At 66.4% G+C, this 56,614-nt stretch carries 53 protein-coding genes and 3 pseudogenes (1 of these 56 cut by a window edge); 32 read left to right on the forward strand and 24 right to left on the reverse strand.

Going from position 1 to position 56,614, the window contains the following annotated elements; genetic code table 11:
• Positions 1 to 304 precede the first annotated feature (304 nt).
• Both KB874_RS07070 and KB874_RS07075 read right to left on the reverse strand, forming a co-directional pair.
• A complete protein-coding gene (locus tag KB874_RS07070; RefSeq protein ID WP_212535873.1) occupies positions 305 to 754 on the reverse strand; it encodes a phasin family protein in 450 nt (149 codons plus the stop codon).
• A gap of 122 nt (positions 755 to 876) precedes the next feature.
• Positions 877 to 2,679 carry a PHA/PHB synthase family protein gene (locus KB874_RS07075; protein WP_212535874.1) on the reverse strand — a complete coding sequence of 601 codons (1,803 nt, stop codon included), beginning with the start codon at positions 2,677 to 2,679 and terminating at the stop codon, positions 877 to 879.
• Between the two features lie 145 nt (positions 2,680 to 2,824).
• Between KB874_RS07075 and phaZ the strand changes: the two genes are divergently transcribed.
• Entirely contained in the window at positions 2,825 to 4,093 is a 1,269-nt protein-coding gene (phaZ, locus tag KB874_RS07080) for a polyhydroxyalkanoate depolymerase (RefSeq protein WP_212535875.1), read from the forward strand.
• 259 nt (positions 4,094 to 4,352) lie between these two features.
• Here the strand turns inward: phaZ and KB874_RS07085 are convergent, their stop codons facing one another.
• From KB874_RS07085 to KB874_RS07100, 4 genes are read right to left on the reverse strand one after another with little or no spacing between them, the layout of a single operon-like run.
• Positions 4,353 to 4,883, reverse strand: coding sequence for an adenine phosphoribosyltransferase (locus KB874_RS07085; RefSeq protein ID WP_212535876.1), 531 nt, complete (start codon positions 4,881 to 4,883; stop codon positions 4,353 to 4,355).
• Positions 4,880 to 5,503, reverse strand: a complete 624-nt coding sequence (locus KB874_RS07090) for a LysE family translocator (RefSeq protein WP_212535877.1) — start codon at positions 5,501 to 5,503, stop codon at positions 4,880 to 4,882. Before KB874_RS07090 ends, KB874_RS07085 begins: the two co-directional genes overlap by 4 nt.
• A 4-nt stretch (positions 5,504 to 5,507) precedes the next feature.
• Positions 5,508 to 6,179: a DUF2927 domain-containing protein gene (locus KB874_RS07095; RefSeq protein WP_212535878.1), complete on the reverse strand. Its 672-nt coding sequence runs from the start codon at positions 6,177 to 6,179 to the stop codon at positions 5,508 to 5,510.
• Positions 6,176 to 7,060 (reverse strand): S-methyl-5'-thioadenosine phosphorylase, encoded by an 885-nt coding sequence (locus KB874_RS07100; RefSeq protein ID WP_212535879.1) that lies wholly within the window; start codon positions 7,058 to 7,060, stop codon positions 6,176 to 6,178. Before KB874_RS07100 ends, KB874_RS07095 begins: the two co-directional genes overlap by 4 nt.
• Positions 7,061 to 7,267: 207 nt before the next feature.
• Between KB874_RS07100 and KB874_RS07105 the strand changes: the two genes are divergently transcribed.
• A complete protein-coding gene (locus KB874_RS07105) occupies positions 7,268 to 7,681 on the forward strand; it encodes a c-type cytochrome (protein ID WP_249200327.1) in 414 nt (137 codons plus the stop codon).
• A 139-nt stretch (positions 7,682 to 7,820) separates the two neighbouring features.
• On the opposite strand, the gene KB874_RS07110 is transcribed toward KB874_RS07105, so the two are convergent.
• The 4 genes from KB874_RS07110 to aroQ all read right to left on the reverse strand — a co-directional run bounded on the left by KB874_RS07110 (position 7,821) and on the right by aroQ (position 10,668).
• Entirely contained in the window at positions 7,821 to 8,504 is a 684-nt protein-coding gene (locus KB874_RS07110; protein ID WP_212535880.1) for a cupin domain-containing protein, read from the reverse strand.
• Between the two features lie 8 nt (positions 8,505 to 8,512).
• The gene (locus KB874_RS07115; RefSeq protein WP_212536396.1) at positions 8,513 to 9,094 is read right to left on the reverse strand and encodes a VOC family protein; all 582 of its coding nucleotides are present in this window, start codon (positions 9,092 to 9,094) and stop codon (positions 8,513 to 8,515) included.
• Positions 9,095 to 9,211: 117 nt separating this feature from the next.
• Entirely contained in the window at positions 9,212 to 10,240 is a 1,029-nt protein-coding gene (locus KB874_RS07120) for a Gfo/Idh/MocA family protein (RefSeq protein ID WP_212535881.1), read from the reverse strand.
• A complete protein-coding gene (aroQ, locus tag KB874_RS07125; RefSeq protein ID WP_212535882.1) occupies positions 10,237 to 10,668 on the reverse strand; it encodes a type II 3-dehydroquinate dehydratase in 432 nt (143 codons plus the stop codon). The genes KB874_RS07120 and aroQ overlap by 4 nt, the downstream gene beginning before the upstream one ends.
• A gap of 132 nt (positions 10,669 to 10,800) precedes the next feature.
• Here aroQ and ade point away from each other — a divergent pair, with 132 nt between their 5' ends.
• The 5 genes from ade (at position 10,801) to KB874_RS07150 (ending at position 14,887) form a co-directional block, all read left to right on the forward strand.
• Positions 10,801 to 12,495: an adenine deaminase gene (ade, locus tag KB874_RS07130; protein ID WP_212535883.1), complete on the forward strand. Its 1,695-nt coding sequence runs from the start codon at positions 10,801 to 10,803 to the stop codon at positions 12,493 to 12,495.
• A gap of 72 nt (positions 12,496 to 12,567) precedes the next feature.
• Entirely contained in the window at positions 12,568 to 13,296 is a 729-nt protein-coding gene (locus KB874_RS07135) for a heme ABC transporter permease (RefSeq protein WP_212535884.1), read from the forward strand.
• Positions 13,296 to 13,448, forward strand: a complete 153-nt coding sequence (ccmD, locus tag KB874_RS07140; RefSeq protein ID WP_428849232.1) for a heme exporter protein CcmD — start codon at positions 13,296 to 13,298, stop codon at positions 13,446 to 13,448. Before KB874_RS07135 ends, ccmD begins: the two co-directional genes overlap by 1 nt.
• On the forward strand, positions 13,441 to 13,980 hold the full coding sequence (locus KB874_RS07145) for a DsbE family thiol:disulfide interchange protein (RefSeq protein ID WP_212535886.1): 540 nt from the start codon (positions 13,441 to 13,443) through the stop codon (positions 13,978 to 13,980). The genes ccmD and KB874_RS07145 overlap by 8 nt, the downstream gene beginning before the upstream one ends.
• Positions 13,981 to 14,047: 67 nt before the next feature.
• A complete protein-coding gene (locus tag KB874_RS07150; RefSeq protein ID WP_212535887.1) occupies positions 14,048 to 14,887 on the forward strand; it encodes a cytochrome c family protein in 840 nt (279 codons plus the stop codon).
• 64 nt (positions 14,888 to 14,951) lie between these two features.
• On the opposite strand, the gene acnA is transcribed toward KB874_RS07150, so the two are convergent.
• A complete protein-coding gene (gene acnA, locus KB874_RS07155) occupies positions 14,952 to 17,726 on the reverse strand; it encodes an aconitate hydratase AcnA (protein WP_212535888.1) in 2,775 nt (924 codons plus the stop codon).
• A gap of 216 nt (positions 17,727 to 17,942) precedes the next feature.
• Here acnA and KB874_RS07160 point away from each other — a divergent pair, with 216 nt between their 5' ends.
• Positions 17,943 to 18,641, forward strand: coding sequence for a DUF1223 domain-containing protein (locus KB874_RS07160; protein WP_212535889.1), 699 nt, complete (start codon positions 17,943 to 17,945; stop codon positions 18,639 to 18,641).
• Here the strand turns inward: KB874_RS07160 and KB874_RS07165 are convergent.
• From KB874_RS07165 to purB, 5 genes are all read right to left on the reverse strand, one after another.
• Positions 18,605 to 19,537 (reverse strand): lysophospholipid acyltransferase family protein, encoded by a 933-nt coding sequence (locus KB874_RS07165; protein ID WP_212535890.1) that lies wholly within the window; start codon positions 19,535 to 19,537, stop codon positions 18,605 to 18,607. The two genes, KB874_RS07160 and KB874_RS07165, sit on opposite strands and share 37 nt — an antisense overlap.
• 79 nt (positions 19,538 to 19,616) lie before the next feature.
• Positions 19,617 to 20,678 (reverse strand): flagellar motor switch protein FliG, encoded by a 1,062-nt coding sequence (locus KB874_RS07170; RefSeq protein WP_212535891.1) that lies wholly within the window; start codon positions 20,676 to 20,678, stop codon positions 19,617 to 19,619.
• Between the two features lie 123 nt (positions 20,679 to 20,801).
• The gene (locus tag KB874_RS07175) at positions 20,802 to 21,326 is read right to left on the reverse strand and encodes a tetratricopeptide repeat protein (RefSeq protein WP_212535892.1); all 525 of its coding nucleotides are present in this window, start codon (positions 21,324 to 21,326) and stop codon (positions 20,802 to 20,804) included.
• 125 nt (positions 21,327 to 21,451) lie between these two features.
• Positions 21,452 to 21,604, reverse strand: a complete 153-nt coding sequence (locus KB874_RS07180) for an adenylosuccinate lyase (RefSeq protein WP_212535893.1) — start codon at positions 21,602 to 21,604, stop codon at positions 21,452 to 21,454.
• Between the two features lie 84 nt (positions 21,605 to 21,688).
• Entirely contained in the window at positions 21,689 to 22,996 is a 1,308-nt protein-coding gene (gene purB, locus KB874_RS07185) for an adenylosuccinate lyase (protein WP_212535894.1), read from the reverse strand.
• 75 nt (positions 22,997 to 23,071) lie between these two features.
• Here purB and KB874_RS07190 point away from each other — a divergent pair, with 75 nt between their 5' ends.
• Positions 23,072 to 23,587 (forward strand): DUF6314 family protein, encoded by a 516-nt coding sequence (locus KB874_RS07190; RefSeq protein WP_346346516.1) that lies wholly within the window; start codon positions 23,072 to 23,074, stop codon positions 23,585 to 23,587.
• Positions 23,588 to 23,729: 142 nt separating this feature from the next.
• Complete coding sequence (locus KB874_RS07195; protein WP_212535895.1) at positions 23,730 to 25,025, forward strand: DUF3422 family protein; 1,296 nt, start codon at positions 23,730 to 23,732, stop codon at positions 25,023 to 25,025.
• Positions 25,026 to 25,204: 179 nt separating this feature from the next.
• Here the strand turns inward: KB874_RS07195 and KB874_RS07200 are convergent, their stop codons facing one another.
• From KB874_RS07200 to KB874_RS07215, 4 genes are all read right to left on the reverse strand, one after another.
• Positions 25,205 to 26,257 (reverse strand): YeeE/YedE family protein, encoded by a 1,053-nt coding sequence (locus tag KB874_RS07200; protein ID WP_212535896.1) that lies wholly within the window; start codon positions 26,255 to 26,257, stop codon positions 25,205 to 25,207.
• A gap of 215 nt (positions 26,258 to 26,472) precedes the next feature.
• Positions 26,473 to 27,453 carry an ABC transporter permease gene (locus tag KB874_RS07205; protein WP_212535897.1) on the reverse strand — a complete coding sequence of 327 codons (981 nt, stop codon included), beginning with the start codon at positions 27,451 to 27,453 and terminating at the stop codon, positions 26,473 to 26,475.
• Positions 27,446 to 28,483 (reverse strand): ABC transporter permease, encoded by a 1,038-nt coding sequence (locus tag KB874_RS07210; protein WP_212535898.1) that lies wholly within the window; start codon positions 28,481 to 28,483, stop codon positions 27,446 to 27,448. Before KB874_RS07210 ends, KB874_RS07205 begins: the two co-directional genes overlap by 8 nt.
• A 113-nt stretch (positions 28,484 to 28,596) precedes the next feature.
• A complete protein-coding gene (locus tag KB874_RS07215; RefSeq protein WP_212535899.1) occupies positions 28,597 to 30,297 on the reverse strand; it encodes a peptide ABC transporter substrate-binding protein in 1,701 nt (566 codons plus the stop codon).
• Positions 30,298 to 30,545: 248 nt separating this feature from the next.
• On the opposite strand from KB874_RS07215, the gene KB874_RS07220 reads away from it, so the two are divergent.
• The 7 genes and pseudogenes from KB874_RS07220 (at position 30,546) to KB874_RS23115 (ending at position 38,706) form a co-directional block, all read left to right on the forward strand.
• Positions 30,546 to 32,387, forward strand: a complete 1,842-nt coding sequence (locus KB874_RS07220) for an ABC transporter ATP-binding protein (protein ID WP_212535900.1) — start codon at positions 30,546 to 30,548, stop codon at positions 32,385 to 32,387.
• A gap of 134 nt (positions 32,388 to 32,521) precedes the next feature.
• Positions 32,522 to 33,679, forward strand: a complete 1,158-nt coding sequence (gene argE / locus KB874_RS07225) for an acetylornithine deacetylase (RefSeq protein ID WP_212535901.1) — start codon at positions 32,522 to 32,524, stop codon at positions 33,677 to 33,679.
• 67 nt (positions 33,680 to 33,746) lie between these two features.
• On the forward strand, positions 33,747 to 35,090 hold the full coding sequence (locus KB874_RS07230; RefSeq protein ID WP_212535902.1) for an NAD(P)/FAD-dependent oxidoreductase: 1,344 nt from the start codon (positions 33,747 to 33,749) through the stop codon (positions 35,088 to 35,090).
• 126 nt (positions 35,091 to 35,216) lie between these two features.
• A complete protein-coding gene (locus tag KB874_RS07235) occupies positions 35,217 to 36,386 on the forward strand; it encodes a M20 aminoacylase family protein (RefSeq protein ID WP_212535903.1) in 1,170 nt (389 codons plus the stop codon).
• A gap of 103 nt (positions 36,387 to 36,489) precedes the next feature.
• Positions 36,490 to 37,656, forward strand: a complete 1,167-nt coding sequence (locus KB874_RS07240; protein ID WP_212535904.1) for a M20 aminoacylase family protein — start codon at positions 36,490 to 36,492, stop codon at positions 37,654 to 37,656.
• A gap of 329 nt (positions 37,657 to 37,985) precedes the next feature.
• A pseudogene (locus KB874_RS07245) lies at positions 37,986 to 38,504 on the forward strand (SDR family NAD(P)-dependent oxidoreductase); the annotation flags it as partial.
• Positions 38,505 to 38,562: 58 nt separating this feature from the next.
• On the forward strand, positions 38,563 to 38,706 hold the full coding sequence (locus KB874_RS23115; protein WP_283054086.1) for an SDR family oxidoreductase: 144 nt from the start codon (positions 38,563 to 38,565) through the stop codon (positions 38,704 to 38,706).
• Between the two features lie 66 nt (positions 38,707 to 38,772).
• Here the strand turns inward: KB874_RS23115 and KB874_RS07250 are convergent, their stop codons facing one another.
• Positions 38,773 to 38,997 (reverse strand): DUF2934 domain-containing protein, encoded by a 225-nt coding sequence (locus KB874_RS07250; protein WP_212535905.1) that lies wholly within the window; start codon positions 38,995 to 38,997, stop codon positions 38,773 to 38,775.
• Positions 38,998 to 39,156: 159 nt separating this feature from the next.
• Between KB874_RS07250 and KB874_RS07255 the strand changes: the two genes are divergently transcribed.
• The 7 genes from KB874_RS07255 to KB874_RS07285 all read left to right on the forward strand — a co-directional run bounded on the left by KB874_RS07255 (position 39,157) and on the right by KB874_RS07285 (position 47,369).
• Positions 39,157 to 39,789, forward strand: a complete 633-nt coding sequence (locus tag KB874_RS07255; protein WP_212535906.1) for a hypothetical protein — start codon at positions 39,157 to 39,159, stop codon at positions 39,787 to 39,789.
• A 50-nt stretch (positions 39,790 to 39,839) separates the two neighbouring features.
• A complete protein-coding gene (locus KB874_RS07260; RefSeq protein ID WP_212535907.1) occupies positions 39,840 to 40,640 on the forward strand; it encodes a glycosyl transferase in 801 nt (266 codons plus the stop codon).
• Between the two features lie 153 nt (positions 40,641 to 40,793).
• Positions 40,794 to 42,056 carry a beta-ketoacyl-ACP synthase II gene (gene fabF, locus KB874_RS07265; RefSeq protein WP_212535908.1) on the forward strand — a complete coding sequence of 421 codons (1,263 nt, stop codon included), beginning with the start codon at positions 40,794 to 40,796 and terminating at the stop codon, positions 42,054 to 42,056.
• Positions 42,057 to 42,059: 3 nt separating this feature from the next.
• On the forward strand, positions 42,060 to 43,214 hold the full coding sequence (gene mltG, locus KB874_RS07270; RefSeq protein WP_212535909.1) for an endolytic transglycosylase MltG: 1,155 nt from the start codon (positions 42,060 to 42,062) through the stop codon (positions 43,212 to 43,214).
• Positions 43,215 to 43,398: 184 nt separating this feature from the next.
• Complete coding sequence (gene cysS, locus KB874_RS07275) at positions 43,399 to 44,757, forward strand: cysteine--tRNA ligase (RefSeq protein ID WP_212535910.1); 1,359 nt, start codon at positions 43,399 to 43,401, stop codon at positions 44,755 to 44,757.
• A 196-nt stretch (positions 44,758 to 44,953) separates the two neighbouring features.
• The gene (gene cimA, locus KB874_RS07280; RefSeq protein ID WP_212535911.1) at positions 44,954 to 46,573 is read left to right on the forward strand and encodes a citramalate synthase; all 1,620 of its coding nucleotides are present in this window, start codon (positions 44,954 to 44,956) and stop codon (positions 46,571 to 46,573) included.
• 10 nt (positions 46,574 to 46,583) lie between these two features.
• On the forward strand, positions 46,584 to 47,369 hold the full coding sequence (locus KB874_RS07285; protein ID WP_212535912.1) for a squalene/phytoene synthase family protein: 786 nt from the start codon (positions 46,584 to 46,586) through the stop codon (positions 47,367 to 47,369).
• 23 nt (positions 47,370 to 47,392) lie between these two features.
• Here KB874_RS07285 and KB874_RS07290 read toward each other — a convergent pair whose 3' ends face one another.
• A complete protein-coding gene (locus KB874_RS07290; RefSeq protein ID WP_212535913.1) occupies positions 47,393 to 48,622 on the reverse strand; it encodes an MFS transporter in 1,230 nt (409 codons plus the stop codon).
• 106 nt (positions 48,623 to 48,728) lie between these two features.
• On the opposite strand from KB874_RS07290, the gene KB874_RS07295 reads away from it, so the two are divergent.
• The 8 genes and pseudogenes from KB874_RS07295 to KB874_RS07335 all read left to right on the forward strand — a co-directional run.
• Positions 48,729 to 49,433: a precorrin-6A/cobalt-precorrin-6A reductase gene (locus tag KB874_RS07295; RefSeq protein WP_212535914.1), complete on the forward strand. Its 705-nt coding sequence runs from the start codon at positions 48,729 to 48,731 to the stop codon at positions 49,431 to 49,433.
• Entirely contained in the window at positions 49,409 to 50,047 is a 639-nt protein-coding gene (locus tag KB874_RS07300; RefSeq protein WP_212535915.1) for a DNA-3-methyladenine glycosylase family protein, read from the forward strand. The genes KB874_RS07295 and KB874_RS07300 overlap by 25 nt, the downstream gene beginning before the upstream one ends.
• The gene (locus KB874_RS07305) at positions 50,044 to 50,709 is read left to right on the forward strand and encodes an alpha/beta hydrolase (protein ID WP_212535916.1); all 666 of its coding nucleotides are present in this window, start codon (positions 50,044 to 50,046) and stop codon (positions 50,707 to 50,709) included. The genes KB874_RS07300 and KB874_RS07305 overlap by 4 nt, the downstream gene beginning before the upstream one ends.
• Positions 50,710 to 50,906: 197 nt before the next feature.
• Complete coding sequence (locus tag KB874_RS07310) at positions 50,907 to 51,491, forward strand: HNH endonuclease (protein WP_212535917.1); 585 nt, start codon at positions 50,907 to 50,909, stop codon at positions 51,489 to 51,491.
• Between the two features lie 372 nt (positions 51,492 to 51,863).
• Positions 51,864 to 52,118 carry a hypothetical protein gene (locus KB874_RS07315; RefSeq protein ID WP_212535918.1) on the forward strand — a complete coding sequence of 85 codons (255 nt, stop codon included), beginning with the start codon at positions 51,864 to 51,866 and terminating at the stop codon, positions 52,116 to 52,118.
• Positions 52,119 to 52,834: 716 nt separating this feature from the next.
• Positions 52,835 to 53,841 (forward strand): annotated as a pseudogene (locus tag KB874_RS07320) (type I restriction-modification system subunit M).
• A 15-nt stretch (positions 53,842 to 53,856) separates the two neighbouring features.
• Positions 53,857 to 54,039 (forward strand): hypothetical protein, encoded by a 183-nt coding sequence (locus KB874_RS07330; protein WP_212535921.1) that lies wholly within the window; start codon positions 53,857 to 53,859, stop codon positions 54,037 to 54,039.
• Between the two features lie 4 nt (positions 54,040 to 54,043).
• Positions 54,044 to 54,543: pseudogene (locus KB874_RS07335) on the forward strand (transposase); the annotation flags it as partial.
• Positions 54,544 to 55,241: 698 nt separating this feature from the next.
• Here the strand turns inward: KB874_RS07335 and KB874_RS07340 are convergent.
• On the reverse strand, positions 55,242 to 55,769 hold the full coding sequence (locus KB874_RS07340) for a bactofilin family protein (protein ID WP_212535922.1): 528 nt from the start codon (positions 55,767 to 55,769) through the stop codon (positions 55,242 to 55,244).
• Positions 55,759 to 56,614, reverse strand: the 3' portion of a protein-coding gene (locus tag KB874_RS07345) for a DUF5930 domain-containing protein (protein ID WP_212535923.1). It continues 458 nt past the right edge of the window; the window shows 856 of its 1,314 coding nt (coding positions 459–1,314); the start codon falls outside the window, past its right edge; the stop codon is at positions 55,759 to 55,761. The genes KB874_RS07340 and KB874_RS07345 overlap by 11 nt, the downstream gene beginning before the upstream one ends.

Below are 56,614 nucleotides of genomic sequence, written 5' to 3' on the forward strand. Positions count from 1 at the left end.
TCTGACACCGGCGCCATTGCGCCGACCCGAAGGGCCGCCCGGGACATCCCGCGCGGCCCTTTCCCGTTTCCACGGCCCGCAAACATCCCGAAGGCCGCGCCGCAGACGCGGCGGGCACAGCCCCCATGATCCCGAAAGGACCACACGCGCGCCGGTCGGTCAGACCGTCACGCCGCCACGCGCGCGCCGGGTGCAACAGGGGGGCTATTCAAACAAAAAAATGGGCGGGATCCGATGGATCCCGCCCGCAGGTTTGCGCCTGATTGGGAGGAGAGGGCGCAAATCCTTCTGTCGGCGTCGCCGATTACTTGGCGGCCGCGGTGGCCTTCTTGGCGGTCGCGGTCATCTCGTCGGTGGCCTTCTTCACGGCTGCGGTCGCATCCTCGGAGAAGTCCTTGCCGGCAGCCATCAGCAGCTCGACGGTGTCCATCTGAACCTTCTTCGCGATCTCGGCGAAGGCGGCCATGTTCTCGGCAGCCACTTCGGCCTGGGCCGATGCGAAATCGGTGATTGCCTTGGCGTAGTCAGCCGGCTCCGACTTGGCCTTGGACATCTCGGCGATCTTGGACAGGGTGTCCTTGGTCCACTTGGCCGAAATCTCGGTCGACTTCTCGGCGGCTTCCAGGGCCACGGACGAGAGCTTCTCGTTCATCGTCGCCGTGGTCTTGAACGCATCTTCCATCGCCTTGGTGTCGACCGGGAATGCGCCCATCATGTCCTTCATCATCGCGGTGAAGTCTTGCGTCTTTGCCATTGTCTTGATCCTTTGCTTAGACTGCTGCGGGCCCACCCCGCTGTTCTGCAGTTGCAAACAATATGCATGCTGCGGTGCGGCATTTCAAGAGAAAATGCTGCACCGCAGCAAAATTTGCCAAGTCACTGATTTTGCTTGGCGGCCTTCAGCTTCACATAGGTGCCTGGGGCCGGGCAGATGGGCCGATGGGTCGAATCACCCGGTTCGCGGGCGGGAATCATCTTGCCCGAACGGCCTTTCAGCCAGGCTTCCCAGACCGGCCACCAGGACCCGTCGTGATGCTCGGCGCCCTCGACCCACTTGTCGAAATCGAGGCTCAGGTCAGTATTGGTGAAATGGCCATACTTGTTCTTGCTGGGCGGGTTCACGATACCCGCGATATGGCCGGACTGTCCCAAGATGAAGGTCTTGTCCTTCGAGCCCATCAACTGCACACCGCGATAGACGTCGCGCGCGGCGGCGATGTGATCGGTCTGGGTGGCGATCGACATCACCGGCACGTCCACGTCCGCGACCGAGAGAGTCTCGCCCAGCAGGTCGAACCCGCCTGCGGCGAATTCGTTGCGCTGGCACAACCCGCGCAGATACTGGCTGAACATCCGGCCCGGCAGGTTCGCCCCGTCGCCGTTCCAGTAGAGCAGGTCGAAGGCCGGCGGCGTCTCGCCCATCATGTAGTGACGGATCGCCGGCCCGTAGATCAGGTCGTTCGAGCGCAGGAAGGAAAAGGTCCGCGCCATGATGAACGAGGGCAGGATGCCTTCCTGCGCGATCTCCTGCTCGATCCCATCGGCGAAATCGTCCTGCAGGAAGGGCGTGAACTCTCCCTGGTCGCTGAAATCGGTCAGCGCGGTGAAGAAGGTGGCGGATTTCACCGACTTGTCCTTGCGCTTCTTCATCAACGACAGGGTCAGCGACAGGGTGGTGCCGGCGATGCAATAGCCCACCGCGTTCACCTGCTTGACCTTGCAGACATCCTTGGCGATCTCGATCGCCTTGAGGAACCCCTCGTCGACGTAGTGTTCCAGCCCGATATCGGCATAGGACTTGTCGGGGTTGATCCAGCTGACAACGAACAGGGTATAGCCTTGGTCGACAACCCAGCGGATCAGGCTGTTCGAGGGTTTCAGGTCGAGAATGTAGAACTTGTTGATCCAGGGCGGGAACAGCACGACGGGCGTCTCGTGGACCTGCTCGGTCGTGGGACTGTACTGGATCAGCTCCATCATCCGGTTGCGATAAATCACCTCGCCCTCGGCGGTGGCGATGTTCGAGCCGATCTCGAACGCCTCTTCATCCGCCAGCCGCACCACCAGCTCGCCGTTGTTGGCCTCGAGATCGGCAACCAGGTTCTCAAGACCCTTGACCAGGCTTTCACCCTCGGTCTCGACCGCCTTCATCAGGGCGTCGGGATTGGTTGCCAGAAAGTTCGTCGGGGCGAACATGTCGGTGATCTGCTGAGCGAAGTAGCGCAGGCGGCGCTTCTCCTTGGGGTCAAGCTCGTCGATCGCGTCGATCGCGCTGGAGATGGCGTCGGCATTGATCAGATATTGCTGCTTGACGAAGTTGAAATAGGGATGCGTGTCCCAAAGCGGATTGGCAAACCGGCGGTCCTTCGGCCCCGGGTCTTCCGGCGCCTGAAGCTTGCCCTTCGCCAGCGCCTGCTGGGCCTCGACGAAATGCGTCATCGTCTTGCCCCAGTATTGCACCTGGTGCTCCAGCAGCTTGGCCGGATTGTTGATCCACTCCTGCCACCAGGCCTGACCGGCCTTCGCGTAAAGCGATGCATCCGGTCCGTTCAGCGCCTGCGGCGTGGATTTGCGCCGGGTCAGGGCGTTGATCAGCCGCTGCGACAGTTCCTCCACCCGTGCCATGTTGGCCTCAAGGCGCGTGTTGTTTGCACCTGCGGCATCGACGTTCGTTGCCATTGTAACGGTTTCCCCCTATCGTCGCTGCTATGCAGAATATCGTCGCCGAGTCTGAGGGGCAAAGCGACGAATTGGCTCGGGCAGGGGCCCGGTTTCGTGCGGCCCTTCGCGTCACTGTGCCCCTCTGGAATTCAAGGAGCGATCCATGCGCTACATGGCGACCTACGACCTGATGGAAACCATCCGCAACACGAACCAGTGGCTGGGCTCGACGGCGCGGACCATGGCTTCCTACCCGGCCTGGGCGATGTTGCCCAACCCGGCGATCCAGTGGATGGCGGCCTGGGGCGAGGTGACCGAGCGGACCTTCAAGCGCATGGTGGTCAAGCCCGACTGGGGCATCCGCACCTTTACCTGCGAGGATGGCAAGGACCACCTTGTGAACATCGAGACGGTGGTGGAAAAGCCCTTCGGCAACCTGATCCATTTCGACGTCGCTGGTCGCGCGACCCAGCCGCGCACGATCCTCCTGGTGGCGCCGATGTCCGGCCATTACGCGACCCTCCTCCGGTCGACGGTGAAATCCCTGCTCGTCAATTGTGAAGTCTACGTGACCGACTGGCACAATGCACGGGATATTCCGGTCAGCTGCGGCAAGTTCGACATCGAGGACTACACGCTCTACCTGATGGACTTCATGCGCTTCCTCGGGCCGGACACGAATGTCGTGGCCGTCTGCCAGCCGGCACCGCTGACCCTGGCCGCCACCGCCTACCTGGCCGAGCTGGACCCCGACGCGCAACCCCGCACGCTGACGCTGATCGGCGGTCCGATCGATCCCGACGCGACGCCGACCGACGTCACCGACTTCGGCCGCCGCGTGACGATGGGCCAGCTCGAAGAGACGATGATCCAGCGCGTCGGCTTCAAGTACAAGGGCGTGGGCCGGATGGTCTACCCGGGCCTGCTGCAACTCGCCAGCTTCGTGTCGATGAACGGAGACCGCCATTCGAAGGCCTTCAACGACCAGATCATGCGGGTCAGCCGCGGCGAGGCCAGCGATCACGATGCGCACAACCGGTTCTACGACGAATACCTTGCCGTGATGGACATGCCGGCGGAATTCTACCTGTCGACGGTCGAGCGGGTGTTCAAGAACCGCGAGATCGCGCGGAACGAATTCGTCGTGGCCGGCCACAAGGTCGACATGGGAAAGATCACCCGCGTGGCGGTCAAGACCGTCGAGGGCGACAAGGACGACATCTCGGCCCCCGGCCAGTGTATCGCTGCACTCGACCTCTGCACCGGCCTGCCCGACTCGAAAAAGGCAAGCCACGTGGAGCCCGGTGCTGGCCATTACGGGATCTTCGCCGGCAAGAGCTGGCGCAATAACATCCGCCCGCTGGTGCTGGAGTTCATCGACCAGAACGCCGCCCCGCCGAAGCCTGAAAAGGCCGCCATCGGCATCGCCTGATCCAGCGGTGCGCGGCGCGATGCGCCGCGCCCGTGATGTGCCGCCTGCGTCCCACTGGTCCTTGGCGGCATGCCCGTGTTGACGTTGCGCCCCTTCGCATGGACCGTGTGTGTCGCTGCTGCGCGGTGAGGGGCCGGCCCCTCACACTCCCCGGAGTTTAACCGGCAAGATGAAGGGACACCGATTGTCCTTCATCTTGCCGGTTAAACTCCGGGGGAGGCCCGCAGGGACGGGGGCAGAGCCCCCTCGACACCCGGTTTCAGAGCCCCTCGAAGGCGCAGAGTGCGTGCACGTCCATTCCCAGGGCCTCGAGCCGCTTGCGGCCTCCCAGTTCGGGCAGGTCGACAATGAAGGCGCAACCGATGATCTCGCCGCCCAGCCGTTCGACCAGCCGGATGCCCGCCTCGGCGGTGCCGCCGGTGGCAAGCAGGTCGTCGACCAGAAGGATCTTCTGGCCCGGTTCGATCGCGTCGTCATGGATCTCGACCACCGCCTCGCCGTATTCCAGCTGGTATTCCTCGGCGATCACCGCGCCGGGCAGCTTGCCCTTCTTGCGGATCGGCACGAAACCCGCCGAGAGCTGGTGCGCCACCGCGCCGCCCAAGATGAAGCCGCGCGCCTCGAGCCCCACGACCTTGTCGAAGCGCACGCCCGCGTAGGGGTGCAGCAGTTGGTCGATCGCCATGCGGAAGCCGCGCGGATCGGCGAAAAGCGTGGTGACGTCCCGGAAAAGGATGCCCTCATGCGGGAAGTCGACAATTGTGCGGATGTAGTCCCTTACGTCTTTCATGTGCTCCTCCGGAGGGTGGCGGTCAGCAGGCCCATGCCGATCAGCGCGGTGCCACCCGCGCGGGTCAGCCAGCGGATCGCGCGGGGATGCTCGAGGCGCCGGCGCAGCCGGTCGGCGGCCAGCGCATAGGCCAGCGCGTTCAGCGTGGCCAGCGTGACGAAGGTGGCGATCAGGATCGCGAATTGCGTCGGTATGGGCCGGGTCGTGTCTAGGAACTGCGGCACGAAGGCGATGAAGAAGGCGATGCTTTTCGGGTTGAGCGCGGTCACGGTGGCGTTGTGCCAGTAGACGCCGCGCGTCGTGACCTCGGCGCGGGGCAGGGCCACGCCGTTGCCCGGCGCGCTGCGGATCAGGCCGACGCCCAGCCAGACCAGGTAGGCCGCGCCGGCCCATTTCAGCACCGTGAACAGCGTGGCCGAGGCCGCGACCAGCGCGCCCAGGCCGGCCAGGGACAGGCTCATCGCCACGAAGTCGCCAGTCGCCACGCCTGCGGCCGAGGCGATGGCGACACTGCGGCCCTTCGATAGCGCATAGGACAGCACCAGCAGCACCGTGGGCCCCGGGATCAGCAGCAGCGCGGTCGAGGCGACGACGAAGGTCAGCCAGAGATCGAGCGGCACGGGTCTATCCCTCCGGCGGATAATGCCGGCGCAGGGCGATGACGTCCTGCGGACCGGGTTTCTTGGCGGCGTTGCTGTCTTCCGAGAAGATCGACACGCCTTCGTAATCCGGGTTTCGGATGTCGGTCAACAGGCCCAGCGCTTGGGCCAGTTCCTCGACTAGGGCGGATTCGTAGTGGCTTATGTGCAGCCGCGTGCCGATGGCGATGTCGGCGCTGCGGATCACGCCGCTCCGGGCCTGCACCACCACCCGCGCGCCGCGCAGCGTGGTGCCGTCCAGCGCGGGGCTCCCCGTTTCCGCCAGCAGTTCGGTCCCGTGGGAATCGATCAGGTGCAGGCGGATCATCGTCTCGCCCTCTGCCTCGGCCAGGCGCAGGCCCATGCCGCAGTCGTTGAGGTATTGCACCGCGCGGGTCAGCGCGGCGCGGGCGCGCGCCTGCTTGCCGCCAAGAAAGGCGGGGTCGATCCGGGCGATCCCGACTGTTACTGGCGCATCCGTCGGCCAGCGCAGCATCGGCTTGGCGCAATCCCCGCCCGGCGGGGCCGCGCAGGCGACGAGGCGGTAGAAATCCGCGTCCGACAGCGGGCCTGCGGTTGTCACGAAATCCTGCGCCAGCGCCGGACCGCAGGCCAGCGTCAGCGCCAGCACGAGACGCCCGGCGGGGCGCGGTGTCACCCCGCGGCCCCCAGGACCCGGCCCGCCACGGCATCCAGCCGGGCGACCAGCGCGGGGTCGCGTTTCTCGGGCGCGGTGAGGATCGCATAATCCAGCGCGCGGTCGCAGCCATGCGGGCAGGATGCGCGAACCGCGCCCAAGAGGGCGGGAAGGCCGCGCACCATCGCGCGGCCCTTGTCGGCGTTGCCCATCAGGGTCGCGATGATGTCGTTGATGTCGACCTCGCCATGGTCAGGGTGCCAGCTGTCGTAATCCGTGACCATCGCGATCGAGGCATAGCACAACTCCGCCTCGCGGGCGAGCTTGGCCTCGGGCATGTTGGTCATGCCGATCACGTCGCAGCCCCAGACCTCGCGATACAGCTTCGATTCGGCGAGGGTCGAGAATTGCGGCCCCTCCATCGCGAGGTAGGTGCCCCCCTTGTGGATCGTGACGCCCGCGTCCTTGGCGGCTGTGTAACAGGCCTCGGACAGGCGCGGGCAGGTGGGGTGGGCGACGCTGACATGCGCGACGCAACCGGTGCCGAAGAACGATTTCTCGCGCGCGAAGGTGCGGTCGATGAACTGATCGACCACCACGAAATGGCCCGGCGCGTATTCCTCGCGGAACGAGCCGCAGGCCGAGACAGAGATCACGTCGGTCACGCCGATCCGTTTCAGGGCGTCGATATTGGCGCGGTAGGGAACGGTGGTGGGGCTGTGCACGTGGCCGCGGCCATGGCGCGGCAGAAAGGCCATCTTCACGCCGCCCAGCGTGCCGGTCAGGACCTGGTCGCTGGGTGTACCCCAGGGGCTGGACACCTCGCGCCATTCGGCGCCTTCCAGCCCGTCGATGTCATAGATGCCCGATCCGCCGATCACGCCGATCATGGTTTCCGTCATGGGGTCGCCTCCGCAGCTTTTCGCGCAGAGTGCCTTGGCCCGCAGCCAATGAAAAGCCCTTGGCAGAATGCGTATCCGCGCATTGCATGAAGCTGCCACGCGGGTTCGCACTGCTTGGCTTGCGCTACATCAATGATGTCTTCCGACGATCGCGCTTATTGTTACTCAGTAGTGCTTGAGATCAACCGACCAGGGAGGACTGTTATTATGTTGCGTGCCAGACATTTTGCAGCGGCAACCATTGCGGGCATCGGCCTTGCGATGACTGCCACCGTCAGCCCGGGACTTGCCGAAGTCGTGGGCGAACAAGAGTATATGGCGGCCTGCGCAGGGTGCCACGGGGAGAGCGCGAAGGGGGATGGGCCGCTGGCCGGCCTTCTCAACATCTCGACCCCGGACCTGTCGACCCTGTCACAGGCGAACGACGGCAGTTTTCCGTTCGAAGCCGTCCTGAAAGTGATCGACGGCCGCAGTGACATCCGGGCGCACGGGAGTTCCATGCCGGTCTGGGGAGAGTTCTTTCAGCCTTCGGCGTCCAGCCAACGTGGCGAGACGCCCGACATGGTTGTGCGCGGGCGGATCCTGTCACTGGTCAATTACCTGGAATCCATCCAGGAATAGTACCCGAGAGACGCTCTGAGGTGCGTTGGACAACGCCGGGCCTCTCGAGGCGGCATGCCGCATATGCCGGGTCAAGCCGTCGGCCAGACTGGCATGATCCGCTTGCAACATGTCCCGCCTTGGCACGCCGTGTCCCGTCCTACGCCGTGACGGCGGGGGCGCGGACGTGGCGAAGATGCCCGGTCTTGATCCAGAGCTGCGCGCCTGCGTCGCCCGCGACCAGCGTCACATCCTGTCCGTCGGCGCGGCGGATCCATGTCCATGCGGGGCAGGGGGCGCTGTCGAGCGTCACTTTGCCCGCGACCACCAACACCTCGGCGCCGCCATCGGCGATCACCTTGGCCTCGGTTCCTGGCGCCCAGTGTTCCATCCGCACATCCTCGAACCCGTCGCGGTAGAGCGGCGAGACCTGCACGCCCGGCCGCGCCGCGTCATGCACTGCGCCCAGGCGCTGGGTTGCGGTGCGGACATGGGTGCGGTCTTCGGGCTGCATCTGCCAGAGCTTGACGAAGATCGTGCAGCCCGGCGCACTGCCCGGCGTGTGCGACGAGGTCGGCGGGTTGCGGATGTAGCTGCCGGCCGGGAAATCGCCATGTTCGTCGGAAAACACGCCGTCCAGCACGATGAACTCCTCGCCGCCGCCATGGGTATGCGGCGAAAACCGGCTGTCGGGCGCGAAACGCACGATCGAGGTCGCGCGTGCCACTTCGTCGCCGATCCGGTCCAGCATCATGCGCTCGACCCCGCCCACAGGCGAGGACACCCAGTCATTGTCCTGCGGGCGGATCACGACGTTCTTCGAGAAATCGGCGTTCAGTTCCATGACGGACCTCAATACGGGTTCTTGGCCGAGCGGTCGGCGGACAGGGATTGCTGGCCGCGCTCGACCAGCAGTTCGATCGCGTCGGCCAGATGCTCGCGGTCGATATGATGGTCGCCGCGCGCCACGCGGATGCGGTGTGCCTCGATCATCACGTCGGCATGGCGGCAACCTTCGGGCGGCTCGAACCGGTAGGACGCCAGTTCCAGGCGCAGGCCCAGCGGGTCGCGGAAATAGATCGAATCCATGAAGCCGCGGTCGACCGGGCCCGAATGCGGCACGCCGCGCGCATCCAGCCGTTTAGCCACCTGCCAGAAGGTCGCCTGGCTGACATTCAGCGCCAGGTGGTGCAATGAGCCGATGGCCTCGGGTACCGGGTTGCTGTCTGGCTTGCGCGCCTCGTTGGTGAAGATCGTGATCAGCCGGCCGTCGCCGGGATCGAAATACAGATGCCCCTGGGTTGGGTCGTCGAGATTCGGTTGGTCGAACACGAAGGGCATCCCCAGAACGCCCTCCCAGAAGTCGATGCTGGTCTGGCGGTCGGCGCCGTTGAGGGTGATGTGATGCACGCCCTGTGTCTGGATCTTGCGGATGAGGTCTGTGGTCATGGCGCGGGTCTCCTTCTGTCGGATGGCAGGATAGCGCATTCCGGCGCCGGGTCTGCCCGCAACAGGGCACAGGCATCGTGCCTGCGCGCGCGAAAGCGGGGCTCAGGCCGTGACCGTCTCTGTCCGGCCGCTTTCCGCGGCCCGCATCACCGCGTCGATGACCGCCATCGCCGCCAGCCCGTCGCGGCCGGTGACAAGCGGGACCTCTGCCCCGGTGATGACGCGCCCGAATTGGTCCGCCTGCCGCACCAGCGGGTCGCCATGCTCGACCGGGAAACGCGTGGCCGACAGCGGGTTCCACCAGCCGGGCACGCCCTCGTGCCGCCACAGCGTGAGATCGGGCAGCGACAGCGCCGCCTCGGTCCCCGCGATGCGGTAGCAGGAGCCGGGGCTGGCGGGATAGGCGGGGTTCTCGCGCGCGGTCAGTTCCCAGCTCCAGGGGCCGACCGCCGTGTCGGACAGGCTGACCGTGCCCAGCGCGCCCGAGGCGAAGCGCAGGGAGATGGCCGCTGTGTCCTCGTTGGCGAAACCGCGAATGGCGTCGGAGGCCAGGCATTGCACCGCCTCGATCGGGCCACACAGATGCGCCAGCAGATCGACGTCGTGGATCAGGTTGACAAGGATCGGCCCGGCGCCCTTTTCCCGCCGCCACTGAAGGTCGAAGTAATCCTCCGGCTTGCGCAGGATGGCCGCGCCCTGCACGGCCGCGATGCGTCCAAGCGCGCCCTCGTCGATCAGCGCCTTGGCCTTGGCGATGAGCGGGTTGTGGCGGCGATGATGGCCGACGGCCAGCGCGACGCTCGCCGCCTCGGACGCCTCGACCAATGCCCGCGCGTCGGCCAGGGTGTCGGCCAGCGGCTTTTCCACCAGCACCGGCAGGCCCGCCGCGATGCAAGCCAGCCCGCCGCCCTTGTGCAGCCGGTTTGGCGTGGCGAGGATCACGCCATCCGCCACACCTGCCGCAAGCATCGCGTCCAGCGTCTGGAAATGCGGCACATCAGGCGCGGTGTCCTGCGCCGCCGGGTCTGGATCGACCACCGCCGCCAGCGTCACGCCCTCGGCCAGGCGCAGCGCCGAGATGTGGCGCCGCCCGATCAGGCCAGCGCCGACGACGGCGATCCGCGCACTCATGCGGTCAGCTGCACCACGCGCCGCACGCCGGCCACATAGCCCTCGATCCCCAGCCCCGCGATCACGCCATCGGCGCGTTTTGAGACGTAGGAATGGTGGCGGAACGCCTCGCGCTTGTGGACCTGGCTGATATGCACCTCGATCACCGGCCCCTCGAACGTATTGAGCGCATCGAGGATCGCGACCGAGGTATGCGTGTAGGCTGCGGGGTTAATGACGATGCCGCAGGCTGCCTCGCGCGCCTCGTGGATCCAGTCGATGATCTGGCCCTCGTGGTTCGATTGCAACAGGCGGATCGTGTGGCTGTCGGGGCAGGCTGCGGCGCAGAGGCGTTCCACATCCTCCAGCGTCTCGTGCCCGTAGATCTCGGGCTGGCGCTTGCCCAGCAGGTTCAGGTTGGGGCCGTTCAGCACATAGATCGTCTTCATGGTTGGGCCTCGCGTCGGAATTTGCGACACCATACGGCGGTGCCGCGCGAAGGGAAGGGAAAAGGCGCGGGCGGTCTTTCCCCTGTCACGCTGGTGCGCCATGCTGGGGAAAGGCGTTTGGCGGAGGGTGTCATGGCGGATTTGGAACAGCGCATCGCGCAAGGGCGCGGGGACGAGCCGGCGGATATCGTGCTGCGCGGCGGCCGCATCTTCGACCTGATAACCGGCGAGATGCTGGAGGGCGACGTGGCGATCTGCGGCGACATGATCGTGGGGATCATGGACGCCTACGAGGGGCGGCGGGTGATCGACGTCTCGGGGCTGATCCTGCTGCCGGGCTTTATCGACACGCATCTGCACATCGAATCCTCCTGCATCACGCCGTTTGAGTTCGACCGCTGCGTCGCGCCGCGCGGCATCACGACCGCCATCTGTGACCCGCACGAGATCGCCAACGTGGTGGGGGTCGAGGGCATCCGTTATTTCCAGAAGGCCAGCGAACACACGCTGATGGATATCCGCGTGCAGCTGTCCTCCTGTGTGCCGTCCACGCATATGGAGACGGCGGGGGCCGAGTTGCTGGCCGAGGACCTGGCGAAGTTGCGCGACCATCCCTCGGGCATCGGCATGGCGGAATTCATGAATTATCCCGGTGTGATACATCGCGATCCTCAGGCGATGGACAAGCTGCGCCTGTTCGAGGGCGGGCATGTGGACGGGCATTGCCCGCTGCTGTCGGGCAAGGATCTGAACGCTTACGTCGCCGCCGGCATCCGGACCGAACACGAGGCGACCTCTGCTGCCGAGGCGCTGGAGAAGCTGCGCAAGGGGATGCGCGTGCTGATCCGCGAGGGGTCCGTCTCGAAGGACATGCACGCGCTGCAACCTTTGCTGACCGAGCGCACGGCGCCCTACATGTGCCTGTGCACCGACGACCGGAACCCGCTGGACATCGCGGAACACGGGCATCTTGACTACATGATCCGCACGCTGATCGCGTTGGGCACGCCGCCGCTGGCCGCCTATCGCGCGGCGACGCTATCGGCGGCGGAGGCGTTCGGGTTGAAGGACCGGGGCATGATCGCGCCGGGCAAGCGGGCGGATATCGTGGCGCTCGACAGCCTCGAGGGTTGCCACGCGCGGCTGGTGATCGCGGGGGGCGTCGTGGTCGACGACGCGGCCTTTGTTGCGCGTGGGTGGGTGGAGCCGGTGGGGCGCCATTCCGTCAAGGCGCCCAAGGTCACGGCGCAGGATTTCCGCACGACCGGCAACAAGACCGAGACCGACGTGATCGGCATCCGGCAGGGGCAGATCCTGACCGACCACCTGCACGAGGACATCCCGATCGAGGATGGCGACAAGCGGCCCGACCCGGCCCGCGACCTGTCGCGCATTGCGGTTGTGGAGCGGCACGGCAAGAACGGCAACATCGCCTGCGGGTTCGTGCGGGGGTTCGGGTTGCAGGCCGGGGCCATCGCCTCGACCGTCTGCCATGACCATCACAACATCGCCTGCGTCGGCGTCGACTATGCCGACATGGCGCTGGCGGCGAACCGGCTGGGCGAGATCGAGGGCGGGTTCGTCGTCACCCGTGACGGGCAGGTTTTGGCGGAACTGGCGCTGCCGGTTGCCGGATTGATGAGCCTCGGAACCTTCGAGGAGGTGCGCGACCGGCTGGTCGACCTGCGCAAGGCGGCGCAGTCGCTGGGCGTCACGCTGGAAGAGCCGTTCCTGCAACTGGCCTTCCTTGCCCTGCCGGTGATCCCCGCGCTCAAGATCACCGACCGGGGCATGGTGGACGTGACCCGCTTCGAATTGATCGCCTGAGAGCCCGCGTCATATTGCACCCGGTGGATATTTGAGGTGTAACCATGCGCGGGTTTGGGTAAGGGGAGGCCCATGTCGATCTGGGAATATGCCAATCCGGTCAAGTTCATCCGGACCACGGACAAGCTCTTGCCGTGGCTGAGCGTCGCCGCCGTGGTCAGCCTCGTCGGCGGGCTGGTCTGGGGCTTCTTCTTTACCCCCGAGGATTTCCGCCAGGGCTCGACCGTCAAGATCATCTACCTGCACGTGCCGTCCGCTCTGATGGCGATCAACGCCTGGCTGATGATGCTGGTCGCCTCGCTGATCTGGATCGTGCGCCGCCACCATGTCAGCGCGCTGGCCGCCCGCGCCGCCGCCCCGGTGGGCGCGGTGATGACGGTGATCGCGCTGGCCACCGGGGCGATCTGGGGTCAGCCGATGTGGGGCACCTGGTGGGCCTGGGATCCGCGTCTGACCTCGTTCCTGATCCTGTTCCTGTTCTATCTCGGCTACATGGCGCTCTGGTCCGCCATCGAGAATGACGACACGGCGGCAGACCTGACCTCGATCCTCTGCCTGGTCGGATCGGTCTTTGCGGTGCTGTCGCGCTATGCCGTGAACTTCTGGAACCAGGGGCTGCACCAGGGCGCGTCGCTGTCGATGGACAAGGAAGAGAACGTGGCCGACATCTTCTGGTATCCGCTGCTGGTCTGCATCGCGGGCTTTGTGTTGCTGTTCATCGCGCTGGTCTTCCTGCGGACGCAGACGGAAATCCGGGCGCGCCGGGCGCGGGCGCTGATCGCGCGGGAGCGGATGGCATGATGCCCGACCTTGGAAAATACGCGGTCTACGTGCTGTCGTCCTATGCCGTCTCCATCGCGCTGATCGTGGCGCTGGTGGCCCTCAGCGTGGCGCGCGCGCGCAAGGTCAAGCGCGACCTGGACCGGATCGAGGAGCGCGTGAAGAATGGCTAAGATCTCGCCGCTGATGGTCCTGCCGCCACTGATGTTCGCGGCCTTCGCGGCACTGGCCTTTTTCGGGATGCATCGCGAGGGCGCCGACCGGCTGGAATCGAAATTCGAGGGCAAGCCAGCACCGGCCATGACCGACGTGGCGCTGCCCGGATACGATCCGATCACGCGCGAGATGCTGACCTCGGGCGAGGTGACGCTGGTCAATTTCTGGGCCAGCTGGTGCCCGCCCTGCCGCGCCGAACATCCGAAGCTGCTGGAGATGGCAGACCAGGGCATCCGCATCGTCGGCGTGAACTTCAAGGACCAGGAAGGCAACGCCCGCAGCTACCTGGCCGATGACGGCAACCCGTTCCTGGCCGTGGCCTTCGACCCCGCCGGTCGCACGGCCATCGACTGGGGCGTGACCGGCCCGCCCGAGACCTTCATCGTCGGCGGCGACGGAACCGTCCTGTTCAAGTTCGTCGGGCCTCTGGTGGGGTCAGACTATGAACAACGCTTCGTTCCGGCGCTGGAACAGGCGCTGGCCGACTGAACGATCAAAATTTACGCGACTCGGGAAATGAGGCGTAGGATGTCCGTGTTTGTGCGCGGAGGACATCATGCGACACCTGACCATTTCCATTGTTCTTTCAACCCTGTGTGCCGGCTCGCTGGCGGCGGACCCGTCCGTGGAGCGGGGCAGATACCTTGTCGAGGGACCTGCGGGTTGCGGCAATTGCCACTCGCCCTTCGGGCCCGAGGGGTTCGACATGACCCGCAACCTGGCGGGGCGCCTGGTCGAGGAAAACCCGGCCTTCAAGGCCATCGCACCGAATATCACCTCGGGCGGTCGGGTTGCAGGGTGGAGCGACGCGGACCTGATCCGTGCGATCCGCGAGGGCATCCGCCCGGATGGCAGCGTGATCGGCCCGCCCATGCCTTTCCTCATGTATCGCGGCCTGTCGGATGACGACGTCGGAAGCATCGCGCTGTATTTGCGCACCATCCCTGCGGTCGAAAACGATCCCGGCACCAGCGTCTACAACATCCCGTTGCCGCCCGCCTGGGGCCCGCCGGTCGAACGCGTCGCCCACCCGGTCGAGGGGGTCACGGTGGAATACGGCGCCTACCTTGCCGGGCCGGTGGCGCATTGCATGGAATGCCACACCCCGATGAACGAGGCCGGGCCGATGTTCGAGACGCATCTGGGCGCCGGCGGGTTCGAGTTCCACGGGCCGTGGGGCACCTCGGTCGCGGCCAACCTGACGCCGCACGAGGACGGGATCGCGGGATATAGCGACGACCAGCTGCGGGCCATGATCACCGAGGGCAGACATGCCGATGGCAGCCCGATGCTGCCGCCAATGCCCTTCGGCTATTTCGCGCAGATGAAGCCTGACGACGTCAGCGCCATCATCCTCTACCTGCGCAGCCTCGCCCCGCTGCCCGACGCGGACTGAGGCCGGTCGGAAACGAAAAAGGCGGGCCGATTGGCCCGCCTTTCGCGTGTCATGGGATGGCGGGTCAGGCCGCCTTGGCGAGGTTGCGCAGCACATAGTGCAGCACGCCGCCATGCTCGACATATTCGCGCTCGATCGCCGTATCGATCCGGCACTTGAGCGTGATTTCCTTGGTCGAGCCGTCCGCGTAGGTGATCGTGCAGGGCGTGTCCTGCAGCGGCTTGACGTCGTCGAGCCCGTGGATCGAGATCGTCTCGTCCCCCTTCAGGCCCAGCGACTTGCGCGTGTCGCCGCCGGTGAACTCGAACGGGATGACGCCCATGCCCACCAGGTTCGAACGGTGGATGCGCTCGAAGCTCTCGGCGACAACGGCCTTGACGCCCAGCAGCGCCGTGCCCTTGGCAGCCCAGTCGCGCGAGGAGCCCGCGCCATACTGCTCTCCGCCGAAGATCACCAGCGGGATGCCGGCCGCCTGGTAAGCCATTGCGGCCTCGAAGATCGAGGTCTGCTTTCCATCCGGACCCTTGGTATAGCCGCCTTCGACGCCGTCCAGCATCTCGTTCTTGATGCGGATGTTGGCGAAGGTGCCGCGCATCATGATCTCGTGGTTGCCGCGGCGCGATCCGTAGGAGTTGAACTCGCGCTGGGGCACCTGGCGTTCGATCAGGTACTGGCCGGCGGGCGTCGTATCCTTGAAGGAACCGGCCGGGCTGATGTGGTCGGTGGTGATCATGTCGCCCAGCAGTGCCAGCACTCGCGCGCCCTCGATGTTCGAGATCGTGCCTGGCTCTGGCGACATGCCCTGGAAATAGGGCGGGTTCTGGACATAGGTCGAGGTCGACGGCCAGTCATAGGTTTCCTGCTGCGGAACCGAGACTCCCTGCCACTTTTCATCGCCCTTGAACACGTCGGCGTATTTCGACTGGAACGCCTGGCGTGTCACGGTCTGCTCGACGAGGTCGGCGACTTCCTTGGCGGTCGGCCAGATGTCCTTGAGGTAGACGTCGTTGCCGTCCTTGTCCTTGCCCAGCGACGCCGTGGTGATGTCGACATTCATGTCGCCCACCAGCGCATAGGCCACGACCAGCGGCGGCGAGGCCAGGTAGTTGGCGCGCACGTCGGGGGAAATCCGGCCCTCGAAGTTGCGGTTGCCGGACAGGACCGCGGTGGCGATCAGGTCGTTCTCATTGATGCACTTGCTGATCTCGGGCGCCAGCGGGCCCGAGTTGCCGATGCAGGTGGTGCAGCCATAGCCCACCAGGTTGAAACCCACCGCATCGAGATCCTTCTGCAGGTCGGCGGCCTCGAGATAGGCCGACACCACCTGGCTTCCCGGCGCCAGCGAGGTCTTGACCCAGGGCTTGCGCGTCAGGCCGCGTTCCGCCGCCTTGCGCGCCACCAGGCCCGCGCCGATCATCACGTAGGGGTTCGACGTGTTGGTGCAGGAGGTGATCGAGGCGATCACGATCGAGCCGTCATGCAGCTGGTAACCATGCTCGTCGGTCTTGACGTAACCGCGCTTGTGGTGGCCCTCGTCGCCCGGAATGTCGACCGGCGCAGTGTGGCCGCCTTCACCCTCCCAGCGGGCGGCTTCCTTGGCGGCGGGTGCCTTGCCCTCGCGCTGGCCGCGGATATAGGCGCCGAAGGCCGAAGAGGCCTTGTCGAGCGCGATGTAATCCTGCGGACGCTTCGGCCCCGAGATGGCGGGCACGATGGTGCCCATGTCGAGTTCCAGCGTGTCGGTATAGACCGGCGCGTAGTCCGCGCCGCGCCAGAAGCCGTTCTCCTTGGCATAGGCCTCGACCAGAGAGATCCGGTCCTCGTCGCGGCCGGTGTTGCGCAGGTAGCGCAGCGTCTCGTCGTCAATCGGGAAGAAGCCGCAGGTCGCGCCGTATTCCGGCGCCATGTTGGCGATGGTCGCACGGTCTGCCAGCGGCAGGTGATCCAGACCTTCGCCGTAGAACTCGACGAACTTGCTGACCACGCCCTTCTTGCGCAGCATCTCGACGACCTTCAGCACCAGGTCGGTGCCGGTGGTGCCCTCGATCATCCGGCCGGTCAGCTTGAAGCCGACGACCTCGGGGATCAGCATCGAGATCGGCTGGCCCAGCATCGCGGCCTCGGCCTCGATCCCGCCGACGCCCCAGCCCAGGACGGCCATGCCGTTGACCATCGTCGTGTGGCTGTCGGTGCCCACCAGCGTGTCGGGGTAGGCCACCGTCTCGCCGTTCTGATCCGTGTCGGTCCAGACGGTCTGCGCCAGGTATTCCAGGTTCACCTGGTGGCAGATGCCGGTGCCCGGGGGCACCACGCGGAAGTTGTCGAACGCGTTCTGGCCCCACTTGAGGAAGGTATACCGCTCCATGTTCCGCTCATACTCGCGGTCCACGTTCATCTGGAAGGCGCGCGGGTTGCCGAACTCGTCGATCATCACCGAGTGGTCGATGACCAGGTCGACCGGGTTCAGCGGGTTGATCTTTTGCGGGTCGCCGCCCAGCGCCTTGATGCCGTCGCGCATCGCGGCCAGGTCGACCACCGCCGGAACGCCGGTGAAGTCCTGCATCAGCACGCGCGCGGGGCGATAGGCCAGTTCCCGGTCGCCCTTGCCACCGTTCTTCGCCCAGTCCGAGAAGGCGCGGATATCATCGAGGTTGACGGTCTTGCCGTCCTCGAAGCGCAGCATGTTCTCGAGCACCACCTTCAGCGCGGCGGGCAGTTTCGAGAAATCGCCGAGCCCGGCCGCCTCGGCCGCGGGGATCGAGTAATAGGCGACGGTCTTGCCGCCAGCGGAGAGGGTCTTGCGCGTCTTGGCGCTGTCCTGACCGACGGTAATGGGCATGCTTGCCTCCCTGAGTTCGGATTGCGGGATGTCTTGCGCGCTATCTGCCCCAAGGTCCGCCACCGATCAAGGGGGGTGCGACGATTTTTGTATACCATTGCACACTAAGTCGGCAGGATTGTCGCGCGTCACGACCTCTCGCAAAACATTGATTGTTCATTTCAACGTGCCAAGCATAGGAAAAAGACCTGCACGAAACGGGGAATCGAGCACGACATGCACAGGGCGATCATCTTTGCGGCCGCGATCTGGACGGCCATGTCGGGCGCATTGGCCGCAGACGACCGCCCCGTGGTGGTCGAGCTTTTCACCTCGCAGGGCTGTTCCTCCTGCCCGCCGGCCGATGCGCTGCTGGCCGAACTGGCCGGGGTCGAGGACGTGATTCCGCTGGCCTACCACGTCGACTATTGGGACTATATCGGCTGGAAGGATGTGTTCGCCCGGCCCGAGAACACCCATCGGCAAAAGGCCTATGCCCGCGCCGGCAACTGGCGCATCTACACGCCGCAGATGGTGATCGGCGGCAGGGATGACGTGGTGGGCTCGCGCTCGATGAAGGTGGCGGACCTGATCCGCCGCCATGCCGACCTGCCGGCGGTCGTTGACCTGGACATCTCGCGCAGCGGCGACAGGCTGACGATCCGTGCGCGTCCCATCGATCCCGCCGGGGTCGCGCCGTCGGACGTGATGCTGGTGCGCTATGCCGAGGGCAAGACCGTGCCGATCGCCACCGGCGAGAATGCCGGGCGGAACCTGTCCTACACGCATATCGTGACGGAGTGGAGCAACGCGGGCACCTGGGACGGACGCACCCCGTTCGAGGCGGTGCTGCCGCTGACGGGCGGGGACGCGGTTGTCGTCTTGCTCCAGGAACGCCGTTACGGCCCCATCCTTGCGGCGGCGCGCTTGCGCTGACGGGCGGGCTTCCAGCGGCGGTGGGTCCACATCCACTGGCCGGGATCGGCCTTTATCCGCGCCTCCAGCCTTTGCGTGACCTCGCGCATCATGTCGATCGGCTCGCCATGCGGGACCGGTTCCTCGATCACGGTGTCAAAGCCAAAGCGGTCGGCGCGGCGGATGCCGAAATAGGGGATCAGTAGCGCGCCGGTCTTGATCGCGATTTCCGCCGGTGACAGGGCTGTGGGCGCGGGCTTGCCGAGAAAGTCGATGGCGGGCCCCGAGCTTTCGAACACGTCGAAGGCCATGGCGGCGATGCCGCCGTCGCGGATGTGGCGCAGCAGGTCCATCGTGCCGCGCCGTCCCTGGACGAAGACGGGGTCGCCCACGTCGCGGTAGTTCTGGATGTAGCGCGCATTGGAATAGGGGTTGGACAGCGGCCGCAGCAGGCCCGCCACCTGGAACCCTCGGGCGATCAGGGCGCTGCGGGCGCAGACCGGGCTGCCGTAATGGCCGGAGATCAGCAGCACGGGGCGGGCTTCGGCGGCGGCGGATTCGAGCGCGGGCAGGCCGGGGCCCGTGACCGGATAGGCCGCGCCGCGGCGCTTCATTTCCTGCGGGTCGTAATTCTCGATTATCGCGCGGCCAAGGTTGTCGATCGCGGCAGTGGCGATGCGGCGCTTTTCCGCGGGCGGGGTGCCGGGCCAGACATGATCGAGATTCGCCTCGACCCGGTCGTACCAGCCCAGCGGCGGCGCGATGACCCGGCGCACGATCCAGCCGACCAGGTCCATGCGCGGCCGGACAGGCAATAGCTGCACCGCGCCGATGAGGCCGCGCAGCGCAAGGTCGCTCAGCCAGTCGCCCCAGCCGCCGCGGTCGTCTTCCTTGGATTGCGCGTTCTTCTTGCTCAAGGCCGGGCCTCGCCGTTCCGTCGGGCCGTTCTAGGCGAGGTGCCTTTGGCGGGCAAGTCCCGCAGGGTCCGGCGCGGGGTCAGTCCTGCTCGTCCTCCTCTTCCTTGCGGAACTCGATCTCGCCGCCGTTGACCAGTTCGCGGATCGTGTTGACGATCTGCGTCATGGCCTTTTCGGCGAGCTTCTGCTTGACCGCGCCCTTGGCGTCGGCCTCTTCCCGCAGGTTGTCTGCCATGCGGCGCGACATGTTCCCGAGGATGAAGTCCACCGCCTTGCGGTCCTCGTCGCTGGTGGCGCCGGCGATGGCTGTGGCCAGCACGTCCGGCGGCACGTCGCGGGTGATCTTGGGCACGTCCGTGGCCTTCAGACGCTGCGGGATGTTGGCGAAGGTGAAGATCGACTTGCGCACCGCCTCGGCAAAGGCCGCGTCCTCCTGTTCCAGCGAGGCGAGCAGTTCGTCGCGCGTCGTTGATGTGCTATAGTTGAGGATCGCGCCCAGACGTTCGGGGGGCTGCGCCTTGAAGGCCTGCGGCGGCACGGCATCCAACTGCGCGGCCAGCGACAGGCCGATGCGGTCGACCGCGTCGGGGGTCACGCCTGCAGTCATCGATACTGCATAGGAAATGCGCCGCGCCCGGTCGCCGGGCAGTTTCGCCAGCACCTCGGCCGCCTTGGCCACGTCGATCTTGGACATCATCACCGCCGCGATCTGGACGGATTCGCTTTCGACCATCTCGACCAGCCGTCCCACCGTCAGCGCGTTGATCCGGCTCCAGGGGTCGCCGGTCTGGCGCACGCCGGCCTCTTTGCGCAGGCGCATCGCGGTGCGGGCGCTGATCTTGCCGTCAAGCGCGTCCAGCGCGCCTGCCATGTCGCCGGGAAAGGACAGGCCGACGCGTTCAAGCTCGTCGGTGAATTCCTGCAGGACGGTGTTCAGCGTCTCGCGGTCGATGTAGCGCATGTTGCCCAGCAGCAGGGTCAGTTCCGCCTGCTGTTCCTCGGGCAGCGAGGACAGCGGCACATCCGCCCCCTCGTTCAGCAGGAACTGCACGATGATCGCGGCCTTCGCCTTGCGCGACAGGCCGCCGGGGCCGCGCCCCGGCACGGGCAGGGCAGGGGCAAAGGCGGTGAGGTTGGTCATGGCGCGGGCTCCGTCAGGCGCGGCGGACTCTGCCGCCTTGGTAAACGGATAGCGCCGGGCTGGTTTCGGTTCGGTTAAGCCCGTGGCGGTCGGGCGGCGGAATTCGCGCCGCCCGACCGGTCGTCAGTAGGAATAGCCGCGCCCGCGGTCCAGCGTCAGCCGCAGCGAGACCTCGGCCCAGGTGCCGCGCCCGCCGCGCACGCGGATCTGCGTCAGCTCGGCGCGCGCCTCGTCCACGCGGCCGGTCTCGACCCAGCCCTGTGCGCGATAGCTGCGCGCCAGGTGGTTGTCGGGGTTCTGCACCAGCGCGGCGTCATACCAGCGCGCCGCGTCGTCCATCCGGCCCGCCTTGCGGGCGACAAAGCCGCGATAGGTCAGCACCATGTCGGCCTGCGGATCGGCCATCGCGTCGAGAATCGCCGAGGCGACATCCAGCTGGCCGTCATAGGCATAGGCGCGGATCGCACGCATCCGCTCGTCATCGTCCAGCCGCGCATCCTTGGGAGTGACGCAGCTTTGGCTCTGGGTGTCCCAGACCTTGCCATCGGTGCATTGCGGCGGCTGCGGGGCCGAGGTGCTGTCCGATCCGGCGGCAAGCGCCATCACGGGCAGAAATGCGGCGACAAGCGCCGTCTTGAAAAGGGTCATGGGCCATCTCCTGTTCAGCGATGCGCGACCAGATAGCGCCGCGCGCCGGGCCGGAAAGCGGCCCCGGAAAAAGAACAAGGCGGCCCGAAGGCCGCCTGTCGGACAACACCCGAATGGCGGGCGTGTCAGCCTGTGACCACCTTGCAGCTGCCGGTGGCGGCGTCATAGACCGTGCCATCGGCACAAGACATGGCCTGCTGCTCATGGCCGCAGGCGGCGAAAGCCAGTGCCGGCGTCAATGCCAGCAGGGCGGTCGTCACGAGAACCTTCATTTTCATCAGCATCTCCCTGATTGGATACCGGCAAGGTAGCACGGGTTTCCCTTGCGTCAAAAAGGATTCCCGCCGGTCCTCACGACCCCGTCAACTGGTGCCGAAAACCCGGGCAAAGATCGTGTCGACATGCTTGGTGTGATAGCCGAGGTCGAACTTCTCCTCGATCTCTTCCGCCGACAGCGCCTTGCGCACGTCCTCGTCGGCCAGCAGCTCGGTCTTGAAGTCCTTGCCCTGTTCCCAGACCTTCATCGCGTTGCGCTGGACGAGGGAATAGGCGTCCTCGCGGCTGACGCCCGCCTGCGTCAGCGCCAGCAGCACCCGCTGCGACATCACCAGCCCGCGGAACTTGTTCATGTTCTTGATCATGGTCTCGGGATAGACCACCAGCTTGTCGATCACGCCGGCCAGACGGTTCAGCGCGAAATCCAGCGTGACGGTGGCGTCGGGGCCGATGGCGCGCTCGACCGAGCTGTGCGAGATGTCGCGTTCGTGCCAGAGCGCCACGTTCTCCATCGCCGGGATCACCGCCATGCGCACCAGCCGGGCGAGGCCGGTCAGGTTCTCGGTCAGCACCGGGTTGCGCTTGTGCGGCATGGCGCTGGAGCCCTTCTGACCCTTCGAGAAGAATTCCTCGGCTTCCAGAACCTCGGTGCGCTGCATGTGGCGAATCTCGATGGCGATGTTCTCGATGCTCGAGGCGATGACGCCCAGCGTGGCAAAGAACATGGCGTGCCGGTCGCGCGGGATGACCTGCGTGCTGATCGGCTCGGGCGTCAGGCCCATCATCTTGCAGACATGGTCCTCGACCGCCGGGTCGATATTGGCGAAGGTGCCGACCGCGCCGGAAATCGCACCGGTCGCCACCTCTTCGCGGGCGCGCAGCAGACGCTGACGGCCGCGGTCCATCTCGGCATAGAAGCGGGCGAAGGTCAGGCCCATCGTTGTCGGTTCCGCGTGGATGCCGTGGCTGCGGCCGATGCGGACGGTGTCCTTGTGCTCGTAGGCGCGGCGCTTGAGCGCGTCGAGGACCTTGTCCATGTCGGCCAGTAGGATGTCGGCGGCGCGGACCAGCTGCACGTTCAGCGTGGTGTCCAGCACGTCCGACGAGGTCATGCCCTGGTGGACGAACCGCGCCTCGTCATTGCCGATGATCTCGGCGAGGTGGGTCAGGAAGGCGATGACGTCGTGCTTGGTCACGGCCTCGATCTCGTCGATGCGGGCGACGTCGAACTCCACGTCCTTCGCCTTCCAGACGGCCTCGGCATTGGCCTTGGGGATCACGCCCAGCGCGGCCTGTGCGTCGCAGGCATGGGCCTCGATCTCGAACCAAATGCGGAACTTGGTCTCGGGCGACCAGATGGCGACCATGTCGGGGCGGGAATAGCGGGGGATCATCGGGCAGCCTCCTGAAGCGGGAACGCGGGCGTCATAGGCCGCACGGCCCCGCGCCACAAGGGCCGCGACGCCTGCATGCCCCGGTTTGCGCCGATCTGCCCCGGTCGCGGCGTTGAACCCGGCGCTGAGGCGGGGCAGGGTGGCGGGCGTCGGAACGGAGGCGGGCAGGGCATGGACGGGCAGGCGAGGCGCAGGCAACTGGCGGATTTCCTGGGCGATTGGCAGATCGCGCGGGACATCCGCCACGCCGATGGCTCTGCCGCCCGGTTCGAGGGACGCGCCACATGGTGGACCGAAGGCGATGGCGCGATCTGCCTGGAAAGCGGCACGCTGATCCTGCCGGGGCAGGGCGCCTTCCAGGCCGAGCGGCGCTACCTGTGGGCGGCGGACCTGTCGGTGCGCTTTGACGACGGGCGGTTCTTTCACGCGGTGCCGCCCGAGGGCGGGCAGGCCGCACATTGGTGCGACCCCGACCAATACGACGCGGATTACGATTTCTCGGCCTGGCCCGACTGGTCTTGCACCTGGCGCGTTCGCGGCCCGCGCAAGGATTACACCATGAGCAGCCGCTATCGCCGCGCCGCGGCGTAAGCCCATGAAATGCCGGGATTTTGCGAGCCGGTGTGTGCGGTATACCGTTGCATCCCCGTAACACGTTGAAACGGCTTGATTTTTCGCTTTACAATCCGGCGCCCAGCGATAGGTTGCGGGTAAACGCAAGGGGATGCCGTCGATGCCGCCCATTCAGGACCACCCGCTCCGCTACCGGCTTGCCAACGAACTGCACGCCCGGCCCTTTCCCTCGCTCTCGGCGCCGTGCCGGGCGGTCTACCTTGCGGTCAAGAAGGCCAAGAACGCCGCCGGGCGCGACCGGGCGCTGGACCTCGAGCATCTGACCGCATTGCTGGACCGCTATGGCACAGCGCATCCGCAGCCGGGCGCCACGCATTTCTCCGGTCGGATCGGGCAGCACGTGCTGAAATGGGAACAGCACACGGAATTCGTGACCTACACGGTGTTCCTGTCGGGCGTGGGCGAGCGGCCCTTTGATCCGACCGATTTCGAGGTCTTCCCCGAGGACTGGCTGAACGCGGCGCCCGGCGTCCGCGTGACCTCGGCGATGATCCGGGTGCAGAAGCGGCCCGACGAGGCGCAGATCGGCCGCGCGCTGGACGACTGGTTCGTGCCGGAAAGCGTGGCGGTCAGCCGGGTGATCGACGACGAGGCCGTGGTGGCGGGCGATTTCCGCATCGATCCGGCCGGGCACCTGCGCTTTGCCGTCTTTGCCCGCGATGGCATCGGCGAGCGGCGGGTGGGACGGATCGTCCAGCGCCTGTGCGAGATCGAGACCTACAAGACCATGTCCATGCTGGGCTTTTCCCGGGTCCGCGCGATCGGGTCGCGGATGGGCGAGATCGACGAGGAACTGACCCGATTGATGGACGTGATGACCCATGGCGGCGCCGAGGAGGAGACGCTCAAGGCGCTGCTGTCGGTGTCTGCGGAACTGGAGAGCCTGTCGGCGCAGGTGGCCTTTCGCCTCGGCGCGACCGGCGCCTATGAGGCCATTGTCGGCCAGCGCATCGAAGTGCTGCGCGAGGAACGTTTTGCCGGGCGGCAGACCTTTGCCGAATTCATGATGCGGCGCTACGACCCCGCGATGCGCACGGTGAAATCCGCCGAGAACCGGCTGGCCAGCATGGCGGGCCGGGCCACCCGCGCCGCCGACCTGCTGCGCACCCGGGTCGAGGTGCACCGCTCGGCGCAGAACCAGCAACTGCTGGAAAGCATGAACAAGCGGGCCGAGTTGCAGTTGCAACTGCAAAAGACGGTCGAGGGGCTGTCGGTGGTGGCGATCAGCTACTACGCGGTCTCGCTGGCGGGCTACCTTCTGTATCCGCTGGGCGATGTTCTGGGGGTCAGCAAGGGGCTGCTGACGGCGATGGCCACGGTGCCAGTGGTGCTGCTGGTCTGGGCGATGATCCGGCGCATCCGGCACCACGTGGAGTCCGCCGGCCCCGACATGTGAAGGGGTGATCCAGCAGTGCGCCTGCGGCGCGCAGGAAAGTTTGCGCTTGGGCCGCGCAGGCCGGGAGCTCTGCCCCCATCGCCCTTACGGGCGACTCCCCCTTGGTATCTTGGAACCGGAGAAATGCGAAGCGGCCCGGAGTGGGATCCGGGCCGCGTCCTGCCGTATCGACGATCGCGTTACTCGGCTGGATGCGCCCAGGCGCGCGGTTCGCGCGACGCGAGAGCCGCGTTGGTGGCGAGGCCACCGGCGGCGATGGCCAGCAGCGCCAGCAGTGCGGCCGCCGAGAGGGTGGGGATGCCGGCAAGGCCAGCGCCCACGGTGCAGCCGCCGGCCAGCACGCCGCCGATACCCATCAGCACCGCGCCGGACAGGTAGCGCCCGGTTTCGCGCGGCGAGGTGAAGCTCTGCCACTGGAACCGGCCAGAGGCCAGCGCGGACAGGGCCGCGCCGCCAATGACGCCGCCGATCAGCCCGACGCCGAAGCTGGCCGGGATCGAGGTCGAGGCCACCGCCCAGAACAGGCCCTCGGCCCAGGGCGACGTGAAGCTGAGGCTTTGCAGAGCGACCGGGTCGAAATCGTCATAGAGGACAAAGCCCGTGCTGACCCAGCCCAGCGGCACCAGCGCGCCCAGCGCGGCGGCGCCGATCAGTGTGCCGGGACGGTTGCCCGAGCGCAGCGCATAGGCCAGGGCGGCGAGCGCCAGCAGCGCCGCCACCACCGGCGCGCCGCCGGGCAGTGCGGCGAGGCTCGCGCCGTCTCCCAGCGGGATCGTGTAGGCGCCCAGCGCGGAGCGGAGCGGGGCCAGAACCCCCTTCAGCGTGGCATGGGCCACGATGGCGAAGACCGCCAGCACGGTCAGCGCGCGCAGGTTGCCGCTGCCCGCGAGCACCGTCAGCCGCGATGCGCAGCCGCGCGCCAGCACCATGCCCGCGCCGAACAGCACGCCGCCCAGCAGGATCGCCGCGACGGGCAGGTCCGAGACCAACAGGCGGTGGTCGGCGAAATCGATCAGCCCGGCGGCCACGGCGCCTTGCGTGCCAAGGATCGCCACCGCCAGCGCGGTCAGCCAGACGCCCAGTGCCTGCCTGCGGTCCTCGCCCACCAGCCCGCGGCGGAAACAGAACTTCGTCCGCTCTGCCAGCAGGCCGAACAGGGCGCCCAGCGCTAGCGCGAAGAAGACGGCGACTTGCGGGGCGGTCAGGGTCTCGAAGCCGAGGGATTCGAACATGGGAACTCTCCGGTTGCGGAATTTTTCCCAGATGCGCCGGAAAAGCCCCTGTTTCAAGGCTGTGCCCAGGCTGCTCGCCAGAGCATAGCAGAACAGTTTCCCGATATGCGGCATCGCCGCGAAATGTCCGTTCCGTTGGTCCCGGGTGTCGCGAAACGCGATCGGCGCGCCCCTTGGGACGCGCCGACACCCGTTCTTATTTGGCGGTTTCGCCCTCAGCGCCCCCGGATGCGCGGATCGAGCGCGTCGCGCAACCCGTCGCCGAGGTAGTTGACGCTGAGCACCGTCAGCGAGATCGCGATGCCGGGCAGCAGCACCCGTTCGGGGAACTGCTCCATCCGCTGCACCGCGTCGGCCAGCATCTTGCCCCAGGTGGGGAAGTCCGATGGAAAGCCGACGCCCAGGAAGGACAGCGCCGATTCCGTGATGATCGCGGTGGCCAGACCCAGCGCGGCCGAGACCATGATCGGCGACAGCACGTTGGGCAGCAGGTGCCGCCGGATGATCTTGCCGCTGGTGGTGCCGATGGACCGCGCCGCGAGGACGAACTCGCGCTCCTTGATGGCAAGGATGTCGCCGCGCACGATCCGCGCCGTGGGCATCCACGAGGTGATGGCGATCACCGTCACGATCAGGATGAACATGCCGCCCTCGGGGCCGAAACTGGATCGCAGGGGCTGGCGGAACAACGTCACCGCGACTAGCAGCAGCGGCAGGATGGGCAGCGCCAGAAACAGGTCCGTGGTGCGCATGAGCAACCCGTCGAGCCGCTTGAAATAGCCCGCCAGCACGCCGATCAGCGTGCCGATCAGCAGCGACAGCACCATCGCCGCCCAGCCCACCGCCATCGAGGCGCGGCCGCCCGCCAGCATCTGCGCAAGGTTGTCGCGGCCCAGCTGGTCCGAGCCCAGCGGTTTCGACCACGCGGCCTTGGCGTCTGAATCCCACAGCAGGTGGTAGATCGGCCGCATGTCCTTGTTGCGGATGTCGAGTTTCTGCGGGTCGACCTGCCAGATATAGGGGCCGAGCAGTACCGCGAGCGTGATGAAGATCAGGAAGCTGCCGCCGAACATCGCGCCCTTGTGGTGGCGCAACTGGTCCCAGACGTCCTTCCACTGGCTGCGGGGCGCCTTTGACGGTTCCTTGTCCTTCAGCGCCTCGATCGGCGAGGGGGTGGCGGGAACGGGCTCAGTCATAGCGGATCCTCGGGTCGAGTACGCCGTAGAGGACGTCTGCGATCAGGTTGAACATCACGATCAGCACGGCAAAGATGAAGGTCAGCGTCATGACCATGGGCAGGTCGTTGGCAAACAGCGCGGTGATCAGCAACTGGCCGATACCGTTCACCTTGAACACGTTCTCGGTGATAATGGCGCCGCCAAAGATCGACGGGATGCCCAGCGCGATCACCGTGACGACCGGGATCATCGAGTTGCGGACCACGTGGGACATGACGACGACCGCCTCGGACAGGCCCTTGGCGCGGGCGGTGCGGACGTAATCCTGGTTGAGGTTGTCCAGCGTCGAGGCGCGCATGTAGCGCGACAGCTGCGCGGTGATCTGGAACGCGAGCACCATGACCGGCATGATCATCTGCTGCAGCTGGACCTTGAAGCTGGCCCAGTCGTTGACGACATGGGTCGTGTCATAGATCGAGGGGAACCAGCCCAGCTGGACAGAGAAGATCACGATGAGCAGCGGTCCGGTGAAGAAGGGCGGGATCGAGAACCCTACCATCGTGACGAAGGTGCCGGCCTGATCGAAGACCGAATACTGGCGGTAGGCGGAATAGATGCCGATGGGCAGGGCGACCAGGATCGCCACCAGGTAGGCGATGCCCACAACCCACAGCGTCTGCGGAATGCGCTGGATCACGATGTCCATGACCGGGCTGCGGGTCTGCCACGAGATCACGCGCAACTCGCCGTTGTACAGCTGCGTGTCGGGCAGCCAGCCCAGCAGCCAGCTTTCGCGGGTCAGCCAGTCGATGAAGACCTTGGGCTCGATCCAGCCGACCTGGACCAGCCATTTCCAGTACTGCACGAGGGGCGGTTCGCCCAGGCCCAGCGCCTGGCGCATCTTTTCCTTGACCTCGGGCGGGACGGTCAGCGGCACCTGCGCCATCGGGTCGCCGGGGGCCAGCTGGAGGAGCATGAACACGACGAAACTGATGAACAGCAGCGTCGGGATCGACAGGATCAGCCGTCGCGCGGCGAAGGTCAGCATGCGGCGCCTCTCGTTTGGGGGTGGCGTCTTGTTGGGCGAGAGAGGCGGGGGAACCCCGCCCTACGCCATGTGTCGCAAGGGGCGGGCCGCAGGGCCCGCCCCGATGGGCCGTATCAGTTGACGCGATGCCAGTCCGCGACGTTCCACAGCTCGCTGTCCCAGACGTTCAGGATAACGCCGCCCAGGGTGTTCGAGTGTGCCGACAGGCGACCGCGATGCACCAGCGGAATCATGCCGCCGTTCATCACCACCATGTCATTCAGCTCTTTCGCGATGCGCTGACGCTCGGCCATGTCCGCGGTCTTGGACAGTTCGGCCCAGAGCGCGTCATATTCCGGCATGCAGAAGCGGCTGATGTTCTCGCCCTGCCACTGGGTTTCAGGGCGCGGGGCCTTGTCGCACAGCGCGTTGCCCAGGTAGGCCTGCGGGTCGGTGCCGTTGAACGTGTTGGCATACATCTCGACATCGGCATAGAACTTCTGGAACGTGTCGGGCGAACCCGCGTCGCCGCCGAAGAACACCGAGGAATCGACGTTGCGCAGTTCGACTTCGAGGCCGATCTGCTCCCACCAATCCTTGATCAGCGCCTGGAAGTCCTGGCGCACGGCGTTGGTCGAGGTCTGGTAGACGATCGACAGCGGCACGCCATCCTTCTCGCGGATGCCGTCACCGTTGGTGTCGACGATGCCCGCGGCGTCCAGCATGGCCTTGGCGCCTTCGAGGTCCTGCGTGTCGCAGCTCATCGAGGTCGAGTTGAACGCATCCGGCGCCGGCACCCAGTTGCACGTCACCTTGCCGGCCTGGCCATAGCCGATCTCGACCAGCAGCGGACGGTCGATCGCCATCGACATTGCCTTGTAGACCGCCGGATCCTTCAGGAAGGGATGCGGATGCAGCGCGGTAGACCGCTCGCCCTCGGGCAGGGCGGGGTCGGCGTTGGTCTGGTTCAGCATGATGCGCTCGACCAGCGGGCCAAAGCCTGCGACCGGCACACCCTTGCCGCCTTCCTGCATCTTGGCGATGACGTCGGGCGCCAGCTGCAGGTTCCAGGCATAGTCGAATTCGCCCGTCTCCATCACCGCGGTGCCTGCCGATGCCGCGTCGCCGCCGCCCTTGAAGGTCACGGTGGCGAAGGCTGGCTTGGCCGGGTCGCGGTAGTTCGGGTTCGCCGCCAGGGTGATCACGTCGTTCGGCTTGAACTCGGTGACGGTGAAGGGGCCGGTGCCGATCGGGTTGAAGTTCTGCTCGGTGCAGGTCGAGGCGTTGGCGCCGAGGCAGTTGGCGAATTGCGCCGCCTGGAGGATCGGGCTTTCACCGCCGACGAAGGGTCCGTAGGGGTTCGGCGTCGCTTCGGTGAAGTTGACGACCACGGTCAGGTCGTCCGGCGTGTCGACCGACGAGATGCCCTCGAACTTGGTCAGCTGCGCGCAACCGCCTTCGGGATGGGTGCAGTATTCATAGGTGAACTTGACGTCCGCCGAGGTGAAGGGCGTGCCGTCCGACCACAGCAGGCCGGGCGTGATCTTCCAGGTGATCTGCTTGAGATCCTCGGAAACGCCGCCATTGCCCACGGTCGGGATCTCGTCGACAAGCCACGGAACCAGCTCGCCCTTTTCATTGTAGCGCGCCAGCGGTTCGATGATCATCGAGGCGGATTCGACGTCCTTTGTGCCGCCCGACAGGAACGGGTTCAGGATCGAGGGCGCCTGCCAGTAGATGATCTTCACCTCGCCGTCCGAGCCACGCTCGGCAAAGGCGGCGGGGGCCATGACCATCGCGGCGGCCGCCCCCAGCATCAGGGTCTTGAGCTTCATGTCTTTCTCCATGTTGGACGGGATGCGGGTTCCACGCCCGCGCCCCTTATCGTGTAAGGCAGGGATTGGCCTGCCCGCGTTCGCATCGGTATTCCGCGCAAATCGCAGGCAGTCTGGCCCGGCACTGGCCTTATCGAACCTATAGACAGGGTAAATTGCAAGCCTTGCCTTGGGTCATCCGCCGCCAAGGTTTGACAGCTGCATTTTTATGCAGCTAGCGTTGCGGGCGAAGAGACAGGGGGCGTCGGATGCTGGACATCACGGGTGAGGGCGGGAAACCGGCCATCGCGAAGATCGAGAAGCTGCGGGTCGAATTCGAGACCAAGGACGGCACCGTGGTGGGGGTCGAGGACGTGTCCTTCGACATCGGTCCCGGCGAGACCGTCTGCGTGGTGGGCGAATCGGGGTCGGGCAAGTCGGTCTCGTCTCTGTCGCTGATGCGGCTGATCGACTATGGCGGCGGCGACATCGCCAAGGGGCGCCTGCTGTTCGACCGCAAGGAGGGCGGCGAGATCGACCTCGCCCGCGCCGACCAATCGACCATGCGCAACATCCGCGGCAACGAGATCGGCATGATCTTCCAGGAGCCGATGACCGCGCTCAACCCGGTCTTCACAGTGGGTCGCCAGCTGACCGAGGGGTTGCGCGTGCATCGCGGCATGTCCCGCAAGCAGGCCGATGCCCGCGCGCTGGAACTGCTGCGCGAGGTGCGCATCCCCGAACCGGAACGCCGGCTGAAGCAGTATCCGCACGAATTGTCGGGCGGGATGCGGCAGCGGGTGGTGATCGCCATGGCCATGGCCTGCAAGCCGCGCCTGCTGATCGCGGACGAACCCACCACCGCGCTCGACGTGACGATCCAGGCCGAAATCCTCGCCCTGATGGACCGGCTCAAGCGCGAGACGGGCACGGCGGTGATGTTCATCACCCATGACATGTCCGTCGTGGCGCAGATGGCCGACCGTGTCGTGGTGATGTTCCGCGGCAACAAGGTCGAGGAGGGGCCGGTCGAGGAAATCTTCGAGAACCCGAAACACCCCTATACCCAGGCGTTGCTGGCCGCGGTGCCGAAACTGGGCGAGATGACGGGCAAGGACCTGCCCGAACCGATGAAGCTGTTCGGTCGCACCGACCAGAAGATCGCCCCGATCCCCGGCAAGAACGAGGTCCTGCTCGAGGTCAAGGGCTTGACCACGCGCTTCCCGGTCAAGGGCGGCTTCTTTCGCCGCACGATCGCCAATGTGCACGCGGTCGAGGACGTGTCCTTTTCCCTGAACAAGGGCCAGACGCTGAGCCTGGTGGGTGAATCGGGCTGCGGCAAGTCCTCGGCGGGCCGGTCGATCCTGCGTCTGGTGGAACCGCAGAGCGGCACGATCAATCTCGACGGTACCGACATCCTCGCGCTGTCGCAGTCGGAGTTGCGCGAGGCGCGGCGCGACATGCAGATGATCTTCCAGGATCCCTTTGCCTCGCTGAACCCCCAGATCCAGCTTGCCGACCAGGTGGCCGAACCGATCCACAACTTCCGCACCGAGACCGGCAGCGCGGTCATGGACAAGGTGGCGAACCTGTTCGACCGGGTGGAACTGCCGCGCAGCTTCATGCGGCGCTTTCCGCACGAGCTGTCCGGCGGCCAGCGCCAGCGTATCGCCATCGCCCGCGCCCTTGCCCTGAACCCCAAGCTGATCGTGTCGGACGAGGCGGTGTCGGCGCTGGACGTCAGCGTTCAGGCGCAGGTGCTGAACCTGATGATGGAGCTTCAGGCGGATCTGGGCCTGTCCTACCTGTTCATCAGCCACGACATGGCGGTGGTCGAGCGCGTCAGCCACCAGGTCGGGGTGATGTACCTTGGCCGGATCGTCGAGATCGGGCCGCGCCGGGCGGTCTTCGAGGACCCGCAGCATCCCTATACCCGCGCTCTGATGAAGGCGGTCCCCATCGCCGACCCGCGCCAGCGCAAGTCCGAGAAGGACCTGAACTTCAAGCCGATCCCCTCGCCGATCCACCCGGTGGGCTACGAGCCCGAGCGGTCGGTCTATCACGAGGTCAGCCCGGGTCACTTCATCCTGACGTCGGAGAGCGGATACTGAGGGCGGATGGGGGCTCTGCCCCCGTCGCGGGCCGACACCCCCGGGATACTTGAAGCCAGAAGAAACGACGGGGCCGGTTCTTGTCCTGCCGGCGCGGGGCCGCTACCTGAGCGGAGACCCGAGGAGCGAAGCCGATGACCCTGACCCTGACCCCGCGTGACATCCTGGAGACGCTGGTGGGCTTTCCCACCGTCAGCCGTGACAGCAACCTGCCGCTGATCGACTGGGTCGAAGACTATCTCGGCACGCATGGCATCGCCTGCCACCGGCATTACAACGAGACCAACGACAAGGCGGGGCTCTTCGCCCATGTCGGGCCCGAGGTCGAGGGCGGCGTGGTCCTGTCCGGCCATACCGACGTGGTGCCGGTCGATGGCCAGCCCTGGGGGACTGACCCTTTCGTGCTGACCGAGCGGGACGGGCGGCTGTACGGCCGGGGTGCCACCGACATGAAGGGGTTCGACGCGCTGGCGATCTGGGCGCTGGTCGAGGCGAAGAAGCGGGGTGTGACGCGGCCCCTGCAGATCGCGCTGAGCTACGACGAGGAGGTGGGCTGCACCGGCGCGCCGCCCCTGATCGAGGCGATGGCGCATCTGCCGAAGGCGCGCGACGTGATCGTGGGCGAGCCCACGATGATGCGGGTCGTGACCGGCCACAAGGGCCACGTCACCTTCTGGGTGCATGTGCACGGGTTCGAGGTGCATTCCTCGCTGCTCTATCGCGGCGTCAGCGCGATCATGTGGGGCGCCAAGCTGATCGACTGGGCGAACGACGTGAACGACGCGCAGGCCGCGGCAGAGCCGCAGGGGCTGGCCGGGTATTTCGACCCGCCCTACACCAATGTCCATGTCGGCCAGATCAAGGGCGGCACGGCGCATAACATCGCCGCCAAGGATTGCGAATTCGGCCTGGGCTTTCGGGTGGTGCCGGGCGAGACGCTCGACCAGTGGCGCCGCCTGGCCGAGGACAAGGCGGCGGAACTGACCGCGCGGATGCGGGCGATCCGCCCAGAGGTCTCGATCGAGCTGACCGAGAAATTCGCCCTGCCGCCCTTTGCGCCCAGCGAGGACAACAGCGCCGAAGCGCTGGTGCGCCAGATCACCGGCGACAACTCGGTCAACTGCGTGAGCTACGGCACCGAGGCGAGCCATTTCCAGACCGCCGGCTATCACGCCGTGGTCTGCGGACCCGGCAGCATCGAGGTGGCGCACCAGCCCGACGAATACATCACCGTGGCGCAGTTCGACGAAGGTCGCCGCTTCATGGAGCGGCTGCTGGAGCGACTGGCATGAGACGGACGGCTGGGGCCGACAAATCTCTGGCAATGGAATTTGCAGCATTGGATGGCAACAGGGCGGCATGACATTCCCGTTCCGCGACGAAGGCCCGGTCGAGCATCGCGGGCCGCTACCCGAGGCGGTCGACCTTGCCGTGGTCGGCGGCGGCGTCATCGGGATCTGCACGGCGCTTTACGCCGCGCGGGCCGGTCTGTCGGTCCTGGTGCTGGAAAAAGGGCGGGTCTCCGCCGAGCAGTCCGGTCGCAACTGGGGCTGGATCCGGGTGCAAGGGCGTGATCTGGCCGAGATCCCTGTGGCGCAGGAAAGCCAGCGGTTGTGGCAGGCCCTGGAGGAGGAGTGCCGGGGACGGCTGGGGCTGCGGACGGTGGGGATCAGCTATCTTGCGCGGACCGAGGCGGACCTGGCCAGGTTCGAGGGCTGGCTTTCGCAGGCGCAGCCGCTCGGCGTGACCTCGACGATGCTTACGCGCGAGCAGACTCATGCCCTGCTGGGCGGGCCGCGCGCCGGCTGGATCGGGGCGTTGCACACGCCCTCGGACATGAAGGCAGAACCCTGGGACGCAGTGCCGGAACTGGCGCGGCTTGCCGTGGCCTCGGGGGCATCGATCCGGGAACGCTGCGCGGTCCGGATGCTGGACGTTTCCGGCGGACGCGTGACCGGGGTCGTGACCGAGGCGGGCCGCGTGCGGGCCGAGCGGGTCGTGCTGGCGGGCGGCGCCTGGTCGTCGCTGCTGCTTCAGCGGCACGGGGTGCATATTCCGCAGCTTTCGGTGCGCTGCACGGCGGTGGCGACCGGGCCGCTGCCACAGGTGCTGAATTCCGCCGCGGTGGACGACCGGATGGCGATGCGGCCGCGCGCCGATGGCGGCTATACGCTGGCGCCCGCCGCCTTTGCCGAGCTTTACCCAGGGCGCGATGCGCTGCGCCATCTGCGCACCTACCTGCCGCTGGCCCTGTCGGGCGAGTTCGACACGTATCTGCGTGGGCCGGCACCACGGGGGTTCCCGGATGCGCTGGGCACTCCGCGGCACTGGAGCGCGGCGGAAGAAAGCCCCTTCGAACGGATGCGCATCCTTGATCCCGCGCCCAGTCCCGAGAAGGTGGGCGAACTGCTGCGACGCTTTGCGCAGATCTATCCGCAGTTGGACCGCGTGCCGGTCAGGGCCGCCTGGGCGGGGATGATCGACGTTCTACCCGACGTGGTGCCGGTCGTGGGGCCGGTCGATCCGCTGCCCGGTTTGATCGCGGTGACGGGCATGTGCGGGCACGGGTTCGGCGCGGGGCCGGGGTTCGGACGCATCGCCGCCGACCTGGCGTTGGGACGCGATCCGGGGATCGATCTGTCGCGGTTCCGCTTCGGCCGGTTTTCCGACGGCTCGGCGCTGGTGAAGGGGCCGAACCTCTAGCGGGCTCTGCCCCCGTCGCCCGTGCCGGGCGACTCCCCCGGGATGTTTCTGGCCAGAAGAAGACCGGGCGGCTTGAGCCGGGTGCTTGCCGGTGGCAGGCTGTCGTCAATTGCGAGGGAGGGGGCGATGCCCGTCAAGAACCGGATCGGCGAGTGGCAGCAGGAACTGACGGGCTGGCGGCATGACCTGCATCGCCATCCCGAGCTGCGCTTCGAGGAGCATCGCACTGCGGCTTTCGTGGCCGAGCGGCTGCGCGAGATGGGCTGCGACCTGGTGCGCGAGGGCGTGGGCAAGACCGGCGTTGTCGCGGTTATTCGGGGGCGCCAGGAAGGCTCTGGCCGGGTCGTGGCGTTTCGCGCCGACATGGATGCCCTGCCGATCCTCGAGCGGACCGGGGCGGCGCATGCCTCGACGGTCGAGGGCAGGATGCATGCTTGCGGCCATGACGGGCACACGACGATGCTGCTGGGGGCGATGCGCTATCTCGCCGAGACGCGGAATTTCGACGGCACGGTGGTGGCGCTGTTCCAGCCCGCCGAAGAGGGGGGCGGCGGCGCGAAGGCGATGCTGGCCGACGGCGTGTTCGAGGAATTCGGCGTGCAGGAGGTTTACGGGCTGCACAACTGGCCGGGCGTGCCGGTCGGGCAGTTCCGCACCCGACCCGGGCCTTTCCTCGCGGCCAACGACAAGTTCGAGATCGTGGTGACGGGCAAGGGCGGGCATGGCGCCATGCCGCATCTTGCGACCGACGCCAATCTGGCGGCGGCGCAGATCGTCATGGCGCTGCAAAGCGTGGTGTCGCGCGCCATCGACCCGCAGCATCCGGCGGTGGTGACGGTGGGCGGGATGCGGTCCGACAGCTACGCCTACAACGTCTTGCCGGATGCCGTGCGGATGCTGGGAACGATCCGCTTTTACCATGCCGAGGACGAGGCGCTGATTCGGCGCCGCATGCAGGAGATCGTCACCGCCTGTGCCGCGGCGCAGGGCTGTTCGGGCGAGCTGATCTTTCACGGCGGGGTCGCGGCGCTGGTCAATGCCGACGAGAACGCGCGGCTGGCCGCTGACGTGGCCGAGGCAGTCTCGGGGCAGGTGGTGCGTGACACGGCCCCCGTCATGGGCAGCGAGGATTTCGGCGACATGCTGACGGCGCGGCCCGGCGCCTTTCTGTTCCTCGGCAATGGCGAGGACAGTGCCGACCTGCACAACCCGGAATACGATTTCAATGATGCGCTGATCCCCGTGGGGGCGAGTTTCTTTGCCCAGATGGCCGAGACGCGGATGCCGGTGAAATAGGCTTTCGCCTGCCGAAGAGGCGTTCGGCCTGCGCCTGCGCCTTGCGGCGGGTCCGGCACAGTGGCAGGGTCGCGCGCGAACGACATCGAGAAGGGAACGCATCATGCCGGTCAAGAACCGCTTTGCCGAATTGCAGGACGAGATCACCGCCTGGCGGCGGGACATCCACGAGAACCCGGAAATCCTGTTCGAGACTCACCGCACCAGCGCGATGGTGGCCGACAAGCTGAAGGAGTTCGGCTGCGACGAGATCGTGACGGGCATCGGCCGCACCGGGGTCGTGGGGGTCATCAAGGGACGGTCGGCCAAGTCCGGCAAGGTCATCGGGCTGCGCGCCGACATGGACGCGCTGCCGATCCACGAGCAGACCGGGCTCGACTATGCCTCCAGGACGCCGAATGCGATGCATGCCTGCGGCCATGACGGCCATACCGCCATGCTGCTGGGCGCGGCGAAATACCTGTCCGAGACGCGCAATTTCGACGGCACGGTGGTGGTGATCTTCCAGCCCGCCGAAGAAGGCGGCGGCGGCGGCAAGGAGATGTGCGACGACGGCATGATGGACCGCTGGGGCATCCAGGAGGTCTATGGGATGCACAACTGGCCGGGCCGCCCGGTGGGCAGCTTCGCCATCCGCGAGGGCGCCTTCTTTGCCGCGACGGACCAGTTCGATATCCATCTCGAGGGCAAGGGCGGTCACGCCGCCAAGCCGCACGAGACCATCGACACGACCGTGATGGCCAGCCAGCTTGTTCTTGCCATGCAGACCATCGCCAGCCGCAACGCCGACCCGGTGGATCAGGTCGTGGTCTCGGTCACCTCGTTCGAGACCTCGTCCAAGGCGTTCAACGTGATCCCGCAGCGGGTGCACCTGAAGGGTACGGTGCGGACCCAGTCCAAGGCGATGCGCGCCCTGGCCGAGGAGCGGATCAAGGGGCTGGCCGCCGGGATCGCCGCGGGTTTTGGCGGCAAGGCCGAGGTGGTCTACCACAAGGGCTATCCGGTGATGGTCAACCATGCCGAGCAGACCGATTTCGCGCGCGAGATCGCGACCGCCATCTCGGGCGGATGCGACGAGGCGCCGATCGTCATGGGGGGCGAGGATTTCGCCTACATGCTCGAGGAGCGGCCGGGGGCCTATATCCTTGTCGGCAACGGGGACACCGCGATGGTCCACCACCCGGAGTACAACTTCAACGACGAGGCGATTCCGGCAGGCTGTTCCTGGTGGGCTGAAATCGTCGAGAAGCGGATGCCGCTGGCGTCCTGAAGCGCGGCGGCAAGGGCGGAACCCGGCGGCTCCGTCGCCGGGAGATCCGTGCGATCCGCACGAGATGCCATAGGTTCACCGGCAGTAGCGCTCCATGCAGCAGAAGGATTGGCCACAGGCCCAGCACGGCAGCATAGGCAATGAAGGCGATGGCCAGAAGGCGCAATCGGCGCATCGACAGAGTGCAGAATGTCGAAAACGCAGAAGAGCCGCCGCGAGGCCGAGTAGGCCAGGGAATGTCATGGCAGTCCAGACCGGAAAATGTAGTTTCTACAACTTCTGGTAGTTCAATGCATTGACCTCTCGCGATCAATCTCGGGGTGCGCGGCATGGAGACGAATTCAACCTCGCGGCGAAAAAAATGTGCAATCGTCACCGGCGCTGCGCGCGGGATCGGGCGCGGTGTGGCGGAGCGCCTGCTGGCCGAGGGCTGGCAGGTCATCTCGCTGGACATGGCGGGTGACGGGCCGGGGCGGGCGGTGGTCTGCGACGTCTCGGACGAGGCGCAGGTCGTGGCCGCGGTCTCTGGCGTTTCCGACATGCTGGGCGCGGGCCTGGACCTGCTGGTGAACAATGCCGGACTGGCAGGGGCGTATTCCGGCCCGGTGGAGGATCTGGCGCTGGAGGACTGGAACCGGCGTCTTGCGGTGAACCTGACCGGCCCTTTCCTGATGATGAAGCATTGTGCGGCGCCTCTGCGCCGGGCGAAGGGGGCGGTTGTCAACATCACCTCGACCCGCGCGGCGATGAGTGAGCGACATTCGGAATCCTATGCCGCCTCCAAGGGCGGGTTGACCGCGCTGACCCATGCGCTGGCGGTGTCGCTTGGGCCGGAGCTGCGGGTGAACGCCGTGGCGCCGGGCTGGATCGTGACCGGCGACCCGGGGGCCTTGTCCGAGGCCGATCATGCACAGCACCCGGTCGGGCCGGGCCGGCCGGGTGGCGGATATCGCCGAGGCGGTGCTTTACCTCGCGCGGGCGGGGTTCGTCACAGGACAAGTGCTGACGGTCGATGGCGGAATGACCCGCAAGATGATCTACGTCGAGTAGCGGGACGGGAACGGCGCTCGTCGCCTGCGGCGACATCGCCCCGCCCGCCGTCCCATGCGCGGCGCGTCAGGTGGCCGGCGTCGTGGCGGCCTTGCGGGCGCGGGGCTTTGCGGCGGCTTTGGGCGCCGGTTTTTTCGAAGACGCCTTGCGCGCGGGCTTCTTCTCGGCGCTCAGCACCTCTTGCGCGCGCAGCCAGTGGTCGAGGTCGCGGCCTTCGGGCCGGCCTTCGTCGAGCCAGATGAGGTAGGCGGTTTCGGCGATCCTCGCGGAATCGGGGAGGGTCCTGGGCATCGGCAACTCCTGTCGTTTCGTTAGCGCTATCATGATGGCAGATTTCCTGCGCCGGGACAATCGGAATGCTGCGATTGCAGCGTTGCGATCCGCGTTTTGCGGCCGGGCCGGCCTGATGTATGCTTGCCGCGTCCGATCGATCCGGCCGGGGAGGGTTCCGTGATGGCGCCGAATGCCGCAGAGCAGGTCGCCGTGAATGCTCATTGTTTCGAGGGTGCGGAGCGGGCGCTCTGGTATCAGCGCGCCCGAGGCTTCCAGGTGGCGCTGGAGGATGACGATGTCGTCTACGCCGCCGACACCGATGGCATGGCGATCCAGAACGGCGGCATCTATCGCCCGCAGGAGACGCGCATGGGGCGCGGCATCTATTTCCGGTTCTTCTCATCGCAGGCTTACAACAGCCATGGGTCCAGGGCGCTGACGGCCGGAGGCTGGTGGCTGGATTACGAAGGCTATCATGCCATCCGGTCGAAGGCGTCGCGGGACGGCACCTCGCTGGCGCAGGCGGCGCGCTGGATTCTGGCGATTCCGCCCGGCTGGGGTGATTGCGCCTTTGTCGGAAAGGCCATGATGGACAGCTATGTGAAAGCCTATGTGGGCATGGCCAAGCCGGCGTCTGACGGGATCAGCCCGCACAGCGTATTGCGTGACCGCCGGGCCCAACCCGTCTACATGCCGGCGCCGCTGGACGTTGCGAAACAATGGTTCGTGCCGGGCGAAAGGGACCTGTTGCAGGACGTATTCAGCGAACTCGGCCACGTGCAGTGCACGGTCCCGGGCATCGTGCTGTGACGGCGCGTTTGGCACTGGCGAACCCGGCGCGGCGCCGCTAGACAGCGCCGATGACCCGACCCGTCAACATCATGTGCATCAAGTGGGGCAAGCTGTTCGGCCCCGAATATGTGAACCGGCTCTATTCCGGGGTGCGCCGCCACATGGCGCGTCCGGTGCGCTTTTTCTGCATGACGGAACATGCCGAAGGGCTGCATCCGGATGTCGAGGTGCTGCAGTTGCCGGTTGAACCCTTTGCCGAGCCCATGGCCGCCGCGCTGGCCGTGGCCAACCGGCAGGGCGCGATGCGCAAGGTCTCGCTGTTCCGGCCTGGGCTGGTGCCGGACCTGGAGGGGCCGGTGCTGGGCTTTGACCTCGACGTGGTGATTACCGGCTCTCTGGACGAGATCCATGACCTGGCGCCGGGCACCATCGCCATGCGCCATGACTGGACGGAAAAACGCAAGGGGCGGCCGACCGGGCATGGATCGGTCTTTCGCTTCGATCCGGCGCAGCACGGGTTCCTGTATGACGACATCGCCGCGCACCCCTATGAAGAGGTGGAAAAGGCGCGCGGATCCGAGCAGCGCTATACCTCGCACAAGGCGATGGATCGCGGGGTTTTCACCTATATCCCGGAGCCTTGGGTCGTATCCTTCAAGTATGACTGCAACCCGTTCCCGATGAATTGGCTGCGCCCGCCGCGGCTTCCGCCCGAGGCGCGCGTGGTCTGTTTCCACGGTCGGCCCAAGATGCCGGACGCGGTCGGGGGCTGGAACGGATCCTTCATCCGGCATTCGAAGCCCTGCGGCTGGTTGCGCGAGCACTGGATCGACCGGGCGCGCGCCGACCTGGGGTCCGACTGGGCCTGACGGCGGGACCGATGGGGGCCAGCCCTCACACCCCCGGAGTTTGCCAGCAAGATGAAGCAGTGGCCGGAATCTGCGGGTCGTCCCGCATGCTCTTGCCCCTGCCTGCCGGGAAAGGGTAATAGCGGTCAACGTGAGGATCGAGGGAGCAGACGCATGGCACGTCGCGTGGTTGTGACTGGGCTGGGGCTTGTGACGCCGCTGGCCTGCGGGGTGGAAGAGACCTGGGGTCGGCTCCTGGAGGGGCAGTCCGGCGCCGGCACGATCTCGAAATTCGATGCGAGCCAACTGGCCACGACCTATGCCTGCGAGGTCCGCTACGGCGACGGCAGCGACGGCACCTTCAATCCCGACGACTGGCTGGACAAGAAGGAGCAGCGCAAGGTCGACGAGTTCATCCTGTTCGGCATGGCCGCGGCGATGCAGGCGGTGCAGGACTCGGGCTGGATGCCCGAGGCCGAGGAGGACCGGCTGCGCACCGGCGTGATGATCGGGTCCGGCATCGGCGGGCTGAACGCCATCGCTGAGACCGCGCTGCTGATCCGCGACAAGGGACCACGGCGGGTGTCGCCCTTCTTCATTCCGGGCGCGCTGATCAACCTGATCTCGGGCAATGTCAGCATCAAGTACGGGTTCAAGGGGCCGAACCATGCGGTCGTCACCGCCTGTTCGACCGGCGCGCATGCGATCGGCGACGCGGCGCGGCTGATCAAGTATGGCGATGCCGACGTGATGGTGGCGGGCGGCGCCGAGGCGGCGATCTGCGAGATCGGCATCGCCGGGTTCAACGCCTGCAAGGCGCTGTCGACCAAGCGCGGCAACGACCCGCGGGCGGCGAGCCGGCCCTATGACGCGGACCGCGACGGCTTCGTGATGGGCGAGGGCGCGGGCATCGTCGTGCTGGAGGAATACGAGCACGCCAAGGCGCGCGGCGCGAAGATCTATGCCGAGGTCAAGGGCTACGGCCTGTCGGGTGACGCCTATCATATCACCGCGCCCTCCGAGGATGGCGAGGGCGGCGAACGCTCGATGCGGGCGGCGCTGAGGGATGCGGGGCTCGAGGCGTCGGATATCGACTATATCAACGCGCATGGCACCTCGACCATGGCGGACGTCATCGAGCTGGCCGCGGTGGAGCGGATGTTGGGCGAGCATGCCGGCAATGTCACCATGTCCTCGACCAAGTCGGCCACCGGCCACCTGCTGGGCGCGGCGGGCGCGATCGAGGCGATCTTTTCCATCCTTGCGATCCGTGATCAGGTTGCGCCGCCGACGATCAACCTCGACAATCCAGCCGTTGACACGCCGATCGACCTTGCCGCCAATGCGAAGCGCGAACGCCCGATCCGCAACGCGCTGTCCAACAGCTTCGGATTTGGCGGCACCAATGCCAGCGTGATCTTCGGCAAGGTGGAATAGCGCATGTGGCGCAGCATCGCCTCGAATGCGCTGACCTTCCTGGTCGTCGCGGTCTTCCTCTTCGGGGGCGTCCTGATCTGGGCGCAGGATCAGTACAATGCCGAGGGGCCGCTGGCCGAGGCGATCTGCCTCGAGGTGCCTCGCGGCTCGACGATGAAGCGCGTCTCTGACGACCTGGCCGGGCGCGGCGCGATCAGCAGCGACACGATCTTTCGCCTGGGCGCCGATTACGCCGACAAGACGCAGGAGCTCAAGGCGGGCAGCTACCTGATTGCCGAGGGCGCCTCGATGGCGCAGATCACCGACATCATCACGCGCGGCGGCGCCTCGACCTGCGGGACCGAGGTGGTCTATCGCATCGGTGTCACCCGCGCCGAGGTGCAGGTCCGCGAGCTTGACCCCGCGACCGGGCGCTACGTGGAACGCGCCGCCTTCGATCCGGGCGAGGGCGCGGCACCGGAGGAATACGCGCAGGTCCGCACCCGGCCCGACACGCGCTATCGCGTGGCGCTGGCCGAGGGCGTGACAAGCTGGCAGGTGGTGCAGGAACTGGGCCAGGTCGACATCCTCGAAGGCGAGGTCGAGGTGCCGGCCGAGGGCAGCCTTGCCCCCGACAGCTACGAGGTGACGCCGGGCGACATGCGCTCTGCTCTGGTCGACCGGATGCGCCAGCGGCAGGAGATCATCCTGGACGAGGCCTGGTCCAACCGCGCCGACGGCCTGCCCTACGAGACCAAGGAAGAGGCGCTGATCATGGCGTCGATCATCGAGAAGGAGACGGGGAACGCGCAGGAACGTTTTGACGTGGCCAGCGTGTTCGTCAACCGGCTGGAGCAGGGGATGCGGCTTCAGACCGATCCGACGGTGATCTACGGCATCACCAGGGGCGAGGGCGTTCTGGGGCGCGGCCTGCGCCAGTCGGAATTGCAGCGCGAGACGCCTTGGAACACCTACGTCATCGACGGGTTGCCGCCGACGCCGATCGCCAATCCCGGCCGCGCCGCGATCGAGGCGGCGCTGAACCCGGCCTCGACCGACTATGTGTTCTTCGTCGCCAAGACGCTGGACCCGGCGGACGGGCACAACTTTGCCGTCACGCTGGACGAGCACAACCGCAACGTCGCCGCCTATCGCGCTTTGGAGCGGGCCAACCAGTGAGGTTTGCCCGCTTCCCGGGCGGCAGGTTTCGTGCTATCGCATCCGCATGACTGAAACCGCTCGCCTCTGCTGCATTACCTGCTGACAATGGCCGGGATCGACCCGGCCTCTGGCGGGCGGTCGTCTATTCCCTATCAGGATCAGACTTGCTAAGCCCGCCGCGACATTCGCGAAGGACTGGCCCATGCAACTCCGCCTGACCAATTCCCGGACCCGCAAGAAAGAGCCGTTCACGCCGCTCGATCCGCAAAACGTGCGGATGTATGTCTGCGGCCCCACGGTCTATGACCGCGCGCATCTGGGCAATGCCCGCCCCGCCATCGTCTTCGACGTGCTGTTCCGCCTGCTGCGCCATGTCTACGGGGCGGACCATGTGACCTATGTGCGAAACTTCACCGACGTCGACGACAAGATCAACGCGCGGGCGGCGGAAAGCGGGCGCAGCATCGGCGACATCACCGCCGAGACGACGCGCTGGTATCTCGAGGACATGGCGGCGGTCGGCGTAATGGAACCCATTCACATGCCTCGCGCCACTGCCTATATCGCCGAGATGGTTGCCATGATCGAAGGGCTGATCGCCAAGGGCTTTGCCTATGCGAAGGAGGGCCATGTTCTGTTCCGCGTGCGCGCCTTCGCGCGCTACGGTGCCTTGTCGGGCCGGTCGGTCGACGACATGATCGCGGGCGCGCGGGTCGAGGTTGCGCCCTTCAAGGAAGACCCGATGGATTTCGTCCTCTGGAAACCGTCCTCCGATGACCTGCCGGGCTGGGACAGCCCCTGGGGCCGGGGCCGCCCCGGCTGGCATATCGAGTGCTCGGCCATGGCCAAGGCGCTGCTGGGCGACGTGTTCGACATCCACGGCGGCGGCAACGACCTGATGTTTCCGCACCACGAGAACGAGATCGCCCAAAGCTGCTGCGCCAACGGGACCGAGCGCATGGCGCAGGTCTGGTTGCACAACGAGATGCTGCAGGTCGAGGGCAAGAAGATGTCCAAGTCGCTGGGCAACTTCTTCACCGTCCGCGACCTGCTCGACCAGGGCATCCCGGGCGAGGTGATCCGGTTTGTCATGCTGAGCACGCATTACCGCAAGCCGATGGACTGGACCGCCGAGAAGGCGCGTGAGGCCGAAGCCACGTTGCGCAAGTGGCGGGCGATGGTGGATGGCATCGCGGCGGGCGCTGTGCCCGAGGCCCTGGTTGCGACGCTGGCCGACGACCTGAACACCGCCGGCGCGATTGCCGAACTGCACAGGCTGGCGGCGGCCGGTGAGGTCCCGGCCCTTAAGGCCGGGGCGGAATTGCTGGGCCTGCTGACCGAGGAACTGGGCGGCTGGGACGAGGTCGAAGCCGATCTGTCGGGCTGGGCGGATCGCCTGGCGGCGGCACGGGTCGCGGCGATGGCAAGCAGGGATTTCTCCGAGGTGGACCGGCTCAAGGCCGCGTTGCTTGCGGCAGGCGTCGAGGTGCGCATGTCCAAGCAGGGGGTCGATCTGGTGCCCGGCGCGTGCTTCGACGCTGCGAAACTGGAGGGGGTATGATGGCGCGCCGTTTGATCTGTCAGGCCCGGGCAACCAGCCCGGGCCGCGCTCGACCCTCCCCCCGGGAGGGCGCATTGGCGATGTCCCGCACCGTCCTGCCGTCGTCCGGGGCTTTCGGGATAAACCGCTCAGCACGGGCGTTTCAAGGCGCCCGCCCAGGGTCGGGCGCGCCCCTCCTGTTTCCGGAGCGAACCGCATGACCCGCGAACGCCTCTACCTCTACGACACCACGCTGCGCGACGGGCAGCAGACGCAGGGCGTGCAGTTTTCGACGCCCGAGAAGATCCGCATCGCCCGTGCGCTCGACGCCCTGGGCGTTGATTACATCGAGGGCGGCTGGCCCGGCGCGAACCCGACCGACAGCGCGTTTTTCGACGAGGCGCCCAGGACCCGCGCCACCCTGACAGCCTTCGGCATGACCAAGCGGGCCGGACGGTCTGCTGAAAACGACGATGTCCTCGCGGCGGTGACGAACGCGGGCACCCCGGCGGTCTGCCTTGTGGGCAAGTCCGACCTGTTCCACGTCACCGATGCGCTGGGCATCACCGCCGACGAGAACCTCGAGAACATCCGCGCCTCGGTCGCGCATCTGGTTTCGCTGGGGCGCGAGGCGCTTTTCGATGCGGAGCATTTCTTTGACGGCCATGCCCGTGACGCGGGTTATGCCACCGCCTGCCTGCAAGCTTCGCTTGAGGCTGGCGCGCGCTGGCTGGTCCTGTGCGACACCAATGGCGGGACCATGCCCTCGCGGATCGGACGCACGGTCGAGGCGCTGATCGCGGCGGGCATTCCTGGCGACCGGCTGGGAATCCACACCCATAACGACACCGAACAGGCCGTCGCGGGCAGCCTCGCGGCGGTCGAGGCCGGCGCGCGGCAGGTGCAGGGCACGCTGAACGGGCTGGGCGAACGCTGTGGCAACGCGAACCTGACGGCGCTGATCCCGACGTTGTGTCTGAAACAGCCCTACGCCGACGCCTTCGAGACTAACGTGACCGCGCAGGCGCTGGAGGGGCTGACCCGCACCAGCCGGATGCTGGACGACATCCTGAACCGCGTGCCGCAGAAACAGGCGGCCTATGTCGGCGCCTCGGCCTTTGCCCACAAGGCCGGGCTGCATGCCAGCGCCATCGTCAAGAACCCGACGACCTACGAACACATCGACCCCGGCCTTGTCGGCAACAGCCGCATCATCCCGATGTCGAACCAGGCGGGGCAGTCGAACCTGCGCCGCAGGCTGGCCGAGATGGGACTGGAGGTTGCGCCCGACAACCCGGCGCTGCCGCGCATCCTGGAGGTGGTCAAGGCGCGCGAGGCCGAGGGCTACAGCTATGACACCGCGCAGGCGAGTTTTGAGCTATTGGCGCGCGAGGAGCTAGGCCTGTTGCCCGAGTTCTTCGAGGTCAAGCGCTACCGCGTGACCGTCGAGCGCCGCAAGAACAAGTACAACCAGATGGTCAGCTTGTCTGAGGCGGTGGTCGTGGTGAAGGTCGATGGCGAAAAGAAACTGTCGGTCTCGGAATCCCTCGACGAGGCGGGCAGCGACCGCGGTCCGGTCAACGCGCTGTCCAAGGCGCTGGCCAAGGATCTGGGCCCCTACCAGGGGGTGATCGACGACATGCGACTGGTCGATTTCAAGGTGCGCATCACGCAAGGAGGCACCGAGGCCGTGACCCGCGTCATCATCGACAGCGCCGACGCGCAGGGGCGCAGCTGGTCCACCGTGGGGGTCAGCGCGAACATCGTCGACGCCAGCTTCGAGGCGCTGCTGGACGCGGTGCGCTGGAAGCTGGTGCGCGACCGCGAGGGGGCGTGACGGCACGGCCATGAGCGATCCGTTCCACGACAACCCCGATCTGGTCGCCTGCGCGCAGCTGGTCGAACGGGCGGACCCCGAACGGTTCCGCGCCGCCATGGCCGCGCCGGTCGCGGCGCGGGCGGTGCTGTTCCCGGTCTATGCCTTCAATGTCGAGGTGTCGCGCGCGCCCTGGGCGTCGAAGGAACCGTTGATCGTGCAGATGCGCCTGCAATGGTGGTCCGATGTGCTGGACGAGATCGCTGCGGGCGGCTTTGTCCGGCGGCACGAGGTGGTGACGCCGCTGGCCGTGGCGACCCGCCCCGAGGCGCTCGACCCGCTGCGCCGGGTGATCGCGGCAAGGGCAGTGGACGTGGACCGCGCACCCTTTGCCGACGAGGCGGCGCTGTTGGCCTATCTCGACGCCACGGCGGGCGCGCTGGCCGAAGGCGCGGCGCGCAGCCTTGGCGCGACCAGCGTTCCGAAGGCCATGACAACGTGGGGCAGGGCGGCCGGCCTTGCGCGCTATCTTCAGGCCGTTCCGGAACTGGAGGCGCGGGGGCGTCAGCCCTTGCCTGATGGCCGCCCGCCGACGCTGGCCCGGCTGGCGTCCGACAGCCTCGCGGCGCTGGACCGTGCGGGCGGGCTGCGCGCGCTGCGCCGGGCGCTCGGGCCGCAGGCGGCGGCCTCGGTGCTGGAGTTCTGGCAGGCGCGCGCCTTGCTGCGGATGGTGGCGCGGGACCCGGGCTGCGTGGCCGAGGGCCGGCTCCGCCTGTCGGAATTCGGCGCACGGCTGCGCCTGCTGGCGCTGTCCTGAACAGGCAGTAGGCCTGTCGCGCCTCAGGCGCGGGCCGTGTCCTGATCGGGCCGCAGCGCCAGCCAGATCAGCGCGCCCCCGGCCAGCGCCAGGAAGGGCGCCATCGCCAGGTTGACCGAGGTCCACCCGGCCTCGGGTGTGCCGCCCGAGCAGTTCATCAACCCGCCCGAGGCCAGCGAGGCAAAGGTCACGCCGCCGAACACCAGCAGGTCGTTCAGCCCCTGCATCCGCCCGCGCTCGTGCGGCTCATGCGCGCCTGCCAGCATCGCTGTCGCCCCGATGAAACCAAAGTTCCATCCCAGCCCCAGCAGCACCAGCGCGACAAAGAAATGTTCCAGCTCGACGCCCATCAGCGCCACCGCGCCGGCGCCCGCCAGGATCACCAGGCCCGCGCCGACGATCCGTTCGACGCCGAACCGTGCGATCAGGTGCCCGGTGAAGAAGCTGGGCGCGAACATCGCCAGCACATGGGCGGTGACCACGTTGGCGGCATCGTTCGTCTCGAATCCACAGCCCACCACGGCCAGCGGCGTCGAGGTCATCACAAGGTTCATCAGCGCATAGCTGACCATGGCGCAGATCACCGCCACGGCGATGCGCGGGGTGGTGATCAGCTCCCACCGGCTGCGGCCGCGCGGGGCGTCGACGGCGGGCACGGGCGGCTTGGGGATATCGAGGAACAGGAACAGCATCGAGCCCAGAACGTTCAGCACGATCACCATCATGTAGGCGCCGGCGAAACTCGACACCAGCGCCGAGGGATGGTCGATCGCGCCCGAAGACAGCTTGACCAGCTGCGGCCCGATGATGGCCGAGGCCAGGCCGCCCGCCATGACATACGAGATCGCCTTGGGCCGGAAATCGTCGGTCGCGGTGTCGGCGGCGGCAAAGCGGTAGAAGCCCTGCGCCGACATGTAGACGCCGGTAAAGAACGAGCCCAGCAGGAAGATCGGGAAGGAACCCAGATACAGGCCCAGCGTGCAGATCGCCGCCCCCGTCGCGCCACCCGTCGCCCCGACGAAGAACCCCGCCCGCCGGCCGAACCGCTGCATGAACCAGGACAGCGGCGTGGCCGAGGTCATCGAGCCCAGCACGATCAGCGAGATTGGCAGCGTGGCGAAACAGAGGTTCGAGGCCAGCGACTGACCGGCAAGCCCCCCGATGGTGAAGATCAGCGGCATCTGCGCGCCCAGGATCGCCTGTGCGGCGACCAGGACGGCGACATTGCGTTTGGCGCGGCTCTCGGTGCTCATGGGTTGGGGTTACGCGGGGCGCGCTGGTATCGCAAGTGGGGAATGTGTTCATCGGCGCACGCTTTGCCGGTGGCGATGCGCGCGGCTGCATCGTAAGGGAAGGGGCATGAACGGGATCGTCATCATCGCGGGATCGGCCGAGGCGCATGCGCTGGCCCGTGCCCTGCCGGGCGCGCATGTCCACATGCCGGTGCCCGAGCGCGTGGCGCGGCGCTGGTCCGGTCCGGTCAGCACCGGGCCGGTGGATGAGGCGCTGCTGGCGCTGCTGGGCGCGCGCGTGGTGGTCGAGGCTGCGCATCCCTGCGATTCGGCGACCGCCTTTGCCGTGGCGCGGGCCTGCGAGGCGCTGGGCCTGCCGCGCCTGCAACTGGTCCGTCCCGGCTGGCGTCCCGGTCCGCGCGACCGCTGGACGCGCCTGCGTCGGGTCGAGGATGCGGCACGCGTGATCCCATCCGGCGCCCGCGTTCTGGTGACGCTGGGCCGGGCAGAACTGCCGCGCCTGCGCGGCTTGCGCGCCTGCGTCCTGGCGCGTCGCATCGGGCGGGGCGGGCGGTTCCCGCTGCGCCATGGCCGCTTTCTGCCGGGCGAGGGGCCTTTTACCCCGGCGCAGGAGGCGCGGCTGTTGCGGCGCGAGCGGATCGACTGGCTGATCGTGCCCGACGCGGGCGGGCCGGGTGGCTGGCCGAAACTCGCCGCCGCCCGCGCGCTGGGCCTGCCAGTGGCGCTGATCGACCGACCGCGCCGCCCCGATGGGCCAAGCGTGGCAACAGTCAAGGAGGCGCTGGCATGGCTGACCTGCCCGAACGGGTGATCCTGGGACCCGACTGCATCGCCGAGGGCTGCGACTGGCTGGCCGCGCACGAGCCGCGTTTCGCCCATGCGCTGGAGCGGACCGGCCCCCTGCCGCTGCGGCTGCGCCCGGACGGCTTTGCGCAACTCCTGCAGGCGATCGTCAGCCAGCAGGTCAGCGTCGCCTCGGCCCGCGCGATCTGGGCAAGGCTGGACGAGGCCGGGGCGAGCCGTCCCGAAACCGTGCTGGACCTGGGCGAGGACCGCCTGCGCGCCCTCGGCCTCAGTCGGCAGAAGGCGGCTTATGCGCTGGCCCTGTCCGAGGCGGGCATCGACTATGAGGCGCTGCGCGACGCCCCAACCGCGCAGGTCGTGGAAACGCTGGTCGCGGTGAAGGGAATCGGCGTCTGGACGGCCGAGATCTATGCCATGTTCAGCCTCGGCCGCGCCGATGTCTTCGCCCCGGGCGACCTGGCCCTGCAAGAGGGCGCGCGTATTCTTTTCGACCTCGACGACAGGCCGCGTGACCGCACCCTGCGGCAGATGGCCGAGGACTGGCGCCCTTGGAGATCGGTTGCGGCCCGCGCGCTCTGGGCCTACTACCACGTTGCCAAGCAAAGGGAGGGTATCCTGTGACGCGCGTTCTGAATACCGGCCGGGTCGAGCCGAAATCGGGCGAGACCCGCTCTTGCGTGGTCTTCCTGCATGGCTACGGCGCGAACGGCGCCGACCTGCTGGGCTTGGCCGATCCTTTGGCGGAACACCTGCCGGACACGCTGTTCGTCTCGCCCGACGCGCCCGAGGCCTGCGCCGGGGCGCCCTTTGGCTTTCAGTGGTTCCCGATCCCGTGGATCGACGGATCGTCCGAAGAGGAATCGATGCAGGGCATGGCCCGCGCGGTGGACGACCTGAACGCCTTTCTCGATGCGCTGATGGTCGACGAGGACCTGATGCCGGAGCAGGTGGCGCTGTTCGGCTTTTCGCAGGGTACCATGATGAGCCTGCATGTCGCGCCCCGGCGCGAGGACGCGGTCGCGGGAGTCGTGGCCTTTTCCGGCCGCCTCTTGGCGCCCGAGTCGCTGGTCGACGAGGTCGTGTCGCGTCCGCCGGTCCTGCTGGTGCATGGCGATCAGGACGACGTCGTGCCTGTGCAATCCCTGCCCGAGGCCGCCGACGCGCTGCAAAAGGCCGGCTGGAAAGAGGTCTATGCCCACGTGATGGAGGGCACCGCCCACGGCATCGCGCCCGACGGGTTGGGCGTCGCGCTGGCCTTTCTGCGGGACAAGTGCGGGTTCTGAGCCTGTCGCACCCTGAATGGGGCGCCTCCGGTGCCTGTCACGCAGGCGTTACGCATCCTGACTATCCCTTCCGCCGACCACCGCATCTTGCGGGGCTTGCCAGAGGCAAAACGCGAGATATAGTGGTTAAAAGGCTGGGGCGGGGGCTCCCGCCCTGATGCCGGAACGAGGCAGACAGGGCGGAGGACGAGTCCCCCATGGATGGCGATTTCAGGATCCATTTCACGCGCGAACCGGGCGCGCTGAAACATCACCCGGCGCTTGTGCTGAACGCGGATTACCGGCCGCTGAGTTACTATCCGCTCAGCCTCTGGCCCTGGCAGGATGCGGTCAAGGCGGCCTTTCTCGACAGGGTCGATATTGTGGCCGAGTATGACGAGGTGGTGCGAAGCCCGTCGATGTCGCTGCGCATACCCAGCGTCGTGGTGCTGAAGGACTACGTCAAACCCAGGAAGCGCGTGGCCTTCACGCGCTTCAATCTTTTTCTGAGGGACGAATTCCGCTGCCAGTATTGCGGCGACCGGGCCGAACTGACCTTTGACCACGTGGTGCCGCGCGCCAGCGGAGGGAGGACCAGCTGGGAAAACGTGGTGGCCGCCTGCGCGCCCTGCAATCTGCGCAAGGGCTCGAAAAGTCTGCGGCAGGCGGGGATGAGCCTGCGCAAGCCGCCGCGTTGCCCCTCGGCCCCCGAACTGCTGGACATGGGCCGGCGATTCCCGCCCAACCACTTGCACGAAAGCTGGATGGACTTCCTCTATTGGGACGCCGAGCTGGAGGCCTGAGCCCCGCGCCGCCGCCGGGTCGACCAAAAGAAAAAGGGACGCCGCATTGGTGACGCTTTCGGTGCCTTGGGACACGAACATTACAGGCTTGGCGGATCAAACCGCCAGACTTTTGATTCCAGACGGAAAAAATGGCTGAAACGAAGATGGACTGGACGAGATAGTTCGAGAATATTTTCTCGAACTGATGCCCATGCTCGAAATCCGCGCGATCTCGAACTTTCTCCTTCGTGTTTGAACGATAGGGCCAATATCGAACCAGAGCAAGCTTGACCCTCAATGAGGCGGGATGCGGAAGATTTTCCGCAATGACTCCAAACAGCGTGGTTTTTCTGGCCTCATGTCGCACAACGACTCGAGGCGGAGCCACGCATGCGTAAGGCTCCGATGAAAAGCTTGCCGACGATCAACTTCGAAATCTCGCAACTCTACCCCTGCACCGGGGTGCACCGCATCAACACCTGCGCGAACCCTGACTGCTTCAACTTTGGGAAACCTTTTGCCGACCAGATAACACGGCAGCGCCTGCGCAACGAGAAGTATCCCGACTTGTCGCCAGAACAGGCAAAGCTCTTCGATAAGCATGGGCCGGGGACCTACAAGCTCTCCGGGGCAGACAACGCGTAACGCCGCGTCTCTCGCGCATTCGACTTCGAGCACGATCCTTATGCCTGGTCCGATCAACGCACGATCCGGTGCCTCGGAATCACGTGTTCAGGCGAGGTCTGCAACTCGGGCTTCTCGATCCTGTCGCCTGACCACCTCCGGGAAGAGGTCGAACGGCTGCGCAACTTCAATGGTGTTCTCGACGGGCCCGCATGCGGCGCATGCGGTGTGCGCGTCCTCGAAAGGCCGAGCGAGTTCATCCTGAACGGCACGCATGAGGGGTCTACGAAGAAGAAGGCAACGCCAAAGGCGATCCGCCTCGTGTAGAAACCCTGCCATGGCCGCAAGGGCGCGCGTTTCACGGTTTCGCTTCCGCACGCAAGCCAGAAAACCACGGCCGATAACCTTCGGATCCTAGGGCCATCCTCAACAGCGCCGGCATTGCTGATGTCCAGAGAATGATCGGGGCTGCTGCGGCCGGAAAGAAGATTGGATTCTCCCGCATCTATGACCGCATTGCCTGGTTCGAAAAGGTTTTCCTGGCCTACGAACGGGAGATGCAGCGTCGCTGGCGCGAGATCGCCACAACCCGGTGCCTTCAGGCAGCCGTATAAAACCAGCCACACGCGCCGTGATCTGTTTCGTGAAACCTTTCGGTCAGGACAAAACGGGCCAATATCTCGTAAGTTCATGAATATAAAACGGATATTCCAGCACGAAACAGGTTGAGGCTCCGCATGGCGAAACAGGACACGAACTCCCTTGGCTCCTTCAGCTGGTCGATCGCAGAGCTTCTGCGCGGCGATGTGAAGCCATCGGAATACGCAAGGATCATCTTGCCCTTTGTCGTCCTGCGCCGTCTCGACTGCGTGCTGGCGCCGACCAAGGACGCGGTCATCGCTGCCGCGGAAAGCCTGGCCGACAACATCGACGATCAGATGCGCGACCGTATGCTGACGAACATCGTCGGCCCCCGTGCGAAGATCTACAACGGCAGACGCTTCTCCTTCGAGAGCATGCGCGCGCAGAACGCAGGACAGCTGCGCGCCAACCTGACCGACTACATTACCAAGTTTTCGGTGAACGCGCGCGACATCTTCATCGACAAGTTCGGCTTCCCGGAGCAACTGAAACGCCTCGACGAGGCCGGCATCCTCTACCTCGTGTTCGAGCGGTTCTCTCAGATCGACCTCCACCCGAACGAGATCGACAACATCGAGATGGGCATCCTCTTCGAGGACCTGATCCGGCGGTTCAACGAAAATGCGGCGTCCGACAACGGCGACTACTTCACCCCGTGCGAGGTGATCCGGCTCATGGTCGAGCTGCTCCTGGCCTACGACCACGAGGCACTCGCCGGTTCCGGCGTCATCCGCACCATCTACGACCCGACCATCGGCACCGGCGGCATGGCCTCGATCAGTGAAGAGAAGATGCGCGGCCTGAACAGGAAGATTCGCGTGCAGATCATCGGCCAGGAGACGATCAAGAAAACTATGCGATCTGCAAATCCGACATGCTGATCACGGGCCATGACCCCGAGAACATCGCCTTCGGCAACACGCTCACCGACGACGCCTTTCCGAACCACAAGTTCCATTACATGCTGTCCAATCCGCCCTACGGCGTGGCCTGGAAGAAGTCCCAGGACAAGGTGAAGACCGAGCACGAGACTCTCGGCATGGATGGCCGCTTCGGCGCAGGCCTGCCACGCATCTCGGACGGACAGTTCCTCTTCGTCTAGCACATGGTATCCAAGATGCGTCCCGACCAACAGGGATCGCGCATCGGCATCGTGATGAACGGCTCGCCCCTCTTCTCGGGCGGCGTTGGCTCGGGCGAGAGCGAGATCCGCCGCTGGCTGCTGGAACAGGACCTGATCGAGGCGATTGAACTGGCCCCCGTTTCGACCGGACACTTGGGCATAACCATGGAGGCTTAGGCATCTGCCAGAGCACGTGCTTATGTCTGAGATTGAGATCATCACCGATGTCGGCCGTCGGCGCCGCTGGACTGCCGCAGAGAAGCTACGGATCGTAGAGGAGACGCTGGACGACCGGGCCAGCATTTCGGTGGTCGCGCGCCGCAATGGTGTGGTGCCCAACCTGCTGTATCGTTGGCGCCGGCTCATGCTCGAATGGGGAAGTGTGGCTGTGTCCGAGGACGATGAGGTCACGAGCAACAAGATCGTCCGCCAGATGGAGGACCGTATCCGCGAGCTCGAAAGCCAGCTCGGGCGCAAGACGCTGGAGGCGGAGATCCTGCGTGAGGCGCTGGACAAGTCACGGTCAAAAAAACCGACCTAGCTCGCGCGGTCGCCGCGACCGGACGATTTCCGGTGACGGTCGTGGCTCAAACCCTGGGCGTGGCCCGCTCGAACCTGATCGACCGGCTGAACGGGAGAAAGAAGCCGCGACGGCGCTATCACAAAGCGCAAGACGGTGAGCGGGTGACCGCCGGAGACGGGACGCGCCTGCGCCCGATCGAAGAGTTCGGGGCAGCCCCTACACCGAGGAGGAAGAGCGTTCGCTGTCGGAGATTGTCTCCGCCTTCAACGAGCGCCATGGCACAACCTTTTCCCGCGAGGACTTCCTGCGTCTCGAACGGGTCAACCAGGAAATCCTGGAGGACGAGGACCTTCGCGATATGATCCGCAACAATCCGGAAGATGTTGTCAGACCGGAGTTCGAGGCGCTGTTCATGGGCGCCCTGATCCGGATGTGCTAGCGTGACACCGAAATGCAAAGTGCGGTGATGTCGGACAACGAAGCGCGCGAGATGGCCATTCGTCACTTCTTCCGAACCGCTCGGTGTCAGGTCTTCGAGGGAGCAACGCCTCGGGGCTGACGACGAACCGTGTCGCAAACTCGTCGCGGCGGGCATGAACACTGGTTTTGCGATGGACTTGAGAAGCGCCTTTCTTCCGAAAGGCGTCATGCCCGCCGCCGCGGCCGACGATCCGGTTTCTCGCGGAGCATCCGGCAAGGTACGAAAAACATTGAATAATAAGACCGCGCCCCAAAAGAGGGCGCGGCCAAAGTTTGTCCAAAATCTCTATGAGGGGACTTTGAAATCATGTCCCAATGCATGGAAAGCATCACCGCATTGGGCGTCCCTTTTGATTTTCGCGATGGCCGAAGGCGATCAGCTGTTCTGCGCCTCGGGCTGCGCGGGGCGCTGAGGTGCCGCTGCGGGCTGCTGCTGGCCGGCGGGACGCTGGCGGTTGCCCGACAGCGGGTCGTCCTGACGCTGCACCGAGCCTTCGAAATGGGCGCCGGATTCGATCGCGATCGTCTTGTGGATGATGTCGCCTTCGACCCGCGCGCTCGCGGTCAGGCGCACCTTGAGGCCGCGCACGCGGCCGACGATGCGACCATGCACGACGACGTCATCGGCGATCACCTCGCCCTTGATGGTGGCCGACTCGCCGATGGTCAGCAGGTGGGCGCGGATGTCGCCCTCGACCGTGCCCTCGACCTGGATGTCGCCGGTGGTCTTGATGTTGCCCACGATGTGCAGGTCGTTCGACAGGACCGAGGCCGGCGGCTTGGCCTTGGGGGCGGCGGGCTTGAAATCGCCTGCGCCCATCGGGCGTTGCGCTTCGGGCGCGGCCGCGGGTTTGGGATCCTCGGCCTTGGGGCCGGGTTCGTTGATCTTGCTCTTAGAAAACATCGTTTGCAGCCTTGATGTAAGTCATGGGATTGACGGGTTTTCCGCCGACACGGACCTCGTAGTGCAGATGGGTGCCGGTCGACCGTCCTGTGTTCCCCATATCACCGATGCGCTGCCCACGCGAGACTCTTTGACCCACGGACACGCGAATTTGGGAGAGGTGGGCATAGCGGGTTTCGATGCCGAATTCATGCTGGATCTTGATCAGGCGACCATAGCCAGAATTCCAGCCCGCATGCACCACCACGCCGTCGGCGGTGGAATAGATCGGCGTACCATGCGGCGCGGCGAAATCCGTGCCAGCGTGCAGCCGGCCCCAGCGATAGCCGAACCCGGAGGTGAAGCGGAACGCATCCTTCAGCGGCGAGGCAAAAGGCGCCTTCTGCGCGGCGATCCGATAAAGGTTCAACCGATCCATCTGGCCGAGGATCTCGTTGGCGCGGCGGGTGTCCTCGGAGGGTTCTTCGCCCCGGGTCGAGAAGCTGAGCGGGGTCAGCGGGCCGCCCTGGCCGGAATAGCCGCGGCGCACCTGGTTCAGGATGCGGTCCGGGTCCATGCCGGCGGCCTCGAACATCTTGTCCAGCGGCTTGACCGACACGGTCATCGCCTCTTCGAGCTGGCGGAAGATGGTGTCGTTCTTGTCCTGCATGCGCTCGATCTCGGCCTGCATCTCGGCGGCGCGGACCAGCGCCTCCTGTGCGTCGGCCACGACCTTGTCGCGCTCGGCGGCGGTGCGGGCCAGCGCGTCGGACAGCATGTCGAGCGTGCCGTCGCCGGTCTCGCCCGAGGCGGCCAGCGCGGTGCCGCCGTCCTGCATCTGCTGTTCCAGCGCGGCCAGCCGGTCG

Source organism: Thetidibacter halocola, assembly GCF_018224955.1.
GTDB lineage: Bacteria > Pseudomonadota > Alphaproteobacteria > Rhodobacterales > Rhodobacteraceae > Thetidibacter > Thetidibacter halocola.

Coding starts and splice junctions, on each gene's coding strand:
- KB874_RS07300 (WP_212535915.1), top strand. CDS start 49,409: ATGGCTGACCTGCCCGAACGGGTGATCCTGGGACCCGACTGCATCGCC.
- ccmD (WP_428849232.1), top strand. CDS start 13,296: ATGCCCGACCTTGGAAAATACGCGGTCTACGTGCTGTCGTCCTATGCC.
- KB874_RS07135 (WP_212535884.1), top strand. CDS start 12,568: ATGTCGATCTGGGAATATGCCAATCCGGTCAAGTTCATCCGGACCACG.
- KB874_RS07285 (WP_212535912.1), top strand. CDS start 46,584: ATGAGCGATCCGTTCCACGACAACCCCGATCTGGTCGCCTGCGCGCAG.
- KB874_RS07170 (WP_212535891.1), bottom strand. CDS start 20,678: ATGACCAACCTCACCGCCTTTGCCCCTGCCCTGCCCGTGCCGGGGCGC.
- KB874_RS07235 (WP_212535903.1), top strand. CDS start 35,217: ATGCCCGTCAAGAACCGGATCGGCGAGTGGCAGCAGGAACTGACGGGC.
- cimA (WP_212535911.1), top strand. CDS start 44,954: ATGACCCGCGAACGCCTCTACCTCTACGACACCACGCTGCGCGACGGG.
- acnA (WP_212535888.1), bottom strand. CDS start 17,726: ATGCCCATTACCGTCGGTCAGGACAGCGCCAAGACGCGCAAGACCCTC.
- KB874_RS07175 (WP_212535892.1), bottom strand. CDS start 21,326: ATGACCCTTTTCAAGACGGCGCTTGTCGCCGCATTTCTGCCCGTGATG.
- KB874_RS07160 (WP_212535889.1), top strand. CDS start 17,943: ATGCACAGGGCGATCATCTTTGCGGCCGCGATCTGGACGGCCATGTCG.
- KB874_RS07195 (WP_212535895.1), top strand. CDS start 23,730: ATGCCGCCCATTCAGGACCACCCGCTCCGCTACCGGCTTGCCAACGAA.
- KB874_RS07250 (WP_212535905.1), bottom strand. CDS start 38,997: ATGCCCAGGACCCTCCCCGATTCCGCGAGGATCGCCGAAACCGCCTAC.
- KB874_RS07240 (WP_212535904.1), top strand. CDS start 36,490: ATGCCGGTCAAGAACCGCTTTGCCGAATTGCAGGACGAGATCACCGCC.
- KB874_RS07295 (WP_212535914.1), top strand. CDS start 48,729: ATGAACGGGATCGTCATCATCGCGGGATCGGCCGAGGCGCATGCGCTG.
- cysS (WP_212535910.1), top strand. CDS start 43,399: ATGCAACTCCGCCTGACCAATTCCCGGACCCGCAAGAAAGAGCCGTTC.
- phaZ (WP_212535875.1), top strand. CDS start 2,825: ATGCGCTACATGGCGACCTACGACCTGATGGAAACCATCCGCAACACG.
- fabF (WP_212535908.1), top strand. CDS start 40,794: ATGGCACGTCGCGTGGTTGTGACTGGGCTGGGGCTTGTGACGCCGCTG.
- KB874_RS07100 (WP_212535879.1), bottom strand. CDS start 7,060: ATGACGGAAACCATGATCGGCGTGATCGGCGGATCGGGCATCTATGAC.
- KB874_RS07110 (WP_212535880.1), bottom strand. CDS start 8,504: ATGGAACTGAACGCCGATTTCTCGAAGAACGTCGTGATCCGCCCGCAG.
- KB874_RS07330 (WP_212535921.1), top strand. CDS start 53,857: ATGCGTCCCGACCAACAGGGATCGCGCATCGGCATCGTGATGAACGGC.
- argE (WP_212535901.1), top strand. CDS start 32,522: ATGACCCTGACCCTGACCCCGCGTGACATCCTGGAGACGCTGGTGGGC.
- KB874_RS07145 (WP_212535886.1), top strand. CDS start 13,441: ATGGCTAAGATCTCGCCGCTGATGGTCCTGCCGCCACTGATGTTCGCG.
- aroQ (WP_212535882.1), bottom strand. CDS start 10,668: ATGAAGACGATCTATGTGCTGAACGGCCCCAACCTGAACCTGCTGGGC.
- KB874_RS07220 (WP_212535900.1), top strand. CDS start 30,546: ATGCTGGACATCACGGGTGAGGGCGGGAAACCGGCCATCGCGAAGATC.
- KB874_RS07105 (WP_249200327.1), top strand. CDS start 7,268: ATGTTGCGTGCCAGACATTTTGCAGCGGCAACCATTGCGGGCATCGGC.
- KB874_RS07075 (WP_212535874.1), bottom strand. CDS start 2,679: ATGGCAACGAACGTCGATGCCGCAGGTGCAAACAACACGCGCCTTGAG.
- KB874_RS23115 (WP_283054086.1), top strand. CDS start 38,563: ATGCACAGCACCCGGTCGGGCCGGGCCGGCCGGGTGGCGGATATCGCC.
- KB874_RS07310 (WP_212535917.1), top strand. CDS start 50,907: ATGGATGGCGATTTCAGGATCCATTTCACGCGCGAACCGGGCGCGCTG.
- KB874_RS07190 (WP_346346516.1), top strand. CDS start 23,072: ATGCCCCGGTTTGCGCCGATCTGCCCCGGTCGCGGCGTTGAACCCGGC.
- KB874_RS07120 (WP_212535881.1), bottom strand. CDS start 10,240: ATGAGTGCGCGGATCGCCGTCGTCGGCGCTGGCCTGATCGGGCGGCGC.
- KB874_RS07200 (WP_212535896.1), bottom strand. CDS start 26,257: ATGTTCGAATCCCTCGGCTTCGAGACCCTGACCGCCCCGCAAGTCGCC.
- mltG (WP_212535909.1), top strand. CDS start 42,060: ATGTGGCGCAGCATCGCCTCGAATGCGCTGACCTTCCTGGTCGTCGCG.
- KB874_RS07150 (WP_212535887.1), top strand. CDS start 14,048: ATGCGACACCTGACCATTTCCATTGTTCTTTCAACCCTGTGTGCCGGC.
- KB874_RS07210 (WP_212535898.1), bottom strand. CDS start 28,483: ATGCTGACCTTCGCCGCGCGACGGCTGATCCTGTCGATCCCGACGCTG.
- KB874_RS07315 (WP_212535918.1), top strand. CDS start 51,864: ATGCGTAAGGCTCCGATGAAAAGCTTGCCGACGATCAACTTCGAAATC.
- ade (WP_212535883.1), top strand. CDS start 10,801: ATGGCGGATTTGGAACAGCGCATCGCGCAAGGGCGCGGGGACGAGCCG.
- KB874_RS07340 (WP_212535922.1), bottom strand. CDS start 55,769: ATGTTTTCTAAGAGCAAGATCAACGAACCCGGCCCCAAGGCCGAGGAT.
- KB874_RS07215 (WP_212535899.1), bottom strand. CDS start 30,297: ATGAAGCTCAAGACCCTGATGCTGGGGGCGGCCGCCGCGATGGTCATG.
- purB (WP_212535894.1), bottom strand. CDS start 22,996: ATGATCCCCCGCTATTCCCGCCCCGACATGGTCGCCATCTGGTCGCCC.
- KB874_RS07260 (WP_212535907.1), top strand. CDS start 39,840: ATGACCCGACCCGTCAACATCATGTGCATCAAGTGGGGCAAGCTGTTC.
- KB874_RS07085 (WP_212535876.1), bottom strand. CDS start 4,883: ATGAAAGACGTAAGGGACTACATCCGCACAATTGTCGACTTCCCGCAT.
- KB874_RS07180 (WP_212535893.1), bottom strand. CDS start 21,604: ATGAAAATGAAGGTTCTCGTGACGACCGCCCTGCTGGCATTGACGCCG.
- KB874_RS07290 (WP_212535913.1), bottom strand. CDS start 48,622: ATGAGCACCGAGAGCCGCGCCAAACGCAATGTCGCCGTCCTGGTCGCC.
- KB874_RS07230 (WP_212535902.1), top strand. CDS start 33,747: ATGACATTCCCGTTCCGCGACGAAGGCCCGGTCGAGCATCGCGGGCCG.
- KB874_RS07070 (WP_212535873.1), bottom strand. CDS start 754: ATGGCAAAGACGCAAGACTTCACCGCGATGATGAAGGACATGATGGGC.
- KB874_RS07205 (WP_212535897.1), bottom strand. CDS start 27,453: ATGACTGAGCCCGTTCCCGCCACCCCCTCGCCGATCGAGGCGCTGAAG.